This window comes from Paenibacillus sp. FSL R7-0313, assembly GCF_037969885.1.
Taxonomy (GTDB): Bacteria; Bacillota; Bacilli; order Paenibacillales; family Paenibacillaceae; genus Paenibacillus.
Genome location: NZ_CP150219.1, coordinates 173015 through 230685, shown reverse-complemented (window position 1 = coordinate 230685; position 57671 = coordinate 173015). Strand labels below are relative to the sequence as shown.

37 protein-coding genes (2 of these 37 running past the window's edge) are annotated in these 57671 nt (G+C 47.1%); 25 read left to right on the top strand and 12 right to left on the bottom strand.

The genetic code is table 11. The features are described 5' to 3' along the window. The 3 genes in view from lpdA to NSQ38_RS00830 are tightly spaced (at most 42 nt apart) and all read left to right on the top strand, a layout consistent with a single transcriptional unit that may run on beyond the window. Positions 1–148 carry the final stretch of a dihydrolipoyl dehydrogenase gene (lpdA, locus tag NSQ38_RS00840; RefSeq protein WP_339786287.1) on the top strand. It extends 1244 nt beyond the left edge of the window, so the window shows 148 of its 1392 coding nt (coding positions 1245–1392); the start codon falls outside the window, past its left edge; its stop codon occupies positions 146–148. 42 nt (positions 149–190) lie between these two features. Next, the gene (locus tag NSQ38_RS00835; protein ID WP_339786283.1) at positions 191–823 is read left to right on the top strand and encodes an HlyD family efflux transporter periplasmic adaptor subunit; all 633 of its coding nucleotides are present in this window, start codon (positions 191–193) and stop codon (positions 821–823) included. Beyond that, entirely contained in the window at positions 807–1979 is a 1173-nt protein-coding gene (locus tag NSQ38_RS00830) for an ABC transporter permease (RefSeq protein ID WP_339786281.1), read from the top strand. The genes NSQ38_RS00835 and NSQ38_RS00830 overlap by 17 nt, the downstream gene beginning before the upstream one ends. Positions 1980–2082: 103 nt before the next feature. On the opposite strand, the gene NSQ38_RS00825 is transcribed toward NSQ38_RS00830, so the two are convergent. After that, positions 2083–2637, bottom strand: coding sequence for a hypothetical protein (locus tag NSQ38_RS00825; RefSeq protein WP_339786278.1), 555 nt, complete (start codon positions 2635–2637; stop codon positions 2083–2085). 331 nt (positions 2638–2968) lie between these two features. On the opposite strand from NSQ38_RS00825, the gene NSQ38_RS00820 reads away from it, so the two are divergent. Further along, entirely contained in the window at positions 2969–4153 is a 1185-nt protein-coding gene (locus NSQ38_RS00820) for a DUF4317 domain-containing protein (RefSeq protein WP_091038856.1), read from the top strand. Between the two features lie 110 nt (positions 4154–4263). Here the strand turns inward: NSQ38_RS00820 and NSQ38_RS00815 are convergent, their stop codons facing one another. Both NSQ38_RS00815 and NSQ38_RS00810 read right to left on the bottom strand, forming a co-directional pair. After that, positions 4264–5382 (bottom strand): response regulator, encoded by a 1119-nt coding sequence (locus tag NSQ38_RS00815; RefSeq protein ID WP_338590911.1) that lies wholly within the window; start codon positions 5380–5382, stop codon positions 4264–4266. Next, complete coding sequence (locus NSQ38_RS00810; RefSeq protein ID WP_339786275.1) at positions 5379–8510, bottom strand: ATP-binding protein; 3132 nt, start codon at positions 8508–8510, stop codon at positions 5379–5381. The genes NSQ38_RS00815 and NSQ38_RS00810 overlap by 4 nt, the downstream gene beginning before the upstream one ends. A gap of 240 nt (positions 8511–8750) precedes the next feature. Here NSQ38_RS00810 and NSQ38_RS00805 point away from each other — a divergent pair, with 240 nt between their 5' ends. From NSQ38_RS00805 to NSQ38_RS00795, 3 genes are read left to right on the top strand one after another with little or no spacing between them, the layout of a single operon-like run. Further along, entirely contained in the window at positions 8751–9461 is a 711-nt protein-coding gene (locus NSQ38_RS00805; protein WP_339786272.1) for a serine protease, read from the top strand. 21 nt (positions 9462–9482) lie between these two features. Continuing rightward, on the top strand, positions 9483–14645 hold the full coding sequence (locus NSQ38_RS00800) for a hypothetical protein (RefSeq protein WP_339786270.1): 5163 nt from the start codon (positions 9483–9485) through the stop codon (positions 14643–14645). Between the two features lie 21 nt (positions 14646–14666). Then, positions 14667–22358, top strand: coding sequence for an S-layer homology domain-containing protein (locus NSQ38_RS00795; RefSeq protein WP_339786268.1), 7692 nt, complete (start codon positions 14667–14669; stop codon positions 22356–22358). 106 nt (positions 22359–22464) lie between these two features. Here the strand turns inward: NSQ38_RS00795 and NSQ38_RS00790 are convergent, their stop codons facing one another. Continuing rightward, positions 22465–23412 carry an AraC family transcriptional regulator gene (locus NSQ38_RS00790; RefSeq protein ID WP_339786266.1) on the bottom strand — a complete coding sequence of 316 codons (948 nt, stop codon included), beginning with the start codon at positions 23410–23412 and terminating at the stop codon, positions 22465–22467. 171 nt (positions 23413–23583) lie between these two features. Between NSQ38_RS00790 and NSQ38_RS00785 the strand changes: the two genes are divergently transcribed. The 3 genes from NSQ38_RS00785 (at position 23584) to NSQ38_RS00775 (ending at position 27258) form a co-directional block, all read left to right on the top strand. Continuing rightward, positions 23584–24603: a glycoside hydrolase family 88 protein gene (locus tag NSQ38_RS00785; protein ID WP_339786263.1), complete on the top strand. Its 1020-nt coding sequence runs from the start codon at positions 23584–23586 to the stop codon at positions 24601–24603. Between the two features lie 13 nt (positions 24604–24616). Continuing rightward, positions 24617–26797 carry a 1,3-beta-galactosyl-N-acetylhexosamine phosphorylase gene (gnpA, locus tag NSQ38_RS00780; protein WP_339786259.1) on the top strand — a complete coding sequence of 727 codons (2181 nt, stop codon included), beginning with the start codon at positions 24617–24619 and terminating at the stop codon, positions 26795–26797. A 239-nt stretch (positions 26798–27036) separates the two neighbouring features. After that, the gene (locus NSQ38_RS00775) at positions 27037–27258 is read left to right on the top strand and encodes a hypothetical protein (protein WP_249913525.1); all 222 of its coding nucleotides are present in this window, start codon (positions 27037–27039) and stop codon (positions 27256–27258) included. A 138-nt stretch (positions 27259–27396) separates the two neighbouring features. Here the strand turns inward: NSQ38_RS00775 and NSQ38_RS00770 are convergent, their stop codons facing one another. Beyond that, entirely contained in the window at positions 27397–27720 is a 324-nt protein-coding gene (locus NSQ38_RS00770) for a hypothetical protein (protein WP_339786257.1), read from the bottom strand. 373 nt (positions 27721–28093) lie between these two features. Between NSQ38_RS00770 and NSQ38_RS00765 the strand changes: the two genes are divergently transcribed. The 6 genes from NSQ38_RS00765 to NSQ38_RS00740 all read left to right on the top strand — a co-directional run bounded on the left by NSQ38_RS00765 (position 28094) and on the right by NSQ38_RS00740 (position 36934). Continuing rightward, positions 28094–29896 carry a sensor histidine kinase gene (locus NSQ38_RS00765; protein WP_339786254.1) on the top strand — a complete coding sequence of 601 codons (1803 nt, stop codon included), beginning with the start codon at positions 28094–28096 and terminating at the stop codon, positions 29894–29896. A gap of 11 nt (positions 29897–29907) precedes the next feature. Then, a complete protein-coding gene (locus NSQ38_RS00760; protein ID WP_339786252.1) occupies positions 29908–31482 on the top strand; it encodes a response regulator in 1575 nt (524 codons plus the stop codon). Between the two features lie 175 nt (positions 31483–31657). Then, positions 31658–33331, top strand: coding sequence for an extracellular solute-binding protein (locus NSQ38_RS00755; RefSeq protein ID WP_339786250.1), 1674 nt, complete (start codon positions 31658–31660; stop codon positions 33329–33331). Between the two features lie 136 nt (positions 33332–33467). Further along, the gene (locus tag NSQ38_RS00750; protein ID WP_339786247.1) at positions 33468–34442 is read left to right on the top strand and encodes an ABC transporter permease subunit; all 975 of its coding nucleotides are present in this window, start codon (positions 33468–33470) and stop codon (positions 34440–34442) included. Between the two features lie 15 nt (positions 34443–34457). Further along, entirely contained in the window at positions 34458–35357 is a 900-nt protein-coding gene (locus tag NSQ38_RS00745) for a carbohydrate ABC transporter permease (RefSeq protein ID WP_074093560.1), read from the top strand. Further along, positions 35354–36934, top strand: coding sequence for a glycoside hydrolase family 43 protein (locus NSQ38_RS00740; protein WP_339786244.1), 1581 nt, complete (start codon positions 35354–35356; stop codon positions 36932–36934). The genes NSQ38_RS00745 and NSQ38_RS00740 overlap by 4 nt, the downstream gene beginning before the upstream one ends. A gap of 116 nt (positions 36935–37050) precedes the next feature. On the opposite strand, the gene NSQ38_RS00735 is transcribed toward NSQ38_RS00740, so the two are convergent. Then, positions 37051–37995: an alpha/beta hydrolase gene (locus NSQ38_RS00735; RefSeq protein ID WP_339786241.1), complete on the bottom strand. Its 945-nt coding sequence runs from the start codon at positions 37993–37995 to the stop codon at positions 37051–37053. 193 nt (positions 37996–38188) lie between these two features. Between NSQ38_RS00735 and NSQ38_RS00730 the strand changes: the two genes are divergently transcribed. The 3 genes from NSQ38_RS00730 (at position 38189) to NSQ38_RS00720 (ending at position 41616) form a co-directional block, all read left to right on the top strand. Beyond that, entirely contained in the window at positions 38189–38518 is a 330-nt protein-coding gene (locus NSQ38_RS00730; protein WP_091038881.1) for a metalloregulator ArsR/SmtB family transcription factor, read from the top strand. Between the two features lie 165 nt (positions 38519–38683). Continuing rightward, positions 38684–40459: a sulfate permease gene (gene sulP / locus NSQ38_RS00725; RefSeq protein WP_339786238.1), complete on the top strand. Its 1776-nt coding sequence runs from the start codon at positions 38684–38686 to the stop codon at positions 40457–40459. Positions 40460–40626: 167 nt separating this feature from the next. Next, positions 40627–41616, top strand: coding sequence for a phosphotransferase (locus tag NSQ38_RS00720; RefSeq protein ID WP_339786235.1), 990 nt, complete (start codon positions 40627–40629; stop codon positions 41614–41616). 112 nt (positions 41617–41728) lie between these two features. On the opposite strand, the gene NSQ38_RS00715 is transcribed toward NSQ38_RS00720, so the two are convergent. Beyond that, positions 41729–42721 carry a DUF4003 family protein gene (locus NSQ38_RS00715; RefSeq protein ID WP_339786233.1) on the bottom strand — a complete coding sequence of 331 codons (993 nt, stop codon included), beginning with the start codon at positions 42719–42721 and terminating at the stop codon, positions 41729–41731. Positions 42722–42926: 205 nt separating this feature from the next. Then, positions 42927–43292 (bottom strand): DUF6713 family protein, encoded by a 366-nt coding sequence (locus NSQ38_RS00710; protein ID WP_133387335.1) that lies wholly within the window; start codon positions 43290–43292, stop codon positions 42927–42929. 376 nt (positions 43293–43668) lie between these two features. Between NSQ38_RS00710 and NSQ38_RS00705 the strand changes: the two genes are divergently transcribed. Continuing rightward, on the top strand, positions 43669–45048 hold the full coding sequence (locus tag NSQ38_RS00705) for an amino acid permease (protein WP_339786230.1): 1380 nt from the start codon (positions 43669–43671) through the stop codon (positions 45046–45048). A 182-nt stretch (positions 45049–45230) separates the two neighbouring features. Further along, the gene (locus tag NSQ38_RS00700; RefSeq protein WP_339786228.1) at positions 45231–46760 is read left to right on the top strand and encodes an acetylhydrolase; all 1530 of its coding nucleotides are present in this window, start codon (positions 45231–45233) and stop codon (positions 46758–46760) included. Positions 46761–46786: 26 nt separating this feature from the next. On the opposite strand, the gene NSQ38_RS00695 is transcribed toward NSQ38_RS00700, so the two are convergent. Then, the gene (locus tag NSQ38_RS00695) at positions 46787–47770 is read right to left on the bottom strand and encodes a MerR family transcriptional regulator (protein WP_339786225.1); all 984 of its coding nucleotides are present in this window, start codon (positions 47768–47770) and stop codon (positions 46787–46789) included. A 369-nt stretch (positions 47771–48139) separates the two neighbouring features. On the opposite strand from NSQ38_RS00695, the gene NSQ38_RS00690 reads away from it, so the two are divergent. Next, a complete protein-coding gene (locus NSQ38_RS00690; protein WP_339786222.1) occupies positions 48140–49042 on the top strand; it encodes an SDR family oxidoreductase in 903 nt (300 codons plus the stop codon). A 127-nt stretch (positions 49043–49169) separates the two neighbouring features. Here the strand turns inward: NSQ38_RS00690 and NSQ38_RS00685 are convergent, their stop codons facing one another. Next, the gene (locus NSQ38_RS00685; RefSeq protein WP_339786218.1) at positions 49170–51692 is read right to left on the bottom strand and encodes a transglutaminase domain-containing protein; all 2523 of its coding nucleotides are present in this window, start codon (positions 51690–51692) and stop codon (positions 49170–49172) included. Positions 51693–51995: 303 nt separating this feature from the next. Between NSQ38_RS00685 and NSQ38_RS00680 the strand changes: the two genes are divergently transcribed. Next, entirely contained in the window at positions 51996–52415 is a 420-nt protein-coding gene (locus NSQ38_RS00680; RefSeq protein ID WP_339786215.1) for an ester cyclase, read from the top strand. Positions 52416–52544: 129 nt separating this feature from the next. After that, positions 52545–54923, top strand: a complete 2379-nt coding sequence (locus NSQ38_RS00675; protein ID WP_339786212.1) for a glycosyl hydrolase family 65 protein — start codon at positions 52545–52547, stop codon at positions 54921–54923. A gap of 112 nt (positions 54924–55035) precedes the next feature. Here NSQ38_RS00675 and NSQ38_RS00670 read toward each other — a convergent pair whose 3' ends face one another. Beyond that, positions 55036–55803: a GNAT family N-acetyltransferase gene (locus tag NSQ38_RS00670; protein WP_339786209.1), complete on the bottom strand. Its 768-nt coding sequence runs from the start codon at positions 55801–55803 to the stop codon at positions 55036–55038. A 159-nt stretch (positions 55804–55962) separates the two neighbouring features. On the opposite strand from NSQ38_RS00670, the gene NSQ38_RS00665 reads away from it, so the two are divergent. Then, entirely contained in the window at positions 55963–56625 is a 663-nt protein-coding gene (locus NSQ38_RS00665; RefSeq protein WP_289391178.1) for a SprT family zinc-dependent metalloprotease, read from the top strand. A 117-nt stretch (positions 56626–56742) separates the two neighbouring features. Here NSQ38_RS00665 and NSQ38_RS00660 read toward each other — a convergent pair whose 3' ends face one another. Continuing rightward, a protein-coding gene (locus tag NSQ38_RS00660; RefSeq protein ID WP_339786206.1) for a saccharopine dehydrogenase crosses the window boundary here: on the bottom strand, positions 56743–57671 show its 3' portion. The gene runs 154 nt beyond the window's last position; the window shows 929 of its 1083 coding nt (coding positions 155–1083); the start codon falls outside the window, past its right edge — the gene reads right to left on this strand; its stop codon occupies positions 56743–56745.

The window sequence follows — 57671 nt, the reverse complement described above, 5'->3', positions numbered from 1 at the left end:
GATATCGGAGCTCGCACTCGCCATTGAGATGGGGGCAACCGTGGAAGATCTGGCCATGACGATTCATCCTCATCCGACTTTGGGAGAAGTGATCATGGAGGCAGCCGAGAACGCAGTCACCAAAATGAAAAAGCAAAATAGTCAGTAAATTTAACCATACACGAGGACTGGGAATGGGAGAGATAAAAAGATGAAGTTAAAAGCAGGTTTGTATATCGGGATTGCGATGGTGTTTATTATTGGAGGTTCACTTCTTGCGGTTAAAGGGAAGGATGCTGTTAGTCAGGCCGAGAGCCGGAAACAAGGCATACTTGAGGCAGAGCAAACGACTTTAATTTATCAGAATAGCCCCGGAGCAATTGCAGAGGTTGGTGCGTCTGCAGGTGACTCCGTGAAAGAGGGAGAAGTACTTTTCAAAGTGAAATCAGCCGGGGAGGGAGATGTGGATGTACTCGCACCGTATGACGGGTTGGTTGACCGAGTTGCTGTAAAGCAGGGAGATCAAGTTCAAGCAGGAGTCCCGCTGGCAGTTGTACAAAAGAATACGTATTACACCGACCTTAACATACAGGAAAGTGAAATTCAACAGCTTGAAGTGAATCAAAGCATTGATGTTCATTTCCCGTATGTGGATCAGCCAACGCAGGTGAAGGGGAGCGTTACTTCCATCTCAACTGCTCCTCAGTTTGCAACCTTGCGGATGTCTCGTGAAAAAGGGCAAGCGGATTTAAGTATGTTTTTTGTCCGAATTTCGATGGATTCAAATACCGATTTGCTTCCGGGGATGACGGCAGAGGTGAAACTTGATGAAATCACTGATTGACGAGTGGAAGTACGTCGTAGGCAGTAAGTATATACGGCTAATTTTTATTGGGCCAATGATTGCAGCCTTATTTTTCGGCTTAATGTTCTCGCAGAATCAACTCAGTAAATCACCAGTTGTGGTCATTGATGAGGATCATAGCGAATATTCACGACAATTGATCTCCAAAATAAATGCGTCACAATACATGAGCGTCAAAAGCGTATATGCAAGCCGAATGAGCCCAGAAACTTTACTTGCTAACGAGCAGGCTGTAGCGGTCATTATGCTTCCCAATCAGTTGGGATTGCGTCAACAACAAGGGAAATCGACGAATATCGGCATATTGATGGATAACACGATGCCCTCGGGGTTAACCGGTATTCGCACTGCGATTCAGGAAATCATCCAGACAGAAAATATGACCCTATCCATTACACGTCTGGTCCAAAAAGGGATGGATGCCGAGACAGCTAAAGGAATCGTATCACCGTTATCCCTTCAGCAGCGGATGCTGTTTAATCCAACCTCCAGTTATGTCGGTTTTATGGTACTTGGATTTGTGAATATCGTAGTATTAATGATTACAACAAGTGCAGCGGGCTCAATTGTACCCCGGCTTCGTCAGGAAGGGAAACTGTTTGCCAACGGAAAGTCACCTTTCCAGCTATGGGTGCGGAGTGTACCTTACGTTGTGTTGAGTTCCCTTTCGCTGCTTCTATCCTATGGATTGTTAAAGCAGGTGGGGGGAATGCGATTTGAAGCAGAGCCTTATCTTTTCATCATTCCATTGGTTGTTTATGCTTTTGCCTTGTCACTCATGGGTATGCTGATCGGATACACTGCCAAAGACATGTCGAAAGTAAGCCTACGAACCAGCTTTGTATTGTATCCCTCCTTTTTGGCTACGGGAATTCAATTAACACCGCTGGCGTTTCCAGAACCGTTCCAAATGTTCGCATGGGCATTACCGATGAACTGGCTTAACCGTCTAATTCGTGGAATGGCGTTTCGGGACGGGGCACTGACTGCCTACAGTCAGGAATTGGGGGCACTGCTGATTATTATTGGCGGAGTGTCCTTGTTCGTGGGATTACTGTTTCTGCGGGAAACAAGGAAAGTTTCTTCCAGCAGAGCACCCCTATTGAATACGGATATATTGCCGAGCAGTAGTTAATTATTTAAGAATCGTTAAACAACGAAAAAAGGCGCACGGGAGTCATTCCTGTTGCGTCTTTTTGTTTTCTTTTTAGATCTCATCGTGTCTCTCATACGGCGAGCTATTTTCCATCGTTGAGGGCTTTATACAATTGTTCTTCGTAAGCTTTCACACTATCGCTATCAATATCTTCTACACCTGTAAATACATTTTTGGTATTGTGATAAAAAGCAAGAGCGAAGTCCCTGACGACGTGAACATCGTGGTGTTCTAGCGCAATCGATTGAAACAGATTGCTTAACATATATTCAGCATCTGAGCCGTCTTTTAGATAATTGAAACTCATAAATTCTTGAAGGACATGATACTTAAATTCTTCGAGTTCTTCTGTAGTAGGATTGTATTCCCGAGCAAGCTTTTCTGTTGCTTCGGCTTTTTCTGTAGGTGATTGATCGCTTATAGCTAGTTCGTTCACCGATGTCTGCCAATCTATTGCTGCTTGCTCCGTCTGTTCGAAGGCATCAGATGCAGATGCTTCCTCTGTTACCACATCTGTATTCTCAATCTGTGATAATACTGTACTGACTTGTTTAGTTTCCTCTGTTTTGGTCACAGTGCACGCACTTAATAGAGAGGACAACACAAGAACTGATAAAACTAGTATTGATTTCTTCACAATATTTCCTCCATTGGTATGTAATCTTAGTTAGTCTACCAGACTGAAGGTTATGTTACTATGTTCAGTTAAAATCGTATTCAAAAAATGGATAGTGATCGTAAGAGGGAAATACCATAGATTGTTTCTCATTAATCGTCATCATTATATGATATAATTTCTCACTGAGAGTACAGAAATGGAGAGCAAGAACGACTTGATCCAGCTACTCCATAGCTGCCCCTATTTGTGACCTACTGCTCAGATGAAAACTTCCAAGGGAGCACTGATTTTTAGGATATAGAGCTGCACGCAGATAAAATTATTTATTACGGGAGTTGTCTAACGAATCATGAATAAAAAAGAAGTTGCGCATATACGAAAGCAGTTTAAACTCGATCACGATCTACTGAATATTTACGATATTCTCAACGTGTATATTACGAAGGAAACCAATGAGGTCTATCACTGGGAGCGTCACCCGTTCGAACTGGTGGACAGAGAGAAGCAGGAGCTGTACATGGGCAATTTCAAAAAATTGCTGACAGGTGATTTGGATCAGAAGTTATTCGAATTGAAGTTCCAGGAAGCGGCGGAGGATCCAGCACAGGTATTGCTTCACCAGGCGCTCGTAACAGGTGATCCGGATGAATGGCAGGATCTGATGCTGCTGCTCGTGGATCGGATGTTGGTGGATACGAAGTTTGAGCGAGATATGGTAGCTACGTTCGTGCGTGGACAGTATTATCTCCCGACCAAAGCTAGAAACGAAGCCACGGAAGAGAGTGAGAAGAATGAGGTGTTCGCCCATCCGTTCATTCTGTGCAGCGTGAATTCCACGGAGAAGCAGCGGAAAACACTCTTGTTTGATTACGTGGAGAGAGAATTCAAATATAACATTATTGTCGATCCGATTATCAAATTAAGCACGCCAGAGCAAGGGTTCCTGTATCCTAGCGTAACGGACAACTACTCCGATGTGAATCGTGTACTCTATTGCACAGGGAAATCCAACTTCCCGGACCCGCATTTTGTTGAAAATGTTTTGAATGGAGAAAGATCCGTAACCGCACTGGAAGAACGGGCGATCTTCGAAGATATCGTTAAGGAAGTGGCGGGTGAACAGCTCGATTCAGCGACCATTGCACATGTATATGAGGAGATTAACCGAGTCATCGAGATTAACGAAGAGTCCCATGAGGAAGAACCTCCGAAGCTGGATTATAAAGATCTGGAACGTGTACTGACTGCAAGTGGCATAGAGGATCTGACAACGGAGAAAGTAGAACGTGCCTTCGAAACGATCGTTGACAACAAGAATTATGAGATGAAAGCGACCAGTGTTATGCCGAAGTTTACGTCCAAGTCCATTAAGATTGAAACCAAGGTTGCTACGATTTCGGTTAGCCCGCAAGACCTGAGATATGTGAAACAGGTGAACTATCAAGGCAGACGTTGCATCATGATTGAAGTGGACGAAGATGTTGTGATTGAAGGATTTACGCTCAATACCGAAAAACTTATAAATGAGGATTGATTGTAGATCATGATGAAGTAAAATCATCGGACAAGTACGAATGAACGTCCATCTATTGCAAAAAGCCCATCCTAAGGCATTATCGCCAAGGCATGGGCTTTTTTGCTGTTTCATGACTGCCGCAGTAGTTGTTTGATATCCGCTGCCGGACTGGAGCCAAGCTCTTCTTTGAGCAATTCCTCCAGAACCAGATACTGTCGCTGCGCTTCAGTTCTTCGTCCAAGGGACAGATACAACAGGATAATCTCGCGATGAATATCTTCCCGAATCGAATCAATCTGGAGGATCCGTTCAAAATAATACAGCGCCCGTAACGGCTCGCCTGCCTTCGCGTGATAGTGGGCAGCAGTTTCCATCGTCATGATGAAATCCAGCTCCAGCTGTCTGGACCACGCGAAAGCCCACTCATAATGCCTTCCTTTCAGAAGTTCACCCGTATACAACGTGTCCATCCGCTCGAAGAGCTCGGGGCGATGTGCCGATGCCTGACGCATCTGCCGGAACAAAGTCTCGAACTCGTACAGATCACAGTTGATCGCTTCCCGGTCGATACGGATGCCATTTCGGTCCTTGAGAATAATTGGCACGTCACTGTTGTCCCCGATGGCACGTCGTACGTAGTACAGTGTGGAATTGATGTTCGTCCAGGCCTTCTGCGGACTGAGGTCCTTCCACAACGTATCGGCTAATGCATCGCGGGTAGTCGATTTGGTATACAGCAAGAATGCCAGCAATTCTTCCGTCTTGGGCGTTCTAAGCTTGATGGGATTGTCTGCTCCGGCACCGCCAAACACGGTGAATTCACCGAACAGACGAACGTTCAGTTTGGGTTCAGGCACCGCTGGTTCAGGTGTTGGCACGGACTTGTGAAGCTTTTCCTGTAACCGCTTGATGCTGCGGTTCAGTCGCTCTGCGGTGACAGGCTTGATGACGTAATCGATCACCTCTTTGTCGAAAGCCTGCACCGCATACTCCTCATAACCGGTCACTAGCACAATGGGGAGCGAAGGGTGATGTTTACGCAATTCACCAATGAGTTGCATACCCGAGATGCGAGGCATCGTAATGTCCAGAAATGCCGCATCGAAGCTATTCTCTGCTGCATATTCACAGGCTTCCTCCGGGTCATGAAACGCACGAGATACCTCAACTTCTCCGCTTTCTGTCAAAATGCGATTCAGTCGCTTCAGCGACAAATCCTCATCATCCACGATGATGACTTTCATCATGTTTCATAACCCCCGTTCCCATCTGTGCTTAGACGTTGATTTGGAAGATCAAAGGTAATCCGCGTTCCCTCGCCGTCCAGACTTTCCATCTGAAGGTGTCTGCCATACAGCAGGTTCAACCGACTGGAGATATTCCATAGTCCAACGCCGTTACTGCCGTCCGTGGATTGCCGAATCTCATCCATCCGTTGCTTGGTTATGCCAATTCCGTTGTCCTCGATGGTGAAGCGTGTTTCCGTATCATTCAGATTGCGGATAGACAACATGACGCGACCACCGCGAATACTGGACATCAGCCCATGCCGAATCGCGTTTTCAATCAGGGGCTGTAACGTGAGCGGAGGAATGTCCATGTTCCGGTTCACATCAGCATCCACATCGATAATGACCTCCAACCTTGAGCCAAAGCGGGCTTGCTCTATGGCTACGTATGCCTCGATCATCTCCAGTTCGTTCATCAGGCTAGTCTTTGAGTCCAGATGTTTAAAGTGCACACTCCGCCGTAAGTAACTCGATAATTGCAAAATCAATTGTTCTGCCCGATTCGGCGCATCCACGCACAATTCGGCAATGGCGTTCAGGGCGTTATATAGAAAGTGCGGGTTCATCTGAGACCGCAAAAAAGATATTTCCGCATCTCGCGCAGCTTGCACGGATGTTTTCATCCGAGTCAAACCGCCGATCCGTGCCAGCAGTTCCTCCGATTCGAACGGCTTTGATACGAAATCATTGGCGCCTTTCTCCAAGGCCAGCTTCAATTGATTAGCTTTATTACTCGCCGTCAGCATGAGTACAGGCAACTCGGAAGGAGAGAAGCGCTCCCTGATTCGTTCCAGCAATTCGTAACCCGACATGTCCGGCATCATGATGTCGGCAATGACCAGATGTACAGCTGGGAGCTGGTCGAGCAGTTCCAGTACCGAAGGTGAGCGCGAAGTGACCGCGTAACTGTATCCTTCCAGCTTCAAGAGATTTACTATTGTCTGCAAATTAGCCGAGTCATCATCCACAACGATGATCCATTCGTTGAGATGCCCTTGTACAATCGTTGGTTCGTCGAATCGGAGTAGCCGATTACCAGAACCTGTAGGAGCGATGGTAATCGGCATGACGTTAGATCGTTTCTCACCTTTGCCATCTGCCAGTGGAAAAGTCAGGATGAACGTAGCACCCATGCTGGGTACTGATTCCGCATGAATGGTCCCCCCATGCAGCTCAACCAGCTTACGTGTAATGCTTAGTCCTAGACCGGTGCCTCCGGCAACGACTGGCCCCGTATCTGCTTCCTGCTCGAATGGCAGGAAGATGTGCTCCAGCTTGTCCTTGCCGATGCCACGACCGGTATCCACAATGCGTATTTCCGCTTTGCCTTGCACGACCGCAGCTTGGATGCTTACCGTGCCACGTTCCGTGAATTTAACTGCATTACCGATCAGATTATGCAAAATCTGAATCAGTCGATTGCCGTCTGCATAGATCGGCGGGAAATGTGCCGGGATGCGGTTGATAAGCTCCACCTTTTTCGCGCCAAGCAGGAAGGAGTGCATCCGCAAGACCGATTCGACAAACGAGTACAGATCGGTCGAAGACCGCTGGAGCGGGATGTCGCCATGTTTCATTTTCGAATAATCCAGCAATTCATCCACCAGATAGGTTAATCGTCGGCCGCTTCCTGTCACGATCGCCAGATTGTGCGCCTGTTCGTCGGTAAGCGGGCCCTCGGCGCCTTTGAGCAGGCTTTCACTGATATTTACAATCGCGTTCAGCGGTGTTTTGAGCTCATGCGAAGTATTGGACAGGAAGTCGTCCTTCACCTTGTCCAGCAAGAGCAACTGATCTTTGAGAGTGCGGACCGTACGATAAGCCTCGAAGAACCGAAGCACCGCTAGAAACAGCATCAGGATGCTGAACAGGACGATGGAAGCCTGCCCGATATTCATATTTTCCTTGAGTGAGATCGAGAAGAGATTAATGTCCAGACAGTACAGCACGATGCTTAAGAGAGCCGCATACCACAAGAAAGTAGAGAGCCGTTCGCCCTTCTCACTGGTCAGAAACTGTGATGCGCATTGATACAGCAACCACAATAGCAGCAACGTGTACATAACGACGACGTAAGGCGCAGCAAGCCCATAGACGGAAATAGGCAGAAGCGCGACCATGCATAAATAAGCTCCGAAAAAGATCAGGATCACCGTTGTGAGCATACCGGACAGGATGCCTGTTTTGAATCGGTAGAAGTAAAAGGTCAACAGACCCAGACATGCGACAGAGCAGAAATCTTTTAATTTATAGAGCGTGCTAAAGGGAATTTCCGTGCCCGCCATGGATAACACACGTTCGCTGATCATCCCGTTATAGAGTGCATATAACAGACAGATTAGACCAATCAGCAGTAGGGAATCGTCCCTGTTTCGGTAGAGTGCAGACCCCACGTAACTGACGAGGAATATGATCGAAATGGTAGCCAGTACAGCGAGCGTGCCGAATTCGATAGCTGTGTTGAATTGATGTTTTTTCAGCATGGCTGCTTGTTCGCCGAAAAAGAGTGGACCCGGAATACCAGAGTCCGTGTAATCGTAATTAGCCACCCGAATCAAAATCTCAATGTCACCGCCATGATAGGGGAAAAAGCCAATCTGGGGGGAGTTGCCTGGTCGGTAACCTGCTGATTTTGCCACAGCATGCCCGTCTTCCAGCAGCTTGTTGCCATTGATGTAGATCTCGCTGGCAAAACGAATGTTCATTTTTTTGATCGCCAACGTTCCTTCAACAGGTGCGTTACGTAGCACCAGCCGATACGTGGCGAAGCCGTGGGTTGGCAGTCGTTCGCCATCCACTTTAAGTCGATTCCAGGAGCCGGGAACGGTTGCGTAGGTGTCGGGTGCTTTCGCTGGACCAGCCTGATTCGATGTGGCAGATTCGACAGGAAGCAATCGCTCCCAGTAAAATTCCCACTCCCCGTCCAGCTTGATCCGCTCGTCTTGTTCAGGATTCCAGGCCGAGAGGTCCAGAACACCTTGACGGGCATGAAGCGCAGCAGATTGTGGTTCTCTGATCGTTGACAGCAGCAGTACGGTAATAGCGAGTACAACAGTCAGGACAACGCCTGAAATTTTTAATAACACGAAATGCTGCTCCTTTAGAGATTGTTCAATCCTTTGGTAGCTTCGGACAAAATCTCTTGTATTCTATCGGCATTGTAGCGAATATCTCTGGGGGGCGCAATCACATTTCGACATTTTTTTCTGTTTATTATTTGTTTATTGTGATCCATTATAATGCGGAAGCAAGATATGTCGAACGGACGCAGAAAAAGCATCGAAAGACCTATCTTTGCGCGACTATGGGCTGATGGAGTTGAGAAAATGGAGAGAAGCATCACATCTTGGCGTCTGCGGCCGCGGATGATTGGCATTTTGGCTGTACTGATTGCTGTGGTATGTCTGAATGGGTATACGGGTTCATCTGTCGCAAAAGCAGCTGGGACCGGACAAGTGGCCGTATCGGGAGCTGAAAAAGTGTATCAGTCCGCGGCGCAAGCTGTCTTTTACTTGAAAGCGTATCGCAAGGACGGAACGCTCAAGACGGTAGGTACCGGTTTTCTGATCAATGATGGTAGAGCACTTACAGCAGCCCATGTTGTGAAGGACGGGATATCTTTCGAGGCGGTATTTGAAGATGGTTCCATCCAAAAGATAACGGTTCTGAGCACTGACACGGATACCGATGTAGCTATGCTGTCTGTGCAGAATAGCAAAAAACGTCCGGTACTTACCCTGTCAGGGGACAAGCAGTCTGCAAGATATGGGCAACGATCGTTCGCCATCGGATACCCGCTGAAGGATGGCAAGATCATTACGGAGGGCATCGTGAATGCACCAACCGCTGAGGTGAACGATGTCGTTCGCTTGCTGACTTCCGCGCAGGTGTCTGCGGGCATGTCGGGTGGTCCTTTGTTAAATGAAGAGGGTCGCGTGATCGGATTGATCTCCGGTTCGTTCCGGACAATGAATGGCATTCATATCTGTGTAACGATCGAAGATATTCGCAAGCTGATGAAGAAGTCGAATACATAACGGGAAAAAGGGGAATCTCGCATGTTCAAAAAGTTATCACTCTGCCTGCTTGCTGCCTTGCTGACGTTGACGTCTGTGAGCTGGCCACACCTGCCGACCGTTTCCGCAGCTGCGGAGTACACGGATATTTATATTCCGAATGGTGGCGGAAAAATCATCAATCGGGGAGACATGTCTTCCTGGAACAATAATATTAAAAAGTTCGAGGCGAACAGCTTTGGTATTTTTGCTGCCGGAGCGCCGGGTACATCAATGCAGAAGGAAGATATTGAAACCGTAAGTGCAAGTCATGTTAGAACGAAGGGAGCAGGTTCATTCAAAGCCAAGATTTCGGTGGCGAACAATCCATCATTAAGACGATTGGCTGAAGGTGGAGACGCCAGAATGCTCCTTAAGATTGGATCAATTGACGTTTTAATTGGTGGTATGAACGTCCGAGTCGATGTTAACGGCAAAGAGAAGTTCAATCAGTTCAATCATGATAAATCGGCTAATTCGTCATGGATCGCTTTTGGACCCAATGATACGATCGAGATCACATTGTTTGGTTTTTTTAAAAGCGCCAGTGACATTGAACTCTATTTCGCCGACATCACACCGCCTACATACAACGGCAATACACTGACCCATACCGGGGCAGTTCGATTCAATGCTGATCCGGCGGTACAGAAGAACGAATTGTTCCTGAAGCAAGGGAGCAACCTCAACCTCGCGCTGAACTTCAGCGAACCGGTATTTCCGTCGACTGCAGAGGATGCCTCTGACCGGATTGATGGCAAATTCAGCTTTATGCGTACGGAACTGTTCAGTAATCCGGGTGGAGACGGCTTCGATCCGTCCGTTTATTATCTAACGAGCGCTGATAGCGGATACGGCGACTTTGCGGCGGGTGGACTGAATTTGAACAGTTATGCACGTTCCACTTTTAACTTTCGTTATCAGGCTGCGTTAAATGATAGCACAGGTAACATTCCTATTGATCCGAAGCGTCTGATTGCGCCCTCCGAGGAGGATCGTCCAACATTACTCGAACGGATGAATGAGGCTGGTTTCATCGATGGTGCGGGTAATCCCGTTGCAGCTTTTAACGGCATTGGAACAGTTCCTTTTGCAGATAACGCAAACCCGGGCGGTACGTTCCGTACCATTATCGACGCACGTGTACCTCAGTACTCAGCATCCCGCAACGGCGTGCAGCCTGAAGTATTAACGGGACTTGTGCTGAACAAGGGCGACGTTGTTGATTTTACCGTGTACCTCAACGAACAGGTGATCAGCGCGTTTACCCCGACCGAGGATACACGACTCAAGTTTGCCAACGGCTTGACCGCCGCATATGTCGGCGGCCAGAACACGAATACATGGACGTTCCGTATGACAGTGCCAGACGGCAAGAGCATTGAAACGTCATTGCTGGAGACAGCTGCTTTGGAGCATGCCAGCAATCCTGGCGACGGAAAGGCGTTGACGGACTACGCCGGTAACGTGCTTACTGAGCCAGTCAAGAAGATTGATTGGGCTGGATTGTCTGTGGACAATACGGCACCTGAAGTGAATTTTGTCTATGAAAATCAGGATGGAGAGATTATTCCCGAAGGACAATACGTAGGAAATGGATCATTCACGATCAATGCATTCGATCCGGACTTGAACGGTCAGACGAGCAAAGGATTGTTCCGTCCAGGCAGTGGTTCAGGGCTCGTGTATTATGTGTTGAACCAGAGTCCGAATAATCCCTTCGCTGGGCAAAACGACAACTTTGCCGCAGTGAAACGGTATTCCCTGACGCAGAAGCAGCCTTCTGAAGAATTGTATGCATCTGGTTTCCAGGACGTTGTACTGTCTACCGGACAGAATGGCGTGAAAGTAGAACTGCCGGATGACGGCACAGGTTTGAACGGGAACTGGTACTTGCATACATGGACTGCGGATATGAGTTGGGACTCGGCACGTCAGCGGATGCAATATGACAAAGGCAGCAACGAACGTGCGGCTTACCTTGCCCAACATCCGGATGCCACACCTGCTGAGTTGGAGGAATATTATCGCTCAAGTATATTGCCAAATCTGTCCGATTACGGCAATACGATGCAGTGGCCTTTGGCCGATTTCAAACAGGATGATTCCAATTGGTCGTACCATGTCGGCCTGTTGAAAATTGATAATGACGATCCAACCGTCGAAGTTGCAAACATCGTGGACAATAACTCCGACAATGTGAAGATTACGGTTAAGGCCGCTGATCCGACTTCTTCTATTAAAAATAACAAGATGCAATACCAGTTCGTGGCAGTGGGCAAGAGCCCAGTCGCTTCCGGGTGGCAGGATGCCGAGCTGAACGCACAAGGTGAAGCTGAGATATCGACATTGAATGATCCAGCAATCTCCAAAGGTGGACAATACGAGCTGCATGCGAAAGCCGAGGATGTGGCGGGCCATTCAGCCACCGCCGAGCCAAAAGCAGTTGATGTGCTTGTCATCTCAACCAAGTTCAAAGCCTATCCTGGCACTTATGCGATCAATGACGGACCCGACTTCAACGTAGCCGGTGTTCCAATCGATACGATTGAATATCAATACAGTGAAAGCTCTGAACGTCCTGTGGGCAACAGCAAATGGGTTGCTTTTGAGGATGAACCGAAGGAAACAAAGCTGGGGGATGTTCCCGCCGAGCGCTACAGCTTCCCTGCCGACAAAACGTTGAACGGGACCTGGTACGCCCACGTACGTATCAAGCAACAGGATACCGGACGTTATTACTACTATTATCAGGAGTACAAATTCGACCATTTGCCACCTGTCACGAAATTCGGTTCGCAGGGTTATCTGTATCCGATGCCAGAGCAGACGGTACAGATTGATGTGTCTGACACGCTGGTGGACTTTAACGGTGTTGCAGCCAAGAACATTCGGTACCAATGGATCAAGGTTGTTGACGGGCAAGACGAGAAGGAACCAGATCCGGAAGGCAAGGGCTGGAGCGTTTCGCCTGCGGATCGTTTGATCACTTTGCAGGTAGACAACAAAAACGACAACGGTAATTACCGTCTATACATCCATGCCAGCGATAGCTTGGGTAACAGTAAGCTTTACCACACAAGTGGTCTGTTCTCCGTGTTTTATCTGAGCAGTGAACCACCCGTTGGCAGCGCGCGTTTGATTCGGACAGAAGGTCCAGGAGATGACGGGTACACCGCTATTATGGAACTGACGGTTGATGTGCCAGCACAGGAAGGTTACTTTTATTCCGTTTCCACCAACGGCGGAGACAATTGGAGCACTTGGCTGCCGTATACGAACTATGTCGGCGTTCCTGTTGATACAAACGATTCGGGACAACTCAAGTCACAGGTTCGGGTCAAATTCAAAGGTTACTACGACAATATCAGCGATATCGTAACACCTGAGATCGAGCTTCAGGATGCCCCTGCATATGGGCTTGCTTCATTGGAGCAGATCATGCCGGTTCGCGGAGGCGAGAAGGTGCAGGATGGTGGGCAGAACGAAGGACAAGAGATCCTGTTCGACCTCGTTGATGGCAAGACCGTGAAACCAACGAACAGCAACCCGGAAATGCCGGAAACGCTGGAGGCGAACAAACGGTTCAAAATATACCGCAACGGAAGTTACTCCTTCACCGTGAAGGATGGCAGCAATACAGCAACCGTGTTCATCGTGGTCTCCAACTTCGATGATACGCCGCCAATGGTAAACGTGAAGTGTTCCACGATTGCGGCAACGAATGGCACGGTTAAAGTAAGTCTGCAATCGAGTGAACCGATCCGCATCACCAATCTGCCGACATCGTCCAGAACGTTCCGCGAGAACGGAGAGTTCACGTTTGAGTACGAAGATGCGGTTGGCTTTACGGGGAGTGTGACGGCAACGGTGAGCAACATCGATACCACGCCGCCGGAAGCAGATATTGTCATGCACTACAACCATCCCGATCTCAAAGCGTTGATTCGTTACGGTAGTGGTACTGCTGTCGTGGATAGCGCGGGTGATGGATACAATGCAAACGGAGAATTTACTCATTTCGCAGCACCGACAACAAGTAATGTGATCGTGTCTAATCTGATTGTGGCGCAAGTGCTGCCGAAACAGGGACAAGTTCAGGATTACCAGGTGGTGTCCAATAGCTCGGGGACGAACCAATCTTCATTGGTCATGACTTCAGGCAGTAAAGCACGCTTCTCGCTGGCAGATGCCGCCGGGAACAATGCAAAGCTGGAGTCCGATGCGATTACAACACTCGTTGGATCTATCCCAGCTGTAGAAGAGATCACGATGGTTCGGGTAGACAACGACGGACAGATCATCGATGACAGCAAGCTGGTGCAGATCGGCGATCAGGCTTACTCCAAAGGCAAAGTGCGTGTAGGTTTTGTGATGACATCATCTGTAGTAGCAGGAAATACGATCTATGCCGGGGCAACCCCGGTAGCCAGCTTTAGCGGCGACTACGCCAGCAATGGCGAGCATTCGATTTTACTTTCAGACGTACTTGGTAACAAGAAACAGGTCAACTTTACGATTGCGGGTCTCGATAATACGGCACCAACGATCCGTCTGAACAAAGCTTCCACCACGGTTCTGCAAAACAAATCAGGCTTCGATCTGGTCACCGATCTGGGCGGATACACAGTGAGCGATAATCTCACATCTGCGGAGCAGATTCAGGTGACGGCTGCTGAATACGTGCTGGAAGGCGGACAATACGTGGAGAAACCACTGAACCTGACGGTGACGGGTAAACACACCATTCGTTACACCGCGAAGGACCAACTCGGCAATGCAGGTTACGCGATGCAAACGGTGTTTGTTCGTTCGACAGATGGCATGTTTGTTACGGCCAATGGCATTCCGTTGTCGGATACCGAATCCGAAACAGCAATCGTGAATACAGGTACGGTCACGTTCAATGTGAACAACTTCCGTACGATCGAGACTGCTGGCGGAACCAAGCTGGAGAACGAACGCGGCACGTACGACATTTATTATTTCCCGGGTCTGGTGCGCGAAGGACAGATGAAATATATCGCTACCCGAGTGACCTATAAGGAACTGATCAGCAAAGACTTCAAGATTACACTGCCCAAAGCAGGATGGTACACCATCATTGTGCAAAATCAGGAGCGCGAACGCGTATACTCCACGCTGCTTGTTAATCGGGCCAATTAGAGAAACGGAAGGGGTTCACCCATGCGACGGAACAAAATTATTCGGATAATCGCAACGTTGATGGCCATGGTCATGCTGATCAGCGTCTTGCCACTTCACATCGCGGCAGCGGCCGTTTCCTCAGCGGGAACGACATCCATTAAGAACGGGTTTATCAAGGTAACAGTGGACAATGCAAGTGGACGCTTCAGCATTCGTACAGAAGACGGCCAGCCAATCCGCAAAAAGGATAACGGCGTGGATATGATCTTTGGTGGAGATAACCCGGAGACGTCGTTCACGACCTTCCGCATCAACGGAACGGATCTGATCTTTGGTAATCCGTATAAAATGGCACCGAACTGGACCTCGGAGGTTACACCTCCAAAGGTCGTTACGGGAAATGACGGTACCCAGAGTCTCGTGACCGTATGGACCGTTCAGGGCATTCGTATTAGCCAAGTGATCACTTTGCTTTTGAAGGAAGACAAGGATCAGGGCGGTAATGCGCGTGTTCAATATGTAGTGGAGAATACGACAAATGCCAAGGTAGAGATTGCGTCACGTGTATTGCTGGACACGTCGGTTGGTGGCAATGACGGCCCGGCCTTCCAGATCGGGCAGAATTATTCCGTTCCACTTACGGTGGAGCGCAAACTGGTTCATGAGCCAGAGAAGCTCGGTTATGACAAAAACGTGGACGAGCAGGCATACAATTTGCATAAACTGCCACCGTACTGGGTGATGCGGGACAAGCTTGATCTGAGCAATCCTCTGGCGACAAATGTCATTGCCTATGGATTCAACAACTTGTTCGAGGGCGGTATTAACATCGTTGATGAAATGGTAGTAGGCCATTGGGCCAATCTCGCCGGAACGAAATGGGAATATGAACCTGACGAGAATCTTGATTTTACGCAGGATACAAATGACTACGGTACAGCCGATACGGCCGTGGCTTTCTATTGGGAGCCTGATACGGTTCAAGCTGGCGCGCAGCACTCGTATGAACTGGTGTACGGTTTGGGAGAGATTGTATCCCCGGAGAAGGTATTTGATGTTCGTTTCCTGGATCCAACGCAGAAATTGGAGACCAATGAGGAAGAGACGGGTTACGTTAATGACGGCGTGTTCGAAGTGAACACGGAGATCGAGAACCTGGAGATGTTCAACACAAACCATAGCCAGATTGATGTGACTCTGACACTGGAGAACGGTCTGAGCTTTGTGGATGAGAACGGGAAGGAACTCAATGCAACAAGCCAGAAACTTACCTTCCGCAAGGATGTTCCGCCGGAACAAGCTGCACAGGGCATTGAATTCATTCCGTATAAACCAGGCGAGGTCGTCGCAGCCAAATGGCGAGTGAAGGGTACAGGTAAAGCTTGGCCTTCAACGCGCCAATATATGGTGACGGTGAGCAGCCCGGAGACAGAGAAAAAGCTGGAGACGGCTGCTCAAGAGAGCGAGGGGCTGCCGGAATCGGAAATTCGCGCAATCTATGAATCGTCAAGAGCAGGTTTTATTTTCCTGCCACCGGTTGGCGAATTAAGAGAGACGTTGGTCTACGCCATGTCACCGGAGGAAGCGTACAGCAAGGACGAGAAGTACATCACGCTGAACGTGTCCAATATCGCTGCCTACAATGTTGGTAATGAAGCAACGTCTACCGCTGCCAACTTTGACATGTATCTGGTGAACGTGAAGAACGGGGATCGTTACAAAGTGCCGGTGACCCGTTCCGTAACATCCCAGCCACTTGGAAACGGGTTCGCGGGAGATTTGAAGCTGGTATATCGTGGCGGGGAAAAGGTGAAGGCGGACGGCACAACGCTTGAAGTGCTGAACGATGCGTTCTTGCCGCTTGGAGAATATGCCGTGCAAGTGGACTATCGGGACAAGTCAATTCCCGAGCTGGCCGAAGCGCTGAGCTTCAAGACCGACCAGACTTTTGCCATAACCGAGAACGAAGAGAACCGGGTTCGCAAAGCCGGAATTCTCGCTGTGTATAAAACTAAACTGGACCTAAACGCAGGTGCTGTTGAGAAAGCGACGTTTGCGAGCGTGCTGCCATGGACGTACGGTAACCTGACGGACGCGCAGTTCAAAACAAAGCTGGATCAGGATCGGGCGAGACTGACTGCTGCCAAGCAGGAAATGGTAGCAGCTTCACGCAAGCTGGACCCTGCTCTGGATGTAGCTGGAGCCATCGATGTATCGGCTTCGCCGGTATATGCGGTCCAGACGTTCGAAAATGAAGCAGCCTTCGAAACGTTTAAAAAAGGACTTGATGATGATACCGAACAGGAGGTTGTTCTGGAAGTCCGCGGTAAGATCGTGCAATCCGGTACGGGTGCAAACGCCCAATACACGGTTCAATCGGATACAGAACCTGCGATTCTCAACAAGAGTGTAGCTTACAGCGGGAAAGACCTCACCATTTCAACAGGGAATTTCCCGCTCGCCAAAGATTTGAGAGCAAATACGGACACGCCGTTCTTGCAAACCCTCTTTGTGGGTGGCGACGGTACCCTAAGTGTGGCAAACAGCGGGTTCGTATTCCATTCCGGCGAATGGACCGTTGATTTCTACAACGGATTCGATAAGTCACTCGGAACGGAATCAAAGCTGACGGATGAAGAGCAGGCATGGGAGGAAGGACGCAATCCGGAAGACCCTACCCTGAACGGAACCTTGACTTGGGCTAACGGTATGCTGGGCGATGCGCTCAATCCATACCGCAATCTGCTTGTCTCCTATGTGTACTTTAATAAACACACGTTGTTTTCAACACCTACCTTCTCGCTGAATGGCTTTGGGTTGAAACTCAATGACTTTGTGCTGCGGCAGGATGGTGTGTCCTTCGGTGGTGCAATGAAGATGTTTATTGTAAATGGGGAAGTAAGCAACGTTATGTTCAACCAATCGGGATTTGTAGGCATCGATTCCTCACTGGCGTTTGAACTGGATAATAGAATCGGTTTGTTCAAACCGGACTCCGAGGACAGTGTAAAAGGTGGCATCAATGTTACCCACTATAAAGACCCGAACAAATACGGTGTCATGAATTCGTACGGCGTTAACTTCGAGGCGAAACTGGAAAACTTGTTCTCCATTAGTGCGGAACTTGCCTTTAAACGGGTGCCCGACGGACGGATTATTCCCGACGTCATTGCTTTTGGATCGGACCTTCCTGATCCGGGCATCATGATCAATCCAGCTACCAAAATCTCAAGTATTCGCGGCGCAATCCGTGAACTTGCGATGACAATTGCCGGTGGTACCGAGCGCTTGCCATTGACGCTGGAGGCAGGTATCGACATGGAGCTGGGTCAGAAACCGGCTGTTTTCTCAGGTAGTGTAGACCTGACGCTCAAAGCTACCGGATTCAAAGTGGTGGGCAAACTCGGCTTTGGTGAAGGCAGCAAAGTCATCCCGATGCTGACGGAAGCACTGGTTCAAACTCAATGGGCCAGTCCAATGTTTATCCGTGCGCGGGCACAGATTGATGTTGGTGGTTGGGATATCATTGTGGGCAGTGCCAGCTTGTTTATTGGTGAGAACCTGGAGAAGGGCCGAGTCGATTTTGAAGGCATGGTCAGCTCCAAAATACAGATACCAAGTTCAGTGCCGGTTGTCGGCGGTTTAGGATTTGGAACCCGTGCAGGCGTTAATAACGATGAACTGTGGGCAGGGATTTCCTTGTTATTCCTCACCCTGGGCATCAAATATTACTGGGGCGGCGGCATCTCATTCATGACTGATGGATCGGCTTTGGATAACGAGGCACTCGCACATCTGGCCATTAATGATCCAGAACAGGGTCCGCGCCTGTTACAGATCGGAACGGGAATAGAGACGCTTGCGACCTCATGGGAAAATGAGGAGCCTGAGCGTTACGAGATTCGGTATACCGCCGTTGGGGACGGCATTGATATGATCGAGGATAGCTCGCAAAACCTTGGCATTGGCGGCATTCGTACGTCCAATGGAGGGAAAACACATGTGATCCCGATGAGCGGAGTGACAGGGGATGCGCTCCTTGAATTGGAGTATTTTACAACAACCAGACCTACCCTGACTCTGAAGCGTGACGACGGCAGTACGTATGATATCGTGTACGGAGAAGCAACGGATCGGAACGCAACGGCGTTTGAACAGATTATCAAAGCACCCAAAGAGGGTGATCTGAAGAGCGATGGTACAACAGTGACCAAAAAAGAAGAGCTTCAGGGCACCGATATCCGTCGGATCTATGTAGCAATTCCACAGGAAGACGCAAAAACGGGAAGCTGGACACTGACGTCCAGTCAATCGGTCAAGTCCAAGCTGATGAACATTCCGGTACTTCCGGAACTGTCTTCGACGGAACTTGCAGTAGATACACAGGATGCGGACCAATTCACGGCAACTTGGACCGTGGACAACGCTTCGCCTGGAGATACGGTTGATCTGTATCTGTCTTCGGACCGTTTACAGGCAACGCCTACACCGGATGAATCCATTGATCCAGGGATCATGATTGCCAAAGGCATTGAGATTGAAAGTGCCGATATTGGTGCTGACGGTCGTGCATCCGGCGAGATGACCTTTGACGTGAAGCAGATTGCGTACCTCGGCGGAGCAGACCTTCGTGGTTTGCTGCAACAAGGCACATATTATCTGCGTACGGAACTGAAAACGGACATGGCATTCTCTGTCTTATCTTCACAAGAAGGTTATACGCTCGTAGATCCGTTTGCTCCGAACGCCGTGCCAGCGGTGGAAACGAGAAGCATCGGTAACGGGCAGTTCGAGGTGGCCTTCCCGGCGATCACCAAAACAGCCGAAGAAGAAGCGGAAGAATTCACTTATATCCTGACCGCATCGGATGAGCAAGGACATCTGTATGATCCGTTCGGCGAAGAAGGATACAGTGAATCCGACTTGAAAACCACGCTCAAGGATGGCAAGTATCATGTGACCGTGGGCGGATGGAATGCACTAGGAACACCTAAGCTGGGTGCGGACGGCAAAGTGCTGCGCAATGCAGACGGCACCATTGCCATGGAGGATAAAGAGGTACGCCATTCCGGACTGGAGCCGGGCAAATCGTATCGTATGGGCGTTACGGTCGCACGCAAACCGGCTTCCGATGAGCAAGCGAATCTTCGTTTATCTACAACAACGTATAGCGGGTCGAAGCTGCTTCCTGCCCCTACAGGGCCAGTGCTTTCGCTCGATAACAAACAAGTGGTCAACAATAAATACGAGGTTGTTACAAGTTCAAATCAGGTAACCGTGAACGTGGCTTCGAATCAGTCAAACGTGGTTGTAGAGGCTTCGACGGACGATGGTTCGCTCGGCACTACTAACCTTGCAACAACAGACAAGCTGAAGTTCAACTTTGAGGTAGATGGTGTATACGCAGTTCAGCTCAAAGCTCGCAATACCAGCACAGGGGATACGTCCGTCACGATGCTGTATGTCACGATTGATACGACGGCTCCGATGATCTATCTGGATTCACCTTCACAAGGCGAACGGGTACAGGGAGGCGTTGCGCTCGTACAGGGTACAACGATGACCGACGCCCAAGTGACAGTTACGGATGCCGATAGTGATCAAGAATTGGCACAGTTCAAACCGGACGAGAACGGAGTCTTTAAACATGAGGTGCCGATTGATGTGAATCGCATGAAGACCCGTCTCCGCATTAAAACCGAGGACGCGGCAGGCAATGTGAACTCTGCGGTTGTCGAGGTGCTGAACGGCGACTTCAAGCTGCCGCGCAGACTGAAGCTGGTTATGCCGGATGAACTTGTTGCTGGTGGAGAACAAGCTGCGGTTCAGACTTATGTGGAGTATACGGATGGAACTCGTGAACTCGCAGACAACAACAGCATCACCTATAGTGTGGTTATGGGTGAAGCGAACGCAGCCGTTCAGGATGATGGCCTTCTTAACGGAAAACGTGTTGGAGCTGCTCTAATCCAGGCCGATTATACATGGCAAGGTACGGAGCTCAGCACAACGGATATCGTATCCGTTGTTGCACCGAAGACGGGAGCTGCACCACCGGATTACATGGATACGATCAAAGCATCCACGATCGGCACCGGCAAAAAGGGAGAGACACGTGTCTCGATCAGCGCTGCCGGACACAAAGGCAACATGGTTGGAAGTGAACTGGCATACCGTATTTTCACAGACCAATCGCAAGTGATGTTGCCTACATTTGAACAGGATATCAGCGGATGGAACACGCTGCCTTCCGATAAAGTCATCAAAGCAAAACCAGGCGAATGGGTTGTTATCGCCAAACGAACAACGAGTGAGCCAAAACTCACGACAGCATCCTCTGCTGCGGTGAAGGTGAATGAGCGGATCTCTTCAAGCGTGGAACCAAGCGAGCCAAGCTCAGGCGGTAGCAAACCACCGGCATCGAATGTGCCTGTTGGTCCGTTAACGGTGGGTGGTGTAGCCATCGATAGTGCCGTTGGAGGTAAAGACATGAAGATACCTCTGGAATTGGATGCAGTGCAGAAGGATGGATTGTTGCTGGTCGATGTTACGCCAGGCGTAAGTGGTCCAACCGTGGTTGCTCATCCTGTGCGAGAAGCGCTGCTTGATGCAGCCAAGCAAGGACAGCGAATTCGTCTGCACGTTGCAGGCCAACTGGAGCAACTACGCTTCGAACTGGATGCGGATCTGATTAAACAACTCGCTGCCAAAGACATTTCGATGGATTTGGAAAGCGATTGGGGCAGCTACCGTTTGGATTGGAATGCCATTGATCTGAACGCACTTGAAGCAGCTTTCCCGGCGCAAAAGGCAGAAGATATCAAAGTAAGCTTAAATGTAGGTAAACCGGATCAGGCATACGAACGGCTTGCTGCGAAGCTTGCTAGTGAAGGCCGCATGATTCCAAGAGGAACCCCGGTTGCCTTCAACATGACGGCGAGTGACGGTACCAAGTCAGTCGAGATTGATAAACTTTTGAAAATGACAACCAAAGAACTGTACCTGCCGGTTGGAGAGGACGAGCGCTCCGTATCAACCGTGGTCGTTCTTGAGTCTGATGGCAGCTTGCGGCATGTGCCTACTCGCTTCGAAGTGCGGGACGGCCGAATGGTTGCCATCGCAAGCAGCATGACCAACAGCGTGTACTTGCCGATCCGATATGACACTTCGTTTAGTGACATGAAGAGTCACTGGGCAAGCGAAGCGGTTCATGATCTGGCCTCACGTCTGGTTGTGAATGGCGTGTCGACTTCTCGCTATGAGCCTTCGCGTAGCATGACTCGGGCAGAGCTTGCTGCACTGATGGTGAGAGCCTTTGGCCTGAAACCAGATACAGGCGCAAGTTCAACATTCGCAGACGTTAAAGCAGTGGATTGGTACAACGATGTGGTGCAAACGGCAACTGCCTATGGCCTCATGACAGGCTACAGCGGTAATCGTTTCGGTCCACAGGATGCCATGACACGTGAGCAAGTAATGGTCATGCTGATCCGTGCATATGAGATGGCAGGACATACTGCGCCAGCTGTGAGTAGTGCAGCTAATAGCCTTGACGGTTATACCGATGCGTCTACGTTGTCTGATTGGGCCAAAGACAGTGCCGCACGAGCGGTGAAACTGGGTCTGATTCAAGGCAAATCGGCAACGACACTTGAGCCAAAAGCTCCGGTAACTCGTGCCGAGATGGCAACTCTTATCCGCAGATTACTTGTGGAACTGGATTTGCTGTAAACATGAAGTTGTTGATTTGAACTGGAAAAGCCCGAAGTCATTGCGACTTTCGGGCTTTTTTGTATCTTTTTATGAGAAAGGTTATTTCAATATGTTGTACGTGAATTCATACCCAACCCGTGAATTCCAATATCGACGCTTTTGCAGACTGTGCTTCTGTATGAGCCCCTTTGCGCCAGGCTTTAGGTGATTCGCCCATCAGTTTGGCGAAGCAGCGGTTAAAGCTGGAGATGGATCGGAAGCCAACCTGCTCGGAGATGGACAGGATGGAGGCCTCTGTGCTTTTTAATCGTTTGCATGCCTCTTCAATCCGGGTACTGTTCAGAAAATCAAGCGGTGTGGTTCCCATAATTTCATGGAACTTGCGGCGAAAATGCGTTGTACTCAGATGACACAGTTCAGCGAGGTAATCGATGGTCACGGGCATCATAAAATTTTTGGTGATAAACTCCAGCACGGGTGAGATGACCAAGTCACCTTGGAGGTCTCGTTCCCGTTCCTGATCCTGAGATGACAAACGCTCGCTACTCGCATGAATTCGAAGCAGTTCGATATATAGAGACATCAACAAGCCGTACGCGCTCTCCCGATAATAGGGGGACTGCTGCTTAATCTCTTCTACCACTGATGTTGCGAGTGTGTGAATTTTGGGATGCTGTTCCTTATTCAGAATGCAATTGGTTCCCTGAATCGCCCATAGATTCGGTTCAATGTGAGTTTGTGCTGTTTTGAGCGAATGGCGGAAGAGTTCTTCCGGTGAAAAAAAGATATAAGCCCACAGGCTGGCGTTATTAGGCGAACTGTATGTGGTATGCGGAAGGTATCGGGGAATGAACGTGATGTCGCCTGCCCGAAAAGGCACAGATTCTCCCTTAATCTCCATGATGCCTCCATCTGAATAACAGATGCCAATCTCCATGTGGTTATGGAAATGAAGATGCTCACTCTTGATATCGGATATTCTCCAGCGGTCTCCACTGAGCAACAGGACAGGAAAATCAATGGGCAGGCTATAGTGACGATATTCAATGACAGGTTTCTTCGGTTTGGGCATGTTCGAGGACTCCTATATATAAATGATTGAAATTGCGCAGTTTTGTTATGAATATGCTTAGATTGAGACTATTTTACTGCGTACAATGGAATAAGTAAAGCGTTTACAAAAATGGACGGACACCTCTCAGGACGCACTTGGGGGCGTGTGCGAAGGGAGAGGGGAATAACAATGCTTCAAGTGAAATATGACAGGGAACAGATTCTAAACGTAATCGACAGCGTTACCAAGAAAACACTGGATATGGATCTGACATGGGATTGGCCTGGTGGAGTGGCTTATTATGGTGTATCCAGAGCCTATCAAACAACAGGCAACCAAGAGATTCTGGACAGGCTGGTGAAATGGGCGGACGAATATATCGAGCTGGGTCTGCCAAGTTGGACGGTAAATACATGTGCCATGGGTCATGTGCTCATCACTTTATATGAAGAAACCGGGGATCAGAAATATTGGGATATTGTCCTCAGCAAAGTCGATTATCTCCAGAATCATGCACTTCGCTTTGGAGACAATGTGCTTCAGCATACGGTATCCGTTTCCAATGATTTTCCGGAACAGGCTTGGGCGGATACCTTGTTTATGGCGGCATTTTTCCTGCTTCGCGTAGGTAGCAAATTAAAAGATGAAGCCATGATTCAGGATGCGCTGAATCAGTATTACTGGCATATCAAATACCTTCAAGATCCGAGCAGCAGTCTGTGGTATCACGGTTATAACAATATCAACAAGGACCATATGTCCGGATTTTATTGGGGAAGAGCAAACGCTTGGGGAGCCTATACGATGTCTCAAGTAAAACCTCAGCTCAACGACTGGTATTTGTATCCGCAATGTATGGATGTAGAGTGTGCCCTTCGTGATCAATTGGCGGCTCTCAAGCTGGTGCAGACCGAGAACGGCTTGTGGCGTACGGTGTTGGATGACGAAGATTCGTATGAAGAGGTATCAGCTTCCGCTGGTATTGCAGCAGCGATGATCAATAACGGTAATCCACTGCATACCAAATACGTGCAAAAGGCACTGGAAGGCATCCTGAACAACATTAGCGAAGATGGGCGCGTGCTTGGTGTATCTGGCGGGACGGCGGTAATGAAGGATCGGGATGGCTATCGCAATATTCCAAAAGATTGGATTCAGGGCTGGGGTCAGGGCCTGGCACTCGCTTTTCTGTCCGATATGTTGAGATAGGGAGGGAACCCAAATGTCCAAACCAACCAAAGGCTCCTTTACATTACCGGGAGAATCCGGTTACGAGGCACTGACGCTGGAACTTGCCGATCGCTGGGGAGCCGATGTGATCCGTGATAGTGACGGTACGAAATTGTCCGATGAGATTATTAATGCCGGATATGGCATCTATTCAACCATTTGCATTATTCGGGATCATAATGAGTGGGCATCCCGTAATCTGGATAAACTGCAGCAATGTTTTCTCATTACGAATCCGAAGGTCGCTGTACAAGATTATGTATCCATCTATCTGATGGAGGATTTCTTCGCTGAACAATTCAGGGTGAATGATTCCAAAGAAGCGTTTAAATATTGGCAAGTTTATGATCGAACGACTGGGGAAGAGGTACCTAGAGGACAGTGGAATTATGAAAGGGAATCTGGCAATGTTGTCATTACTGGCGTTGCTCCTTGGCATAAATACACTGTGAGTTTCATGGTTTATCGGATCTGGGAAGAGATCTCCATGTACAATCACACGACGAATAATTGGGACAAAGAGCATCTGATGCAGATTGACCCGATCTATACGGACACCCAAACCTATTTGCTGGATTGGATGGAAAAGTGGTGCCAAGAACACCCGGAAACAACGGTTGTACGTTTTACGTCCCTATTTTATAACTTCGCCTGGATCTGGGGCAGTGATGAGCGGAATCGCCATCTGTTCTCGGATTGGGGTTCATACGATTTCACAGTAAGTTCGAGAGCGCTGGATCTGTTTGCTCAAAAATATGGGTATTCACTCTCCGCCGAAGACTTTGTGAATGGCGGTAAATATCAGGTCACTCATATGCCTGCGGATCAGCGCAAACTGGACTGGATGGCATTTATCAATGATTTTGTCATTGAATTCGGTAAAAAGTTGATTGATATTGTGCACAAACATAACAAGCTGGCGTATGTCTTCTATGATGACAGCTGGGTAGGCATGGAGCCGTACAATGATCGCTTTGAGGAATTTGGATTCGACGGCATGATCAAATGTGTGTTCTCCGGTTATGAGGCTAGAATGTGCTCAGGTGTTAAGGCTGATACCCATGAGATTCGCTTGCATCCCTACTTGTTCCCAGTTGGCTTAGGTGGGCTTCCTACCTTCAAGGAGGGCGGAGATCCTACCCTGGATGCGAAGAAATATTGGATTAATATCCGGCGTGCGCTGCTGCGTGAGTCGATTGACCGGATTGGACTGGGTGGATATTTGCATCTGGTTGAGCCTTACCCGGACTTTGTGGATTATATCGAGAAGATTGCCCATGAATTCAGGGAAATGAAAGAGCTGCATCAGGCTGGAAAACCATATCAGATCAAGACAAAGGTAGCCGTGCTGCATAGCTGGGGCAAGTTAAGATCGTGGACCTTGTCCGGTCATTTTCATGAAACACATATGCATGATCTGATCCATGTGAATGAGGCCTTATCCGGGTTGCCGATTGAGGTCCAATTCATTGATTTTGAAGATATTCGTCAAGGCGTATTGAAAGATGTGGATGTCGTCATTAATGCGGGTTCCGCTGGTTCTGCTTGGAGTGGCGGAGCACACTGGAATGACCACCAATGTGTAGACATCCTGACGCAGTGGGTGCACGAAGGCGGTACCTTTATGGGGATCAACCAGCCTTCAGCGGTCCACGGGTACGACACCTTTTTTAGAATGGCGCATGTGCTTGGGGTAGATGAGGATACAGGTGCAAGAGTTGTTCATGGAAGATGGTCGGTTGAGGCTCACGATGAACACGGGCTGGTGCCAGTAGAGGCTAATCTATCTTCAAATCGTAATGGGAACATTTATCTAACGGATGGGACAGCCAAGGTATTGCACGAGACTGACGGTAACATTACGTTGTCCACACATGCTTTTGGAAAAGGAAAAGGGATCTATCTGTCTTCATTCGAATTTAACTGGGAAAATACGAGATTACTACAGAATCTGATTCGTTTTGCGGGCCAGGAATCCCAGGAAACAAAATACATTACGGATAACTTATTTACAGAGTGTACTTATTATCCGGAGAGTAAAATACTGGTCGTCATTAACAATAGTGATCAAGTTCAAACGACGACGATTGATACCGAGTATGACAAACATACTGTGGAATTAGATCCGTATGATACGGTAATCACGAATATTGGCTTAATCAAATCAGTGTAGGAACGGATATGGCTTCTATTTCATAACGAAAAAAGCTCAAGTCAGCGGCTATCAGCCAAAGCTTGAGCTTTTGTTGTATTCAGTATCTCTTAAAGCCTGTATTCCCGACTGGATTGATAAGTTAAGTGCGTATTATACAACAAATTTTATGGAAATGCAAGAGGAAAAAGATTGCTTTTACGTAGGCTATCGTTTATTCTAAAAAAAGGAAGTCTACTACATTTTAATAGGAGGTATGAATGATGGAAAATATGATGATGATGAACATGATGATGAACATGTGTATGGAAGAAATGATGTGCAAGATGAAATCCATGAAGATGATGATGGAATGCATGGAAGACAAAAGCATGATGGAAGGCATGGACATGAATAAAATGATGTCCTGTATGCAAGAGTGCGACGAAATGATGACCACTATGATGGGCATGATGAGCAACATGAAGAAAGCATCCATGTAATTATCAATTATTTATTTAATGTAAAGCTGGCGGGCTTTACATAGGTGCGGGAACAGTTGACTGTACGCATCACAACAAAAGCATAGTAAGCCTTAATCAAGGCGGGTTAAGCAGACAAACTGCAGACCGGCTTTTTCTTTATTTATATTGAAGAATCTTCCTCGACACATCGATACGCATAAGCTTTAATTTGAACCATTGCTCCTGTAGGGAATCGGTCTGAGAACCTTCGGAAGCAACCCGCAGTTTATTAAAAATTTCCAATATCTGGTTGTTAATCCGGTCATAGTTGGCAAGCAATTCACGCAGCATAATAACCTTTCGTTCTTTCTGCAGCAATTCATCCTTCTGCTCTTGAAGCTTTTCGAGAATATCTTCAGCCCATTCCGAGTCTCCGATGGTACGGGCATAATTATATAAATCCAAATAATCGTTAACCCAAGCTTGTGTCCAAGAACTCATGGCGTTATTCACTCCAGTCAGCTTCACTTTTCTATATACCGAGTATTATACCCGGAATAATATAATTTACAAGTGGATTATAGGATTTTTTGGGATAAACATAGGTGGTATGATCAATGCTCTGGTTGGCAAGCCGTTTGTAGAGCTTCGTGTTGTCGGGAAATAAACCTTCATGAGTTCGGCTGTAGTATTTCAATTCATCCAATTTGTATTCTGGAAAATAAATTAAAAATATACTATGTTATAGGTGGACAGATGAAGGGGGACGTTCATTGCTCAACCCCAAATATCTGGAGCTCTTGTTATGTAATCAATATGACTTTGAGTAATAACGTTGATGTTATGTAATGGTTAGAGGAGACAAGGATAAAACATGAGCCGCAAGACATACTGTAAGCGCATTCAGTTTATGGAAGATTGGAGTCTCAAAACCAAGTTGTACATATTGTTCATTTTTTGTGTGCTGGTCCCGGTCCTGGTCACAAATACCGTGTTTTACCAAAGTATCAAAGGTAACATTGAAGAGAAGGAGCATAGCCGATTCAATGAAATGCAGCAAAGGATCAAGTTCAACCTGCGGAACAGTATAGACAATAGCTTGTATGTGTCCAATTTTCTCTATACCGATGGAACGCTGAACCGGTTCATGGAGTTCAAGTATCGCGATCAGGAAGACTATTACTCTGCCTACTATGATATGCTTAGCAACAACAATCTGGTCAGGTACTACTACAGCTACCAGCAGGTGAATCAAATTACGTTTTATGTTGGCAATGATACCTTCGTCAATGGAGGAAACTTCATTAAGCTGGATGATGAGGTGAAAAAAAGTGATTGGTATCAAGCGTTGATGAACACAAGCGACCATATCATGATCTATTCGTATTTTGACAAACAGCAGGCGGAGATGTCGCAAAGTCAGGGAGGACGCAAAGTAAGCATTATTCGTAAGCTGGATTACTTTGGGGAGCAGCAGGTTGAAAAGGTGTTAAAGGTAGATCTGGACTACGCTTTTATCAACAAATCGCTTAAAAATGAGGGAGCAAATGGGAAGGTGTATGTCGTTTCAGATGGCAGGGTCATTTTCTCGAACGATTCAAAAATGAATCAGACGCGCAAGCCATTTAATCTGATTGCAAACAGTCCAATTGACCCTGTTCAATCCATGCAATCGATTCCCGTCGTATCCGAGGATTGGCAGATTGTCGTCAGCACGGAGAAATTGGACGTTCTGTCGGAGATTGTTAATTCAAAGCTTAATTTGACTTTACTAATCATTCTCAATCTGTTGGTGCCGACACTGCTAATCTGGTTGATATCCAGATCACTGGTCATCAGAGTTGATCGGATAGCGAAGCATCTGGATCAAGTGAAGCATGAGAAATTTGAAGTGATATCGGGACCTGTGGGCAAGGACGAGATCGGCAGCCTGACCCATAGTTATAACATGATGGTCATCAAGATTAAGAACCTGATTGAGATTGTGTTTAAGGGTCAGGTGGAGCGGCAAGCACTTGAACTTTCCAAAAAGCAGGCGGAGCTGAAAGCCCTTCAGAGTCAGGTGAATCCCCATTTCATGTTCAACACGCTTGAAACGATCCGTATGCGGAGCTTGATCAAGGACGAGCTTGAAACCTCCGATGTCATTCATAAACTGGCACTGCTGTTACGTCAGACGATCAATTGGGGCGACGATCTGATTACAATTGCAGAGGAAATCAATTTTGTGGAGAGTTATCTGAGTATCCAGCAGTATCGCTTTGGCGAAAAGCTGCAATTCGCAATCCGGATCACAGACGAATCCATTGCTGCCATGATGATACCAAAGCTCACCGTCCTCACCTTTGTGGAGAATGCTTGTATCCATGGCATTGAGGGGACGTCGAATGATGGGGTCGTGGAGGTATTATTCGAAATTCGAAGTAAGGATCTGTACATTTCCATTCGAGATACCGGAGTCGGTATGGATCAGGACAAGCTGGCCTCGCTCCGCAAAATGATGCAAGACCCGAGTATGGATCGGATGAGCGAGCTTAGCAGCATTGGTATGATGAATGCATATATTCGGCTGCGGATGTATTTTGATGATTTCGTTCAGGTGCACATATTCAGTGAAAAGGGGAAAGGAACAACGATTGGCATTCAAATTCCTCTTATGCAGGCATCTCAAGAATAAGGAGCGAGGATATGATCAACGTGCTGATTGTGGACGATGAGCCATTTATTCGCCAAGGACTTCTATTGTTAATTGATTGGGAGTCTTACGGATTTCAGATTTGCGGTCAGGCTTCCAATGGCATGAAGGCATTGGAGTGTATACGCGCTATGCAGCCCGATCTGGTGATTTCCGACATTAAGATGCCGGAAATGGACGGATTGCAGCTTGCCCAAACCTTGTACGAGCAATATAGCGGTGACATCAAGCTGATTCTTCTTAGTGGATTCTATGAGTTCGGATATGCCAAGCAGGCAATTAAATACCAGGTAGATGACTATATTCTCAAGCCTATTGTGAAAACCGAACTGGTTCAGGTGCTTGAGGAGTTCAGGGTCGCATTTAATGCGCGGACGGAAGAGAAGCGATATCAGCAAAAAAAAGATCGGATTATTATGGCTCAGCATATGCAGTCAATTTTGCTTGGGGTGGCTGAGGAGGATGCTGTTACGAGTCTGCAGCCCCACTATCAAGATGCCGGCATACTGCGTTGCATCCTGATTGAGGCGGAAGCTGGTCCAGAACAGGGAACGGATTGGTGCGCTCGGGTTGAGGCATGGGTGGGCAAGCCCTTACCGGGACAAATTTTGAAGCCATTCACAGGCGATAAAAATGCGGTTCTGCTCATTGTTACGGACCTGATGGTGAGCCGTGAGGCAGTGACCTTGGAGCAATATTTGACCCGGTTACATGCCGATCTGAGCCATGGTCAAGAGGCGGCTATTGCTTGTTATGTCGGGAAGGAAGTACATGAGTTGGAGGCGCTGCACGAGTCTTATCAATCCTGCGGCATAATGAAAAGCTTACGTTTCTTCACCACTTGCAGGACCATTTATTACTTCGAACTTATGGATACGACCCTATTTGTTAATCGGCCGGGACAGTTCGAAAAACAATTGTTTGATGGGCTAGTCAAGACTATTGAGGAGCAGCAGACGGATGAGTTATACAGTCATGCAAAGGCCATTTTTCAATTTTTTCTGGATGAGCGAATCGAGCCTGGTATTGTCCGCATCCACTTGCATTATTTGGCATACACATTGCTGGATCTCGTGAATAACGATACGGTTACTCCAGATTCCACGCTGATGGAATCGACTTTTCTGAAGGTGAACTACGCGATGTTATCCATGGAGGAAAACATTGAACATTTATGCGAATTTTCGCTCATGTGCGCAGAGAAACTGAAGGAGCAGCAAAAGTCGAATGCAATGGGCGTATTAGCCAAAATTGAGGCTTTCATTCACGAGCATTACAGAGAAAATATCAGCCTGAAATTGCTCGGGGAGCAGTTTTACATGAATAGTGCATATCTGGGTCAGATTTTCAAAAAGCATTTCTCGATCAGCTTCAGTGATTATTTGAATCAATTGCGTATTGAGGAAGCCGCCCGGCTGTTGCGCAGAACAGATCAAAGAGTATACGAAATCGCAACAATGGTGGGATATCGGGATTCCGATTACTTTATTAGCCGGTTCGAGAAACTCATGGGGGAGACTCCTGCACAATATCGTAAAAGTGCCCATGCTGCGTACTCTCTTGATTAACATCCTGCACTCCTTGACGGAGCGGCGGGATATTTTTTTTCGCAGATGCTGGAATTAGTGGGATTCCATCTATAGTTTATCCCGTTGAGAGGGGCATGGAAGCATGATAATTTTAAGTCAGCCTTTGGAAAGCGCTTTCCAAAAAGCTTCTGTCAATATAATCGATGGAGGGGTCATGATGAAAAAGGATGTTAGAAAAAGAATCAAGTATAGTGCTCTGCTCGCTTTAATACTGGTCATCGCACTCACTGGATGTACACCGGGATCGTCCTCGAAAGGGGAAAAGACAGCAGATGGAAGGGAATTGAAACAATTTTCCGCATTTTTTGCCGTACCGGGAAAAATTGCGCCTGACGATAATCGGGTGTTAAAGGCTATTGAGGAGAAAACAGGCGTCAGAGTCACGATGGACTGGCTTACGGGCCAAACAGCCAAAGAGCGGATTGGTGTACTCATTGCAGGCGGCGAATATCCCGATTTTATCGATGGGAGTGATGGTACTCAGCAACTGGTAGCAGCAGGAGCGTTAGTACCACTTGAGGATTACATCGATAAATATCCAAACATCAAAAATTACCTGGGCGAAGACTGGAAGAAGATGAAAAATACGACGGATGGACATATCTACTTCATTCCTCAATTCGGCAATATACAAGAGAAATCGATGAAAGTATCCCATGACGGAGAAGCATTCTGGATTCAGAAGGCCGTACTGGAGTGGGATAATTATCCGACAATCAAAACGCTTGACCAATACTTTGACTTGATTGAACGGTATAAAACAGCTCACCCGACCGTTGATGGTCAGCCAACAATTGGATTTGAAATTATCTCCTATGACTGGCGTTATTTCGCACTGGAGAACCCTCCGCTCTTCATGGCTGGTTATCCGAACGAAGGCGCAGCCATCGTTGATAAAGAAACGCTGACGGCTAAAAACTACAATACCATTCCTGAAGCGAAAGCATATTTCAAGAAGATCAATGAGGTATATCATCAAGGCCTGGTCGATAACGAAACCTTTACAGCAAACTATGATCAATATATCTCCAAAATTTCAACCGGACGTGTGCTGGGCATGGTGGACCAAGGATGGCAGTTCCTTGACGCCGAGGCATCACTCGTGAAACAAAAATTGTATGACAAAACCTATGTACCGTTGTCCATTACACTCTCCGAGGATGTTAAAGGGCGCTATCAGAACAATCCAATCCTTAACGTAAATGGCGGCTTGGCCATTACAAAGAGCTGCGAGGATATCGAGGGAGCACTTCAATATATTAATGATTTGTTGGACCCTGAGATGGAAGTATTGAGAACCTGGGGACAGGAAGGCGTGGATTATCAAGTCGATGACAAAGGCGTGTTCTCCAGAAATGAGGAGCAACGTGCGAATTCCAAAGATCCGGACTGGGTACTGGCGAACACGGGAAGCCCATTGGTCTATTTCCCGCATCATGAGGGCATGACCGCTGACGGGAAGAATGCACTTGACCCTAAGGAGCAGCCGGAGGAGTATCTTGCCACATTGAATGACATCGACAAAAAAGTGCTGAAGGCTTATGGATATACGAAGTTTACGGACTTCCTTGAGCCTGCGGAGGAAAATGAACCGTGGTTCCCAATCTATACCTATAATTTCGAACCAAATAAACCGGAGACCATCGCCAGACAGAAGATGGACGATGTAAAACGCAAATGGCTGCCAAAAGTGATTATGACTTCACCAGCCGAATTTGATAAAGCCTGGGAAGAGTATCAAGCCACACTCAAGGAAAGTGCAGATATTAAAGCGTATGAAGATGCGCTGACGGAAGAAGTCCGCAGACGTATGGAACTGTGGGGGTAAAGTCCTGTCACACAGAATGGCTATGGGGAACCCCGTAGCCTTTCTTACACGCTAGATTTGGAGATTGGATAGGAATGGAATCGATTCACCCAGACTGGGTGATATAGATAAACTCGTAAGCAAGGAGAGAAAAAACATGGCCAAAAAGGAGTTGCAGCCTTCGTTTAAAACCAGCCATATCCCAGCGGGAACAAGCTGGATCGGGTACAACCTGTCCAGAATGAAAAGTCAGCGACAATTAATGTGGATGTCATTTCCGTTTATTGCGTTTATCGCTATTTTTGCGTATGGACCATTATGGGGCTGGTTGATGGCGTTTCAGAATTATAGACCGGGCATTGGTTTTATGGAGCAGGATTGGGTGGGGCTGGATCATTTTCGAACGTTATTCACGGACCCTACATTTTTACGTGTCATTCGCAATACGCTGGCGATGAGCCTGATCAGTCTGTTTCTGGGATTTGTCGGCTCGATTGGTCTGGCGCTGTTATTAAATGAACTGCGAATGGTATTGTTCAAACGTGTGGTACAGACAGTTTCCTACCTTCCACATTTCCTGTCGTGGATCATCGTAACAGGTATCGTTGCAAATGTATTGTCAACGGAAACAGGAATTGTGAATGTACTGCTGACGAAATTGGGCCTGATTGATGCACCGATCAATTTTTTTGCTGAACCCAAATACTTCTGGGGGATTGTGGGTCTGTCCAGCATGTGGAAGGAAATTGGCTGGGGCACGATTATTTATCTGGCGGCCATGGCGTCGATTAATCCGAGCTTGTACGAGGCAGCTTCCATCGACGGAGCCGGGCGGTTTCGCAAAATGTTCAATGTCACGCTTCCAAGCATCAAACCAACGATCATTATCCTGCTCATCATCAACGTTGGTAACGTACTGAACGCAGGTTTTGAGATTCAATACTTGCTGGGGAACGGACTTGTGCAGGATGTATCCGAGACAATCGACATTTTTGTTTTGAAATACGGGATTAATCTCGGTAACTACTCACTTGCCACCGCAGCAGGCATTTTCAAAAGTGTGGTCAGTCTGGTGCTCATATTTATCGCCAACGGGATTGCCAAGTCTCTCGGTGAAGAGCGATTGATATGATAAGGGGGCAGAGCTGTGAAGCGATTTAGTAGAAAACGAAGCTTGGGAGATTCTATTTTTTCCATCACCAATGGCATATTTATGTTGCTTGTCATGGTTGTTACGTTATATCCTTTTTTAAACACTATTGCCGTATCTTTCAATAACGGGCTGGATACGATCCGCGGGGGGATCTATCTCTGGCCGAGGGAATGGACGCTGCAAAATTACGTCTCCGTATTCCAGAATCCGAATCTGACACAAGCCGCATTTATTTCGGTTGCCAGAACTGTGGTAGGAACGGTTGTACAGCTGTTCTGTACAGCCATGTTGGCCTATGTGCTGAGCCGCAAGGAGTATATGTTTAACAAATTGGTCACGACGCTGTTCGTCATGACGATGTATTTCAGCGGCGGCTTAATTCCGGGATACATGCTGATCAAACAAGTGGGGCTGCTGAACAGCTTCTGGGTATACATTATTCCCGGCTTGATCGGAGTGTTTAACATGATCGTCATTCGTACCTACATTCAGGGACTGTCGGAGGGATTGATTGAATCCGCGAAGATGGATGGAGCCGGAGATTTTCGGATTTTCATGCGTATCGTGCTTCCCTTATCCAAGCCGGTTCTGGCTACGGTTGCACTGTTTATTGCTGTAGGTCAGTGGAACTCCTGGTTTGACTCCATGTTGTACACGGCGGGAAATCGTAATTTGACCACCTTGCAGTATGAACTGATGAAATTGTTATCCTCTGCGACCTCACAGGGGGGAACCGTCAACGTGGATTCATTCAAAAATGTAACCAACATGGTGACGCCTGTATCCATTCGGGCAGCCATCACGGTTGTGACGGCAATGCCGATCGTTTTACTGTATCCGTTCTTGCAAAAATACTTTGTGACTGGACTAACCATTGGAGGGGTAAAAGAATGAAAAATGCAAATCAAAGCGAACAATGCACGTTTAACAATCCGATTATGCCCGGGTTTTATCCAGATCCGTCCGTATGCCGGGTGGGTGAAGATTTTTATCTGGTGACGTCAACATTTGCCTATTTTCCTGGCGTTCCGATCTTTCAGAGCCGTGATCTAGTGAATTGGAAACAGATTGGCAATGTGCTGGACCGCCCTTCGCAATTAAATCTTCAGGGAGCAGGCCATTCACAGGGGATATTCGCTCCAACGCTTCGGTATCATGAAGGCACCTTCTATATGATTACAACCAATGTATCGCATGGCGGTAATTTTGTTGTAACCGCTACCGACCCGGCTGGGCCATGGTCTGATCCTTATTTTATTGAAGGTGCAGAAGGCATAGACCCTACGATTTTCTTTGATGACGGCAAAGCGTATTACCTTGGTACACGTCCTTGCTCCGAGGGAGTTCGTTATAATGGGAACTGGGAAGTGTGGCTGCGGGAGTTGGATCTGGGCAGTATGAAGCTGGTGGGAGACAGTTACGTTCTGTGGCGCGGGGCGATGGTGGATGTCATCTGGCCGGAAGGCCCGCATCTGTATAAGATCGATGAATATTACTATTTATTGATTGCAGAGGGAGGCACAGGACCAAACCATGCCGTGACCATTGCTCGTAGCAAAAGTTTGACCGAAGGATACGTCGGGAATCCGAATAATCCAATCATTACACATCGCCATTTGGGTAAACGTTACCCTGTTGTTAATGTAGGACATGCCGATCTGGTACAGGCTGCGAATGGTCAATGGTTCATGGTTATGCTGGCTTCCCGCCCGTATGGAGGGAGTTATAGCAACCTGGGGCGGGAGACGTTCCTTGCTTCTGTCGTTTGGGAGGACGGATGGCCTGTTGTCAATGAGGGCCGCGGAATTCTGGAGGAGCAGGGCACGTTGGATTTGAAGCCTGTTCCGGTAGAGCCGCAACTGCGTTTTGACCATTTTGACAGCGATCGTCTGGGATTGCAATGGATGTTCCTGCGTAATCCGCAGGAAGACTTGTATTCATTAACTGAACGAAAAGGATACTTGCGACTGAAGCTGAAACCGCAAACATTGAAGGAAAAAGAGAATTCCAGCTTTGTCTGCCTACGGCAGAGGCATATGGATTACGTGGCGGCTACAGCGATGGAATTTGTGCCTGGGAATGCAAACGAAACGGCTGGTCTTGTCGTCATTCAGAACGATCAGTACCACGTACGGATTGAGCGTGCTCTGGCCGAGAATGAGCATGTGCTGCGTGTGGTGACCGTTATGGATGGTCAGGATACCCACATCGCGCAAATCGCGCTGGATGATGAAGTATCACGAGTGTATATCAAACTGGCGGCGACAGGTCAGCAACTCAACTTCTATTACAGCACGGATGGAAGTCAGTATCATCTGGTGGCGGAACAGGTGGATACAAGCAGCCTGAGCACCGAAGTAGCTGGTGGTTTTGTTGGCTGCTGTATCGGAATGTTTAGCAGCAGCAACGGTACTTCATCTGATCAGGTAGCGGACTTTGACTGGTTTGAATATGGTTCATATGATAATTAGATGATAGAATAACAGCAAGAAAGCTCAATCCGGTGGCTGTAGTCCAGGGATTGAGCTTTTTTTTCGTTCTTTTTGCCAAAGGGAAAACTGTGGGGGAGAGCGGGACGCGTTACTGCTTATTGATTAGTTTCATATATTGAGTTTTTAATGATGTTAACTATTTTACGCTGAGCATCCCTGGCTTCCGGAATCGGATAGAGGACAAAGACATGGTTCATTTTGGGGTAAACGTACGTTTGGTGATCGATTCTTTGATCCGTCAGCAGTTTGTCGAGCTTCATATTATCAGGAAACAAACCCTCGTGGGTCCCGATAAAGATGCTGATTTTGCCCAAACCGGCGAAATCTCCGTAGATTGGACTGATTAACGGATCGTTCAACGGTTTGTCAGCTGCCCAGATCCGCCGAATGACATCATACCCTTCCACAGCGAGCATAGGGTCGCGGGTTTCGTAATCGAATATGACCGGATTGTCCAGCACCATATCCACACAAGGTGATAACAAGATGAAATCTTTGGGCTGTGGGAGATCATGCATCTTCAGATAATGGGCCAAGGCAAGGGAGATGTTCCCGCCTGCGGAATCGCCCATAATGGTGAGTTGTGCCGAGTCGTTCACGGAGGCAAGGAGATCCCGGTATAGATTGAGCAATTTCGGATACGTATGCTGATAATTAAAATGCGGAACCTTTGGATAGATGGGAGCAACAACTTTGGCATTCAGAGCCTTAGCCATGCGGTCCATGAATTTCCAGTGTAAAGATAGCGGCTGGTGTGTATGTGCCCCGCCATGAATGTAGAGAATGACCCTCTGTTCACGGGAATGCTGATCGTTTAATATGAATACCTGCATGTCTTCATGGGAGCGCTCTTTGATGGAAGATGACAGTTTTGTTTTACCCAAGGTATAAGGTTTAATGTTTTCCAAGCCCATATGATCCAGGTGTTTGCGGGTAAGCTCGCGTGTTGAAAAAAACTTCTTGGTATCTAACGTTCCGATATATTTCTCGAATAGAAAGCTCGTCAACGAGCGTTTATGGTTATGGATATACATGTTCATTGAGGAATCACCCTTCCTGATGGAGTTCAGATATACGATCTGTGGAGACTATAAGTAAAGTATAAAGGTTGAAGTGTACTTCAAGGTCAATCTTAATTTTTCCATCAAACCGTTATGGTTAGAGTAAAGCATGGTACCCGTTCTATGTTATGATATTTGCATCTTCAAAAGTTCGATTGAAGGGGCATAGCGTATGAATCAGAGCATACAACAGTTTAAAGCGGATTTTTTCAAAGCATTGGCACACCCGATGCGGATTCAGATTCTGGAACTGCTGAGTGAAGGAGCCAAAAACGTGAATGAACTGCAAAGCATTCTGGGATCGGAAGGTTCTGCCGTTTCACAGCAACTGGCTGTATTGCGCAGCAAAAATGTTGTTCAGGGAATCAAAGAAGGGACAACCGTCACATATTCGCTGCGTGATCCGCTGATTAAGGACCTGCTGGCAGTCACCAAACAGATTTTTGACAATCATCTGGTTGATGCCATTTCCATGCTGGAAGATATTCGTAAAGAGTCCTGACACAATAAACAAGAGCAACTGGATGTAATCACCGGAGGTTCTTGTTTTTTTGTGTTAGTTCCCGTTGGAATTGTGCGTAATCCGATTGACAGGACGTATGCAGGGGAGTAGTCTTTTAAATATATTCAAATATTCAAATATATGAAGAAAAGAAGGTTTTTGTACATGAGATGGATGGGGAGATATGCAGGGTATAATGCTGCCGATTTTCGCAAGGATCTGTTATCAGGGCTGATTGTAGGTATCATTGCGATTCCACTCGGTATGGCATTTGCCATCGCTTCCGGGGTCAAACCGGAGTATGGATTGTACACCACTGTAATCGCAGGGATTCTCATTTCCTTGCTGGGTGGGTCCAAGTTCCAGATTGGCGGGCCAACGGGGGCATTCATTCCAATCCTCTTTGCCATTGTGATGCAGTATGGATATGAGAATCTGCTGATCGCCGGAATGATGGCCGGCTTGATGCTTGTACTTATGGGCGTATTCAAGCTTGGGGCGTTAATCAAGTTTATTCCAAGGCCGGTGACTATCGGTTTTACGGCAGGGATCGCCGTCATTATTTTTAGCGGACAAATTACGAACTTCCTGGGACTTCGAGGCATCGAGAAACACGAGGACTTCTGGTCCAATATGAAAGAAATCGGGATGCATATCTCAACGATTAATATATACAGTGTGCTTACAGCTGGAATCTGTCTGGCTGTTCTTCTGCTTGTGCCCAAGTTTGCACCAAAGGTGCCTGCATCACTGGTGGGGCTGGTTCTTTCGACGGTAGTCGCGGCGTTCTTTTTTGAAGGGCAGGTGGCTACGATCGGTTCGTCCTTTGGCGCCATACCTAACGCTTTGCCTCAGTTTCATATGCCTGAGATCACTTGGGAGCGTATCGTGAACTTGCTGCAACCCGCTTTTGTCATTGCCATGCTGGGTGGAATTGAATCGCTGCTGTCGGCTGTTGTTGCCGATGGCATGACCGGAAGTCGGCATAACAGCAATCGAGAGTTGATTGGGCAGGGAATTGCTAATATGGTGACGCCGTTATTTGGTGGTATTCCTGCAACAGGAGCGATTGCACGTACAGCAACAAATATCAAATCCGGCGCAGTATCGCCGTGGTCTGGCGTGATTCACGGTGTAGTGGTTTTGCTGGTACTTGTTCTCTTTGCGCCATATGCATCCCACATTCCTCTTGCCAGTATGGCTCCCGTTCTCATGCTGGTTGCTTGGAATATGAGTGAACGAAGATCCTTCATACATGTCATGAAAACCAAGACGAGCGATTCACTCGTTCTGCTGATTACCTTTTTGCTGACCGTATTTACAAGTTTAACAACGGCTGTAGAGGTTGGGTTGATTCTGGCTGTTCTTTTATTTGTTAAGCGGATGAGTGAGATGTTGAAGGTTGCCAAAGTACTGCCCGATCCCGAGCATAAACATGAGAAAGTTATGGCCCACATGGTTCGGGAAGGACATGACTGTCCGCAAATAAGCCTATATACAATTGAAGGGCCACTGTTTTTCGGGGCAGCGGATATGTTTGAGAAGTCGGTCATGGATTCGATTCATCGGCGACCAGGCACTCTGCTGTTGCGCATGGGCAAGGTGCCTTTTATGGATACAACAGGTGAATCCAATCTGGCCCGTGTTGTCAAACATATGGAGAGATCCGGGGGCAGAGTTTTACTTTCAGGCATTCAGGCGCAACCGTTGGAAATGCTGAAGAGAACAGGTTTGATTGAACGGATTGGTTCGGATCATATGTTTGAGCACACGGGTGAAGCTATCAATTATGCATTGCAGCATCTGGATGTTCAGAAATGTAAGGGGTGCAAACATTTTGCCTTCCGTGAATGTGCTGCATTGTCGAGCACTGGCGGCGATCCAGCGCGTAATAGCCTGCTTAAATCTGGAAAGCGGGCCAATGCAAATAACCTTATCTAATCCCGCTGATGCGAGATGGAACTATAGGATTCTAAAGAGTATTTACTCATCAAAATATATATTCTGGAAAATAAATAAAAAATATACTATGTTATAGGTTGATAGGTGAAAGGATTACATCGTTCATCAGATGAGAAATAATCATATTAAACCGAAGGAGCAACCATATGTCCATTCAACCGACTGCTTTACGTTCAGTGCTTAACCCCAGATACCTCGAGTCTGCATTGAGGGATGAGTATGACATTGGAACATGGGAAAAATGTTTATTTTGGCTTAGGGGATTGAATGATACCTACCGGGTTCGCACATCCAGTGGCATGTATATTCTCCGTATCTACCGCACTGAAATTTCGGAGGAAGATGTTCACTACGAACTATCGTTATTGTCTCAACTGAAGAATGTTCTAGGTTCTGCGGAACACACCGACATTGGAGAATACATCGAGAAGAAAGATCACACGGGATATACGGTGTTGGAGGCTGCGGAAGGCAAGCGGGTTGCTGTGATGTTTCGGTATATTGAGGGTACGGAGAACAACCTGGAGGATGAGGAGTCTTGTTATGCCTTTGGTCAATCTGCCGCTGAATTGCATAAGGCTATGGATCAGGTGAACGTGGAGCTGCCACGATATGAGCTTGATTTGAAATTTCTCATTGATGAACCCCTTAAGCGAATCATCCACTATATCGGTGAGAACAATGAAGCAGCAGCATTTCTCCATACGTTTGCCACAACGTTAAAAGAACGCATCGTTGCCGCTTCCAGACAAGATCTGGACTTTGGTCTGTGCCATGGCGATATGCATGGGAATAACAATGCGTTTCAACAGGAGCATCAGTTCATCCACTATGACTTCGAGTGGGCAGCCAAAAGCTGGCGTGCTTACGATCTGGCCCAAGTGAAGGTGAGAAAGAGACAGTCTGAAGATCGAAAGGCTGTATTATGGAAAGCGCTCATGGCAGGTTATCGTTCAGTCAGAAGCTTTTCCTCGGAAGATGAGCAGGCTGTTGATCTCTTTATTGTTGCTCGTCGATTCTGGGTGATGGGTCTGGATGTTGCTTTTATTGAGAGTGATACGGGTGCGCTGGACTATGGTTCGGATTGGCTGGACAGTTTCGTGGAAGAATTCCGGGATACGGGGATTATATCCTAGCAAATGATGAACATTATTTAGGTGTAGGTTTGAATGTTTTAAGACCCTTCCGAGTCAACTTAAACTCGGGAGGGTCTTTTTCATCTTATATTGAAGGTAACAGGGTCACTTATTAGTTGGATGATGATGAAGAAGCGGCAGCAGCCGATGCTGCGGCAGCTGCGCCCATGGCTGCTTGTTGAGCGATAATAATATTCGTGATACTTGTTGAGATCGTTGTCGTAAGCACACCGTTTCGCAGATTCTCCACATGTTGAATGGCTATCAACGCGGATGAGAACAGGAGCAACTCCTGTTTATCGATCGACCAAGCCCCGAAGCCTTTTTGAGTCCGTAACCAGTCATTTGTTTCCGCGACTTCATCCACTAACGCGTCTCTGTCCGAAGGCAGTAGGGAAAGTATCCCGAGAGAGGGTAATGTGTATGTTTTGTCCATTCGGAGATCCCTTTTACGAAAAGCTTCATTTAAGGCAATCACACGAGCACCTGCATCCGGGTTATCCTCTCCAAGAACCAGTACCTGTGTTAACGCCTGCACACTGTTTCTGGAAGAAAACTCTGGTTTTAATTCCCTATAGAGTTGTTCCATACGTGCCACACCAGTATCCACGTTGAGATCGGAAAGGGCTAACATGGCAGCAAAAATGTAGTCATCCTGTCCAGTGAGGAAACGATGCTCTGCTCTCATGCCATCATAAAATAATTTGGCCCGCTCCACCGTAGGTTGAAACTGGTCAGGTGATGTCTGAGTAGCGATCTGATAGGCGGCAATAACCAGATAATCAGAGTTGCGGAATTTGATCTCTTTCATCAAGTCATAGACATGCAGGGTATCTACCAATCTCGTCTCTTCATCTGTTGTAAGGGAGAGCATGGCAGCAATGCTAGTGGCCAAATTACCTCTGAATGCAGAGAAAAGTTTTGTGTTTTGTTTGATCAACTCTTGGCTTTGGCGAATGGCTTCCGCATCAGCAACTTTATTCTCCGCTGCATAGAGCAAGGCGGACAGACGGTGAATCATCCCATGTTGCCATTTGAACGACTTCTTGATGATCTGAGTGTTGGAAACGAATAATTCAACTCGTTCTGCATGATGTTGTTGCATAGGCACACCTCCATTTTTACTTTTATTTTACAATACCCTATTTCATGATCAGATTACCTTCACGCTGCAACATGACCTCTTCCAACGCCTTGAAGCTGCTCCGTCTACGATGGCATATTTTGATTTGGCGTAATCCATTGTATTACCTCCATTTTCAGAATATATGAATAGGCTGTCAGTCCTTCATTCGGTCGTTGTAAAGAGATTAGATAATTAGGAATATCAAATGAATTAAAGCGATTATTCCCATAGGGTAGATCAATGATCTGGAGAACCCGTTTTTAAATTCATTTCGAGGATGTTTTTCGAAAAAGAAGTGTAATACGGTATGTATGATGAAAAAGATATCCAGCACCCAAAATGTAATGGTCTGATACGAGCTAAAAAGCAGAGAGAGAATGATGGTATACATTGGCAGGTGAATCCAAGTGAAATACCTATAGGCTTTATCATCTTCCATATCTTTTAACACTATAAACAATTTCCACTCGGACCGCCTGATGGCATCCATTTCGTGAAGCAGAAAGAGAGACAGGTTAAACAAAAATAAAACCAGTAAAAAGTCAGGCATGCAAAGTCTCCCATTATTTAATTTTATACAAGCAGGTCAATAGCGAACAAGTCACTTACGGTATTGCACCCACATATACAATACGTGAGTTGTCCTTTGGGGGTTCCAGCAACCTCCCTGTCGAGTCATGTATTAGAAAGTCTCTGTCACTTTGTTTACACAACGCTGCAGTGAATTGTTTATTGAACTGTCTGCCATATTCATTAAGCGGTTATCCTATACCTATATGTGTAGTGAATCCGTTTCCTCACATTCCTTGTTGTATTTCTGCGGCACATCTCGTACAATTTGGTGAAGTAATTCTGCATTGCGTTAATGTGAATGTGAAAATTAAAATTACATCAGGAATCTGTACACAAGAAAAGGGGAGAATCGTTTGGAATCAAAGCAACTATCTAGAGGGCTAAAGCCCCGCCATGTAGAGCTGATTGCACTCGGAGGTACAATCGGCGTTGGTTTGTTCATGGGATCGGCGAGTACGATCAAATGGGCAGGACCATCCGTGCTACTGGCCTATTTATTGGCCGGTATCGTTATCTTTTTTGTCATGCGAATTATGGGGGAAATGTTGATTCAGGAGCCGGTCACAGGTTCGTTTGCTACATTTGCTCACAAATATATTAGTCCGCTTGCCGGATTCCTGACCGCCTGGAGCTATTGGTTCTTGTGGGTTACGGTTGGTATGGCGGAAGTTACGGCGATTGGTATCTATGTCGGGTATTGGTTCCCGGATATTCCACAGTGGCTACCAGCACTTGCTGGGGTGCTCATCATTGCGGCGGCAAATCTGGCGGCCGTGAAGTTTTATGGGGAATTTGAATTCTGGTTTGCGATGATTAAAGTGACGGCTATTGTAGCCATGATCGTGATCGGAACCGGGCTCATCTTCTTCGGCTGGGGGAACGGAGGACAGCCAATCGGGCTGTCGAATCTGTTTAGTCATGGCGGATTCTTCCCTGGAGGGATCAAAGGTTTCCTCTTTGCACTGTGTATCGTAACGGCTGCGTATCAAGGGGTGGAGATGGTCGGTATTACAGCAGGCGAAGCGGAGAATCCGAAATATACCTTGCGTAAAGCGATCAAAAATATCGTGTGGCGTATTCTTATTTTCTACGTTGGTGCCATATTTGTTATTGTAACCTTGTACCCTTGGAACGAAGTAGGCGAGACGGGCAGCCCGTTTGTGCTCACCTTTGCCAAGGTCGGCATTGTTGCTGCTGCGGGAATCATCAACTTTGTGGTGCTGACGGCAGCCATGTCGGGATGCAACAGCGGGATCTACAGTGCAGGACGGATGTTATACACGCTGGCTGAGAATGGGCAGGCACCTGCCTTTTTCAAAAAGCTGTCCAAAGGCGGGGTTCCCCGCAATAGTATCGTCATCACAATCTCCTTGCTGCTGATTGGGGTTGTGCTGAACTACCTGATGCCGGACTCCAAATTGTTCCTGTACATCTACAGTGCAAGTGTTCTTCCGGGTATGGTTCCATGGTTCGCGCTGGCGTTCAGCCAATTCCGATTCAGAAAGCGTTGGGGTAACGAAATGGCGGATCATAACTTTAAGTCCAAATGGTTCCCGATCAGCAATTACATTATTATTGTGTATCTGATTCTCGTCATTATCGGTATGGCGTTTAACCCGGATACACGCTTACCTCTGATTGTTGGAGCTACGTTCATGGCCATCGTGGTGGCTGGATATTTCGCATTTGACATCGGCAAAAGACAACGGATAAATGGCGGCGAAGATCGCTAGTCTAATATTCAAAAATCAACTTAAATCGTAATATCATACATGCATTCCTTGAAATGATTGAAGAACCTGCGGGTGATTCAGCTACATTCAGGGAGTGCATTTTTTTATCCGCAAAAATCATGCTTGAATCTCCTGTAACTGGAGGTTTTAAGATTGGAGGCAGACAAGGGGGCATACATCTTATGAGGACAGTAGAATGGATTTATCTTATTTTCAACCTGCTTATATTAGTGGGGGTAATCGGGATTGGGAGACAGAGTCAACATTTTCGGAAAATGGCATGGGGTGGATTCGGCATATCGGGTGTGCTATTGATCATCCATTGTGTGGTCGAAGGACTTCGTTGGCCGATGATTCCGGCGTATCTGCTCACGTTGGTTCCACTGGTTGTGTTATTTACAAAGGCAAGACGCCAGCAACAGTCAGGTGTAACCTCGCTGAACAGTAAACGTACTGGGGCATCTGCTTCGAAATCACCTGTGGCGGGGAAATTCGGACGTGTTCGAATCATCGCAACGTCTTTCCTGGTGTTGCTATACGCTGTTGTGAGCATTGTCTTGCCACTGCTGTTCCCGGTGTTTTCGTTTGCCAAGCCAGCAGGTCCTTATGGAATCGGAACGGTATCCTACGATTGGACAGATAGCAGTCGGGATGAACTTCTGACGAGTACTACCGGTGACCAAAGGGAGCTGATGGTACAGATCTGGTATCCAACGAATCCAGACGTAGAGGGCGCAACAGCTCCTTATGTTAGTAAGCCGGATATCTATGCGACAGCCTTCAATGAAGTGCTGAAACTGCCAAAGCTTTTATTTTCCAGTTTGAGTCAGGTCAAAACACATGCGATTCAGGAAGCTCAATTATCAGATGCCGAAGCCAAGTATCCGGTTGTTCTTTTCTCTCACGGTCTGCATGGCTATGAAAATCAGAATACGTTCCAGGTCGAGCAACTGGTCAGTCAAGGTTACATTGTCGTAGGCATTAATCACACGTATAACAGTCTGGTGTCCGTATTCCCGGATGGACGTGTGGCGCAGTTTGAATCGGAAGGGAGAGAAGGCTTTGAGCAGCTGCAATTCAGTTACATGGACAGGTTGAATGAGACATGGGTGAAGGATGCACAGTTTGTACTGGATGAGGTAGAAAAGTTGGCTGAGGGGGACCCGAGTGGGCGGTTTATCGGACATATGGATCTAGACAACATCGGCATGTTTGGGCATTCATTTGGCGGAGCAACGACAGTACAGATGTTACTGGATGATCCACGTGTGAAAGCAGGCATGAATATGGACGGTGTATTGTTTGGCGAGAAACGTATCCCTGCGGAAGGCGTGGGCAAGCCGTTCCTGATGATGAGTGCAGACTCAACCGTTGCAGGCACAAGTGTGATGAGTGACGAGGAAATTGCTGCGATGGGCACGACCCGTCCGGAAGCCGAGAAATATTACGAGGAAGTGTACGAGCGCTATGAGCCGGTAACCGCAGGAGGGAACTTCTGGATGGAGCTGACCAACACCAAACATCTGAGTTTCTCCGACCTCTACCTGATCTCTCCACTGCTCGAATGGACACAGGGTGTAGATGCGCGGGGAGCGCAACAGTTTGTCAACGATACAACGATTGATTTCTTCAACCACTACTTGAAAGGGCAATCGCTTCATTTGGACACGGAAGTGGGAGAGCATGAATCCTATTCGTTGAAAAAAGGCTAAACGTACAAATGGAAGGAGACTGAAGTTCAGTCTTCTTCCATTTGTTTTAATCGTAACCGCATGCCCTCCTGTAACAGGTTAATGCCATCTACAATCTGGCTCCATTCGGGATTCATCACCTTGCACAGCTTGTTAAAACGCAGAATGCGATCCGTCACGGAGTCCAGCATATATCGGGCCTGATTGCGAAAAAATACTTCAGGTGTTTCGGCATGCTCGACACTTGCATACATTAACACAAAGTCCCACACCATGTTTTGCACAGCAGGGCTATCGATTGCCCAACGCTTGTCCAGAGCTTCGGTAGTGCGAATGCGAATAGCTTCCATTTTTTTCACCCAGACATCCGCTTCGACTTGTGGCTGATTCGCCATAATGAAGAAGGGAACCTCCAACCTAGCCAGATCAGCCCAATAGGCCGGATCATTGATCAGTTCCTGAATTTCCTTCCAGGCCAGTGTTTGCTGAGCCGTCAGTTTGGTATCTTTCATCATGTATTTATCGAAAAAGTGCAGAAACGACACTCTCCAATCCTGCGGAATGCTGTCCAGCAGATGGGATTCATCCACCTTGGCAGCAACAAATTGTTTTCGCCTGCTCGCATTGGTCGTCAGGGATTCTACCAGACTGGAGATATACGTGAGAGACTGTTCCGAGCGCAGTGAAGTTTCTTCTTCATGCTGCCTCGCTTGCTTCAAAATGGAGAGCATGGAACTCATCGTGCCGATCTGGGTTTCCAACGCTTCAATCTGCAGATCCAGCGCCTGTGCTACCGCCAGTTCACCGGACATGAGTTTTCGAATATCCGGTATGCTGAAATTCAGATAACGTAGTGTTGTAATGAGTTCGAGTTGCCACAGGTCTTGCATTGTATAGAGTCGATGCCCGCCTTCCGTATGACCGGAGGGTTGTAACAGTTCAATTTCATCGTAATAACGGATCGTTTTCACCGTGGAGCCGATCAGTTTGGCTGCTTCACCAATGGAATAGGGTTCTATATTAGGGTTCAACGAGATCACCTCATGTATATTATACAATCTCCAGTTAGGGGAGATTCAATATGTGACAGTTGTCTGGGAATCCGGTTAGCTTAGTTTAAATAACGCCCAACTCGGTTACAAAGGAAAGAGTGCAACTTTTATAAAACAACTTCTGAACATAAATTTAACATTTACATGATAACGAAGAGCACAGAAATAACCTGAAGAAACGGAGTGCTCGCCTAAAAGCTTTCTGCAAGAAAGCTACATCGGAAGCATACGCTATCACCGGATTTTCCCCTTAAATAAGGGAGAGAAAAAAATCTGGGGATAAGAGCGATCGGAAGGTTATTCTGTGATCGTAGTGATCAATGTAAATAACCAAGGAGGAAATTGAACATGGCTAATCAAGACCAGCACACCATGCAAGATCCAACGACACAATATCCGAAGGCTACACCGGAGTGGAAACAGCAGCAGGATGAGCCGGGACTTCAGCGTGAGATGACTCCTGTTCCTGATGCGGGTGAGAAAAGTTATAAAGGCAGCGGACGTTTAACGGGACGCAAAGCAGTTGTGACCGGAGCTGACAGTGGAATTGGCCGGGCGGCAGCGATTGCGTTTGCCCGTGAAGGCGCAGATGTCGTTCTGTCTTATCTGCCGGAAGAGGAAGCAGATGCGCAGGAAGTTGTGAAGCTGATTGAGGAAGCCGGTCGCAAAGCAATCACAATGCCAGGTGACTTGAAGGATGAGAAATACTGTGAGGAACTCATTGAATCTGCTGTAAAAGAGCTTGGTGGTATTGATATACTAGCTAACGTGGCAGGTAAGCAGCAGTTTGTAGAGCAGATTGCAGATCTGACCACCGAGCAATTCGATGCTACGTTCAAAACAAATGTCTATTCCATGTTCTGGCTCTGCAAAGCAGCTGTGAAACACATGAAGCCGGGCAGCTCCATTATCAACACATCATCGATTCAGGCGTATAAACCTTCGCCAATCCTGCTGGATTATGCGACAACGAAGGCATCCATTAACACGTTCAGCAAAGCGTTAGCACAACAGGTGGGTAGCAAAGGGATTCGTGTCAATGTTGTTGCACCAGGACCGGTATGGACACCACTTCAGGTCGTGGGTGGACAACCAGTCGAGAAGCTGGCTGATTTTGGCTCCAACACACCGCTTGGTCGAGCAGGACAACCTGCCGAGATGGCTCCGGCATTTGTGTTCCTGGCAAGCCAGGAATCCAGCTATGTGAGCGGCGAGACATTGAATGCGAATGGTGGTACGGTTAGTCCGTAAACGTTGGATATAAAAAGGCTTATGAATCCTAGGTCAGTGATCATAGGCCAGTTAAACAAAGAACACCATTCCCTGTGCAGGTCAATGGTGTTCTTTGTTGTTATGCTATTTTTTTAAAATTATAAAGTTACTTCTGCTCTGGTTTCGGGTCCAGAATGGCATAATTGCCTAGCGTGGCTAATTGTGCCGTATTCAAAAGGGCTTCGTCCACTGCAGCGAGGGCTTCACCGGCAGCTGTCATCAGCTCATCAGAGTCAACAGGTGAGGCAAAACGGAGAATGACCCGGTTTTCTCCCTTTTTAAGTTCACTCTCAGCCTTGGTTTTGTACTCATTAAGGGATGCGACTTCGAGATCATTCTGCACATAATAATCATTGGCATCGCTCTCGCCATTAAACATCGCGAGCTCGGAATCAAGCCAGTAATCCTTATCCGCTATTGTTTTCTGACTTGCAGCAGTCTCATCGTTGGCATTGTACAAGAAGTAGGGGATGCCGGAGTTTGTCAGGTTGTTGGTGGCATCCACATGGAACCATTCGTTCCCGATTTTGACCTTGTTCCATGCATGTGGTACACCGCTGGAAGCGCCCGTTACAACGATGCTTTCCAGTCCCGAGAGATCGGAGAGCAATTTGTAGACGGAGGCATAGCTGGCACATACCCCAACACCTTTGACCAGAATACCGTATGTGGTGAACGAGTCATTGAACTGTGGATCGACATTTTTAAAGTTGTTCAGCTCCGCATTTTCCAGCGCTGCATCATCATACTTCGCGTTATCGTTCAGATAATCGTAGATGGCTTTTCGTTTCTCGTCTTCGTTCATGCCATCCTTGATAATGGAAGCCACCACTTCGTTTGCTTTGGCAATAATCTCATCTTGCTTCTTCTGGATACCACTAGCCGATTCATTATAATGAATCGAAAGGGTAAGCGTACCATAGTTGTATTCAAAACCTTCCACACCAAGAATCAAGGGATTCTGGTACATCACTTTCAGAACAACATCCGAGAGTGTCGTGAAATTTTGAGCTTCGGGGAAAGCTTTTAACGAAATTTTATCTTGTGCCGCAATCATGTTTTTGGCTAAAACTTCTTCCAATGCGGAATCTGCATTGATCATTGCATCGCCTGTAGCAGGCTGAGGCACGGTTTCCTGATTACCTTGTTCTACATTTTGCTGTGTATTCGATTTCTGCTCATCTACCAGATTGTCTTCTTCAGCTTCGGGAGCTGGAGCAGGTGTTTCGGTGGAAGTTTCTTCAGAAGCCATATCTGAAGAATTATCAGAAGTATCATTAGAAGCCTCAGTAGATAGAGGATCAGTTACATCTTCTGACGTTCCCGTATCGGTTGTGGACTCTGTAGTTGGAGTTTCCGAAGCTGGTGCTTCTTCTGTTTCCGTTGCAGACTCAGGTGCATCATGATTGTTGATGATCGTTGGCACATCAGGTGCAGGGACGTAAGGTGTGTCATTCTTTGGTTCCACCAGTCCGTTGCTGGAATCGGCTACGGTTTGCTGAGCAAGTCTGTCCAAGTCTGCTTGGGTCACATTTTCTACGCGCACGTAGCTTTTCAGAGCTGTTCCTTTAACGTGAAAAGGAATATTCGTTTCATTGAACTCTGAAATCTCTAAGCTTTTGGTATCATAAACAATGGTTTCACGGGCTAGAGAGCCGTCATTGTACTCAACTGTTGTTTTCTGAGGAAGAACATCTATATTCTTTAATTTCTCCATATACAATTGTTCTTTCAAAGCTGTTGGTAACTGGGAAGCAAGCGGAGCTGTAGGGACACCTCTGCTAAAATTGGATTCTTTGCCTCCACCGATTGCAGTGACGTAATATTCTCCTCGTATACCATGGTTCTGAGTGGTAGTTATCATTTCATTATAAGTGCCTAGCCCGCCTTTTCCGTCTTTCATAAAATCATTGAAAGACGTCTCTGTTGTTACCGCAATATCTAAAGGTAGACTATTACTGAAAGCGTCCTCTGCGCCAGTTAGAGGTACATTTGTATCGAAGTTGGTTAGGTCAGAACGTTTATAAATTTTATATTCGGTGGCACCTTCGACCTTGTCCCAAACCAACTTGAACCGTCTATCTTTATCAATCTCGTATCTAAGGTTAGGTACAGGTAACTCCGATTTCACTGTAAACGGAATAATGATGGGTTGATCGAGTAGTGTTAGATTTTCCGCATCTGGATCATAATTCAAACGAATGTAATAAATGGGGGCACCGCCCCAAGAACTTTGATCCTTGTTCATCATGGAATCTGAACTTAAAACGCCCCATCCAAGAGGTTTAATGGAAACACTATTGTCGTTTGTCTCTGGAATGGCATATACATCGCTTGCTTTGAGTGCTTTAATATCTGTATGTACACTAATAATGTCACTAGCTCGCAGGTTACTTTTACGTAAATCTGCTTTAAACTTGAACGTAAATTCTTCATCCTGAGCTACGTTGTACATCGGCATGATCGCTTGTTCCGATTCGGAGCCGTATTTCTGCTTCAAACTTAAAATGGTAGAACCTTCTACTACTTCGGTAGGATTATTCTCGGACGGACTGCTTTCCTGCTCAGTACTCTGGCATCCAGCTAGTAACAGGGTTAGCGCAAACATAATGAAAAATAGACGTTTCATGATACACCGCTTTCTTGTTTTTCTGAGTTGCTCTAATGCTACGTTTCTACACACCGAAAGATTATCAGATATGGTTAAAACCCTTACTCGAACCTCTTAACGGCCAAACCTCCTATTAATTTCCTAATATCCTTTGCTAGTTTATGGTCATATTGACGCATTGTCAAGGTGTGAGGGTAGGTTTTAAGTCCTGTAGAACAATAGAACAGTTGTAATTCCGTAGCGAGGGGACCATGTTAAAATACAAGAGTTACTACATATTTATATATATAACAGAACAATTTGAGGAGGCTGGGGTGGAGTATGACAGCAGAACAGATTGTCAGAACCTTTTTTGAAGAGGTCCGAACAGGGCGGAATCCCGATTATGCAAGCAACGTGATGGCAGAACAAGTACTGGCTCATCAAGTGATATCTGAAGAAGAGGTCACGGTGACTCGAACACCTTCCGATTATGCGGATCATGTGCGAGAGATGATTGAAGCTTACGGGGAATTTTTACTCGAAATTCAAGAGATGCTGACGCAAGGCGATAAAGTTTATGTGCGCTGGAGACAAACAGGTAACCATATTGGCGAAGTGGACGGATACAGTCCAACCAACCTCCCGGTGATTGAAATTGCTAGTGCGGTATACCGAGTGGAAAACGAACAAATTGCAGAGTATTGGATTCAGATCGACAGGTTGGGCATCGAAAAACAATTGGAGCGTAATCGGAGCTGAGGTTCTCAGCTCTTTTTTAGTTTTCAGTTCTTTGTAAGCGTTCCCGTGTTATAATGGACTAAGTTGTATACAAGTTACCTAAAACGTTTTCTGTTTTTTGACTCCATTATCTGAAAGTGAGGTTCAGTGATGATTAAAGCAACGGAAGATAATCAATATGTTGAACTAACCAGCCCGACAAGTTTACCGAAGGCATCCGGATTCCTTTGGAATGAAAAGATGATGATTCATGTGAATTGCCGGGGGTACGCTGTGGCTCAATTCATGCAGCCAGAACCTGCCAAATATTCGTACGCTCCCAACCTGGAAGCGAAGACATTTATGCAACCGGAGCAGCCATACTATGCCCATCATCCGGGACGGTTTGTCTACATTAAAGATGAAATAAGCGGCGAAATCTTCTCAGCCCCGTATGAACCGGTTCGCAAGCAGGCGGAAAGTTATACGTTCGCGGTAGGCAAACACGATATTCACTGGAAAGTAATTCAGGACGACATTTGCATTGAGATGTCCCTGCGTTTGCCGAAGGAAGATGTCATGGAGCTGTGGCGTGTGAAGGTAACTAATCTGTCTTCGAGAAAACGCAAGCTTAGTATCTACCCGTATTTTACGGTTGGTTATATGTCATGGATGAACCAGTCCGGTTCATATGTGGAAGATTTGCAGGGCATTGTCTGCTCGGCGGTTACGCCGTATCAGAAATATCAGGATTATAGCAAAATCAAAAACTACAGCGACAAAACCTATCTGCTTGCAGATCACGAACCGACCGCATGGGAAGTGAATCATGAGAGCTTTGAAGGCGAAGGCGGACTTCATAATCCTTCCGCCCTTCAATCGGAGACGCTCGCAGGTGGAGATGCACGGTACGAGACACCTGTAGCTGTATTGCAATATAGAGTAGAGCTGGAGGCTGGAGCTGAGCAGGCGTACCGATTTATCTTTGGTCCGGCTCATGATGAAACAGAGATTGAAGGCATTCGTCAGCATTATTTTGTGAAGCAGAATGAGGCAGGACAGGATGGTTTCACCGCAGCCGAGCAGGAGTATGCTGAGTATATTGCGGAAGGGCAAGGAAACATCCAGATCGAGACACCGGACAGCTGGCTAGATAATGTCGTGAATCACTGGCTACCTCGCCAGATGTACTATCATGGCAAAACCAATCGTCTGACAACCGATCCGCAGACGCGGAATTATTTGCAGGACAACATGGGCATGAGTTACATTCAGCCGCAGATTGCACGAGCTGCGTTCTTAACCGCTTTGTCTCAGCAGCATATAAGCGGTGCGATGCCAGACGGCATTATTTTGCATCCGGACGCAGAACTGAAATATATTAATCAGGTTCCTCATACCGATCACTGTATCTGGCTCCCTGTCTGTATGAAGACTTATTTGGATGAAACGAATGACTATAGCATTTTGGAGGAACAGGTTCCTTTTAGAGACAGTGAACAGAAGGTTTCGGTATTGGAACATATGAATCTTGCGATGCGCTGGTTGATCCATGAGCGGGATGCGCGTGGGTTGAACTATATCAATCAGGGTGACTGGTGTGATCCAATGAACATGGTGGGATACAAAGGCAAAGGCGTATCCGGCTGGCTGACCATTGCGACGGCATATGCGTTCAATGTGTGGGCAGATATTGGTGAACAGGCAGGGCATGCCGAGGTTGCAGCGGAATTCCGTCAGGAAGCCGACCAGACCAATGCGGTAGCCAATGAGTATCTGTGGGATGGGGACTGGTATGCCCGCGGAATTACGGATGATAACGTAGTGTTTGGCATAAGCAAAGACGTGGAAGGACGCATCTATATCAATCCTCAGAGCTGGGCACTTATGAGCGGTGCTGCGGATCAGGATAAACAGGAGAAGTTGATTCGTGCGGTAGAGGAGCAATTGGAGACACCATATGGTGTCGAGAAGCTCGCGCCGTCTTTCACAGCTATGCGGGAAGATGTAGGTCGTGTCACGCAAAAACATCCGGGAAGTGCGGAGAATGGTGCCGTGTACAATCACGCGGCGGCGTTCTATATTTATGCGTTGTATCTGGTGGGCGAGAAGGAGAAGGCGTATCGTCTGTTGCGTAAAATGATTCCTGGCCCCGATGCCGAGGATATCCTCCAGAGGGGTCAGCTCCCCGTATTTATTCCGAATTATTATCGCGGAGCTTATCGTCAATTCCCACGTACAGCCGGGCGCTCCAGTCATCTGTTCAACACCGGCACGGTGCCGTGGGTGTATCGTTGCCTGATCGACGGATTGTTTGGACTGCAAGGTCATGCACAAGGACTTCAAGTGAGTCCGCAACTACCTGAAGACTGGAACGAGGTATCGGTCACACGTTTGTTCCGCGGAGCTGAGCTGAATGTAAACATGAAGAAGGATGCTTCTGTCGAGCAGATTGAGGTGCATGTTGACGGTCAACGGATTGCAGGTGACATCATCAAGAACATACAAGCCGGTATGAAATATGAGGTGCTGGTGAAGTTGCCATTGTAGAAAAGCGCAAGGAGTACTGCTGAACGATGTGAAGAGTTTTGGACGATCACGAAGCCGAATTAAAAACTGCCTTTCCTTTATATGAGGAGGGCAGTTTTTGGTTTCAGCATAGTCAGGACTCATTCCATTCTTTGACTCTGTACCAATAGCTATAAATCTCTGAATAACCCAGCTTGGCGTAGAGCTTCAAGGCAGGCGCATTATTCGCAACGACTTGCAGATAACTAGACGTAGCACCTTGTTTTTTTGCCCAATGCAATAGATGTAGGATCATCTGTTCAGCAAGTCCCTGATTCCGGAAGTTAGCGTCTGTAATGATGTCATACAATCCAATGTAGCCACGTTCGATGACACCAAACCCACAAGCGACGACTTGCCCATCGATCAACAGCGAGATGAAACCTACCTTTGTCCGGATATTGTCCAACATTAATTCCGTCGTTTCCCGTTGCAGATCATTCACCTTGTTCAGTCGGCAAAAGTGATCCAGCCACGCTGTGGTCAACTGTTCGTCGATCTGTACAGCTTGGTGCACAGGCTCTTTGATCTCTTCCAGACTCCGAGTTTGGATACGGGTCAGATCAACAACGCCATACCCTTTGTCTTGCAAAAGCTGGTCGAGATGATCCGGCTGAACAAACGGCGTGATCTTAAATATGGTACTTAATTGATTGGAAGCATAGATACGCTCACATTCCTCAATCTTTTCATGCACATCCAGAGTGGAGTAGTGGATCGGTTGAATGGAGTTGGCACGTTTGGTATATCCTTTGGCAAAACGCAGTACCCAGCCGTCATACAGTAAGGTGGACAAGGGCTGCCAGTGATTAAGGGATAGTTCTTCAATGGTTTTGTGTTCTGTATCTATTGTATGCGTCATATCCAACCTCCGATTTTATGATTAAATAATAATACATAATAATACATAATAATGTATAAAAATACAACAAAAACAGATATATCGCCGAACAGTATGCATTATAGCCGGAGATGGTATACAATTTGATTTGGTTGAATAACTTCAGAAGCGGAGAGCATTATGTTAACTATAGAATTAAATAATCACAGCATTAACTGTCATATCGAATACGGCAAACGCAAGAAAGTTTCCATCACGATGGACTTGCCTTACATGGTAACGATCAAGGCACCGAATGGTACCAGTGAAGACATGATCCGGCAACTTGTGGAGCAGCATGGGGATGTGATCTTGAAGAAATCCGCTCTGATGCAGCAAGCGCTCGACGGTCCTCAAGCCAAGGAATATGAAGATGAGGGCAAGGGGAAGTTCCTGCTTTTTGGCAAGGAACATGCACTGCATGAATTAATTCCTGTAGAGGGGCTTACAGAAGAGGAGCTGCGAGCGAATCTGAAGAAGTTTTATTTTGCAGAGTGTAAACGCATGATTGGGGAGCGCATCGGTCGCTACCAGCAAGAGTTGAAGGTGAAGCCGAAGTCAGTAGAGATCGTAGATTCTCCCACCAAGTGGGGCAGTTGTAGCTGGGACAAAAAGCTGACGTTCAATTATCGCCTGGCGATGGCGCCACTGGAAGTGATAGATTATGTCATCATTCATGAACTTTGCCATATTCACCACATGAATCATGATCGCTCTTTCTGGCGACGGATCGGCAGCATCATGCCGGATTACAAAACAAAAGAAGATTACCTGATGCGCAATGGTCGAGCCATGACACTATAATAACAAGCTTAAGCCTTCACTTGGACGCGCCATACCGATCCGATATCATCTGTAAAATCCGCGAAGTTTCCACTGTTTGCAGTGAGTGGCTTCGCGGACTTTTGTTGTGTCTGGATATTAGGAATAAGATAATTGAACGCCGTATTGTGTGAAAAAATGAGTAACTGCATCCATGTCCATTCGGTCATCGAACAGATGCTCAGGATAATAGATGCCTGGAGCCATAGGCTTGTCCGTTGGCATCAACAGTATCTTCTCGGCTTGCACCGCAGCGCCGAGTGCAGTCATATGAGTTTGACCGAGTGGGTCAGAGACTGTCATCGTTCGCTCAACCTTGTTCCCTTTCGCATCCAGCCCTTTCAATTGAATGACGAGATGATGTGCACTCCCGGTTCCCGGATTATAGAGCAATTTTCGCCGGAATGGCTGGAAACGTTCACCACTGATCATCCTCCATACTCCGGTTTTGACCAATCCGGCGAGTGCATAGGTAGATACTTTACTATCGAATGAAATACGGAAACTGGCGGAATCGATATGGCTGGTATGAGGCAAAGTGACGTGATCGGGTGTGTCCAGTCTGTAACATGGGGTCGTATACCCGTTCGGGAAATGAACTTTGATCGGATCTGTCATGGGATAGACGAGTCGATGTGTATTGGATTCGGTTATCTGAAAAGGAATACTCATCCGGTCCATGAAGGCTGCCGAATCAGGGCCGGCCTTATCCCGCAGCGACCATAGGGCATGAATGTTTACTTCGACATGTTGCAGCGAGTTAGAGAGTATCATGGCAAATAAAGAAGCTGTTCCTGCCATCCATCCAGAGGATAGCACTACAGGGGCATGAAGTTCCTCCTGCTCTACTGAACGGATCGCTTGATTGAACACCTCAGTCCAGCGTGTTACATCGATAAGTGGAATTTTTCTCCGCACTGCCGATACCAGTAGCCGATCATCCAGATCGTTCACTGCATTAATGATTAACGATATATTCTCTCCTGCGTGAATCAGTGGATCGTCTGCATTGGTATCAACAACAACCG

What these genes read in the sequence shown, in the direction of transcription:
- NSQ38_RS00675 (WP_339786212.1), top strand. Translation starts at nt 52,545, where the DNA reads ATGATTAAAGCAACGGAAGATAATCAATATGTTGAACTAACCAGCCCG.
- NSQ38_RS00835 (WP_339786283.1), top strand. Translation starts at nt 191, where the DNA reads ATGAAGTTAAAAGCAGGTTTGTATATCGGGATTGCGATGGTGTTTATT.
- NSQ38_RS00805 (WP_339786272.1), top strand. Translation starts at nt 8,751, where the DNA reads ATGGAGAGAAGCATCACATCTTGGCGTCTGCGGCCGCGGATGATTGGC.
- NSQ38_RS00755 (WP_339786250.1), top strand. Translation starts at nt 31,658, where the DNA reads ATGATGAAAAAGGATGTTAGAAAAAGAATCAAGTATAGTGCTCTGCTC.
- NSQ38_RS00790 (WP_339786266.1), bottom strand. Translation starts at nt 23,412, where the DNA reads ATGCCCAAACCGAAGAAACCTGTCATTGAATATCGTCACTATAGCCTG.
- NSQ38_RS00830 (WP_339786281.1), top strand. Translation starts at nt 807, where the DNA reads ATGAAATCACTGATTGACGAGTGGAAGTACGTCGTAGGCAGTAAGTAT.
- NSQ38_RS00680 (WP_339786215.1), top strand. Translation starts at nt 51,996, where the DNA reads ATGACAGCAGAACAGATTGTCAGAACCTTTTTTGAAGAGGTCCGAACA.
- NSQ38_RS00795 (WP_339786268.1), top strand. Translation starts at nt 14,667, where the DNA reads ATGCGACGGAACAAAATTATTCGGATAATCGCAACGTTGATGGCCATG.
- NSQ38_RS00775 (WP_249913525.1), top strand. Translation starts at nt 27,037, where the DNA reads ATGATGGAAAATATGATGATGATGAACATGATGATGAACATGTGTATG.
- NSQ38_RS00715 (WP_339786233.1), bottom strand. Translation starts at nt 42,721, where the DNA reads ATGCAACAACATCATGCAGAACGAGTTGAATTATTCGTTTCCAACACT.
- NSQ38_RS00820 (WP_091038856.1), top strand. Translation starts at nt 2,969, where the DNA reads ATGAATAAAAAAGAAGTTGCGCATATACGAAAGCAGTTTAAACTCGAT.
- NSQ38_RS00665 (WP_289391178.1), top strand. Translation starts at nt 55,963, where the DNA reads ATGTTAACTATAGAATTAAATAATCACAGCATTAACTGTCATATCGAA.
- NSQ38_RS00735 (WP_339786241.1), bottom strand. Translation starts at nt 37,995, where the DNA reads ATGAACATGTATATCCATAACCATAAACGCTCGTTGACGAGCTTTCTA.
- NSQ38_RS00700 (WP_339786228.1), top strand. Translation starts at nt 45,231, where the DNA reads ATGAGGACAGTAGAATGGATTTATCTTATTTTCAACCTGCTTATATTA.
- NSQ38_RS00750 (WP_339786247.1), top strand. Translation starts at nt 33,468, where the DNA reads ATGGCCAAAAAGGAGTTGCAGCCTTCGTTTAAAACCAGCCATATCCCA.
- NSQ38_RS00765 (WP_339786254.1), top strand. Translation starts at nt 28,094, where the DNA reads ATGAGCCGCAAGACATACTGTAAGCGCATTCAGTTTATGGAAGATTGG.
- NSQ38_RS00720 (WP_339786235.1), top strand. Translation starts at nt 40,627, where the DNA reads ATGTCCATTCAACCGACTGCTTTACGTTCAGTGCTTAACCCCAGATAC.
- NSQ38_RS00760 (WP_339786252.1), top strand. Translation starts at nt 29,908, where the DNA reads ATGATCAACGTGCTGATTGTGGACGATGAGCCATTTATTCGCCAAGGA.
- NSQ38_RS00800 (WP_339786270.1), top strand. Translation starts at nt 9,483, where the DNA reads ATGTTCAAAAAGTTATCACTCTGCCTGCTTGCTGCCTTGCTGACGTTG.
- sulP (WP_339786238.1), top strand. Translation starts at nt 38,684, where the DNA reads ATGAGATGGATGGGGAGATATGCAGGGTATAATGCTGCCGATTTTCGC.
- NSQ38_RS00685 (WP_339786218.1), bottom strand. Translation starts at nt 51,692, where the DNA reads ATGAAACGTCTATTTTTCATTATGTTTGCGCTAACCCTGTTACTAGCT.
- NSQ38_RS00730 (WP_091038881.1), top strand. Translation starts at nt 38,189, where the DNA reads ATGAATCAGAGCATACAACAGTTTAAAGCGGATTTTTTCAAAGCATTG.
- NSQ38_RS00690 (WP_339786222.1), top strand. Translation starts at nt 48,140, where the DNA reads ATGGCTAATCAAGACCAGCACACCATGCAAGATCCAACGACACAATAT.
- NSQ38_RS00785 (WP_339786263.1), top strand. Translation starts at nt 23,584, where the DNA reads ATGCTTCAAGTGAAATATGACAGGGAACAGATTCTAAACGTAATCGAC.
- NSQ38_RS00815 (WP_338590911.1), bottom strand. Translation starts at nt 5,382, where the DNA reads ATGATGAAAGTCATCATCGTGGATGATGAGGATTTGTCGCTGAAGCGA.
- NSQ38_RS00740 (WP_339786244.1), top strand. Translation starts at nt 35,354, where the DNA reads ATGAAAAATGCAAATCAAAGCGAACAATGCACGTTTAACAATCCGATT.
- NSQ38_RS00670 (WP_339786209.1), bottom strand. Translation starts at nt 55,803, where the DNA reads ATGACGCATACAATAGATACAGAACACAAAACCATTGAAGAACTATCC.
- gnpA (WP_339786259.1), top strand. Translation starts at nt 24,617, where the DNA reads ATGTCCAAACCAACCAAAGGCTCCTTTACATTACCGGGAGAATCCGGT.
- NSQ38_RS00710 (WP_133387335.1), bottom strand. Translation starts at nt 43,292, where the DNA reads ATGCCTGACTTTTTACTGGTTTTATTTTTGTTTAACCTGTCTCTCTTT.
- NSQ38_RS00770 (WP_339786257.1), bottom strand. Translation starts at nt 27,720, where the DNA reads ATGAGTTCTTGGACACAAGCTTGGGTTAACGATTATTTGGATTTATAT.